Raw genomic sequence first — 54018 nt, forward strand, 5'->3', positions numbered from 1 at the left:
CAATGGCAAAAGCAAAATTTGAACGGAACAAGCCGCACTGCAACGTTGGTACGATTGGTCACGTTGACCATGGTAAGACGACGCTGACGGCGGCGATCACGAAAGTTCTCGCAGAGGCAGGTCATGGTGAAGCAGTAGACTTCGCGAACATTGACAAGGCCCCTGAGGAGCGCGAGCGTGGTATTACGATTTCGACAGCGCACGTAGAGTATGAGACGGAAGCCCGTCACTATGCTCACGTTGACTGCCCTGGCCACGCTGACTATGTGAAGAACATGATCACGGGTGCGGCGCAGATGGACGGCGCTATTCTGGTAGTGAACGCAGCGGACGGCCCGATGCCTCAGACCCGCGAGCACATTCTGCTTGCGCGTCAGGTTGGTGTTCCAGCGCTTGTTGTTTTCATGAACAAGGTTGACCAGGTTGATGACGAAGAGCTTCTCGAGCTTGTTGAGATGGAAATCCGCGAGCTTCTGAGCGAATATGAATTCCCGGGCGACGACATTCCGATCGTTGCGGGTTCTGCGCTTGCAGCTCTTGAAGGTCGTGACGACACCATTGGCAAAGAGAAGATCCTCGAGCTGATGAAAGCGGTTGACGAGTATATCCCGCAGCCTGAGCGTGCGATTGACGGTGCGTTCCTGATGCCTGTTGAGGATGTGTTCTCGATCTCTGGTCGTGGTACGGTTGTTACCGGTCGTGTTGAGCGCGGTGTTGTTAAGGTTGGCGAAGAAGTAGCGATCGTCGGCATCAAGGACACGACGAAGACGACGGTTACGGGCGTTGAGATGTTCCGCAAGCTTCTGGACCAGGGCCAGGCAGGCGACAACATTGGTGCGCTGCTGCGTGGTGTTGGCCGTGATGACGTTGAGCGTGGCCAGGTTCTGGCACACGTTGGCACGATCACGCCGCACACGAAGTTCACGGCAGAGACCTACATCCTCACCAAAGAGGAAGGTGGCCGTCACACGCCGTTCTTCGCGAACTATCGTCCGCAGTTCTACTTCCGTACGACCGACGTTACGGGGACGGTTGAGCTGCCAGAGGGCACCGAGATGGTTATGCCTGGCGATAACGTGAACCTGACCGTTGAGCTGATCGCACCGATCGCCATGGACGAGGGCCTCCGCTTCGCTATCCGCGAAGGCGGTCGTACCGTCGGCGCTGGCGTCGTGGCCAAAATCCTCGATTAATAGTAACAAGGCGCCGGTAACCCCGGCGCCGCTTTTAAGGTGTAAGATCAATGGAAGCGCAAAATATTCGCATCCGCCTGAAGGCTTTTGACCACCGCGTGCTTGACCAAGCTACCGGTGAAATCGCCAGCACGGCTAAGCGTACGGGCGCTCTGGTGCGCGGTCCTATTCCGCTGCCGACCAGGATCGAAAAGTTCACGGTTCTTCGTGGTCCCCACATTGACAAGAAGTCCCGCGAGCAATTCGAAATGCGTACTCACAAACGCTTGCTCGACATTGTTGACCCAACCCCACAGACCGTGGACGCGCTGATGAAGCTCGACCTCGCTGCTGGTGTTGACGTTGAAATCAAACTGCAAGGATAAGACCCATGCGTACAGGTTTGATTGCAAAAAAACTCGGTATGACCCGCATCTTCAATGACGCCGGTCACCACGTGCCCGTAACGGTTCTGCAGCTCGACGGCTGTCAGGTTGTTGCGCAGCGCACAAATGAAAAAGACGGTTACACGGCTCTGCAACTTGGTGCCGGTGCCCGTAAAGTAAAAAACGTTTCCAAGGCACAACGCGGCCACTTCGCTAAAGCTCAGGTAGAGCCGAAGGCAAAAGTAGCTGAATTCCGTGTTGCCGAGGACGCGCTTGTTGAAGTCGGCGCAGAGCTGACCGCAGATCACTTCCTCGTAGGCCAGCGTGTTGACGTTGTTGGCACGTCGAAGGGTAAAGGTTTTGCGGGTGCAATGAAGCGTCACAACTTCGGTGGTCTGCGTGCATCGCACGGCGTATCCATCTCCCACCGTTCGCACGGTTCCACGGGTCAGTGTCAAGACCCAGGCCGCGTGTTCAAGGGCAAGAAGATGGCTGGTCACCTTGGTGACGTTCGCAAGACTGTCCAAAGCGTTGAAATCATTGAAACGCGGGTTGAAGATGGCCTCATCCTCGTCAAGGGTGGTATCCCTGGTTCGAAAGAAAGCTGGGTACTGATCTCTGACGCTGCGAAGAAAGCCGCTCCGGAAGGTTTGCCGATGCCGGCAGCGTTCCGCGCCCCTGCGCAAGCAGAAGCGCCAGCTGAAGCTCCGGCTGAAGCAGCTGATGCGCCTGCAGAAGCTAACGAGGAATAAGCGTCATGAAGACCGACGTCCTTACACTTGACGCCAAAAAGGCTGGTGACATCGATCTCGATGATGCCATCTTCGGCGTAACCGCACGTGCAGACATCCTGCACCGTGTGGTAAACTGGCAGCTCGCAAAGCGCCGGGCTGGAACTCACGCTGTGAAGTTCCGTTCCGAGATCGCGCGTACTGGCAAGAAGTTCGGCAAACAAAAAGGTGGTGGTGGCGCACGTCACGGCGACCGTCGTTCGAACATCTTTATCGGTGGTGGTCGTGCTTTTGGCCCGATCCCGCGCGATCACGGTTTCGACCTGCCGAAGAAAGTACGCAAGCTTGGCTTGAAATCTGCTCTGTCCGCCAAAGCGGCTGATGGCAAGCTGATCATTGTTGATGTTGCGGAACTGAAAGACGGCAAAACGAAGGAATTGTCTGCAAAGCTCGAGAAGCTCGGCCTTGCTAACGCGCTCTTCGTTGATGGTGCTGAAGTGAATGAAAACTTCAAGCGTGCTGTCTCGAACATCCCCAACGTTGATGTGCTGCCAAGCCAAGGTGCTAACGTGTACGACATTCTCCGTCGCGACACGCTGGTTCTGACCAAAGCTGCTGTTGCAAAACTCGAGGAGAGGCTCAAATGACCGCGATCAGACATTTTGACGTGATCCAGAGCCCCGTGATTACCGAGAAGGCAACACTCGGCTCTGAAAATAACCAGGTAACCTTCAAAGTAGCGATCGATGCCACGAAGCCGGAAATCAAAGCGGCTGTCGAGGCACTCTTCGACGTGAAAGTGAAGAAAGTCAACACGCTGCGCCAGGAAGGCAAAGTGAAACGGTTCCGCGGTGTAGTCGGCAAACGTGCCGAGTACAAAAAAGCGATCGTTACACTTGTCGAAGGTAACAGCATTGACGTGACGACGGGGGTTTAACCGATGGCACTCAAGCAATATAAACCGGTGACCCCGGCCCAGCGTGGCCTCGTTCTTGTTGACCGTGAAGGTCTGCACAAGGGCAAGCCAGTAAAAGCGCTGACCGAAGGTCTCACCAAGTCCGGTGGCCGCAACAACCATGGCCGTATCACCTCGCGTCGTCGTGGTGGTGGTCATAAGCGTACCTACCGGGTAATCGACTTCAAACGCACGAAATGGGACGTTGCCGCAACCGTGGAACGACTCGAGTACGATCCGAACCGGACCGCATTCATTGCGCTAATCAAATATGAAGACGGTGAACTGGCTTACATCCTTGCACCACAGCGTCTCGCTCCTGGCGATACCGTGATTGCAGGCGAAAAAGTAGATGTGAAGCCAGGCAACGTAATGCCGCTCGCTAACATGCCTATCGGTACCATCATCCACAATGTGGAGATGAAGGCCGGTAAGGGTGGTCAGATGGCACGTTCCGCTGGTGCATACGCCCAGTTGATCGGTCGTGACCGCGGTTACGCGCAGCTTCGTCTGTCTTCCGGTGAAGTTCGCCTTGTTCGCGGCGAGTGTGTCGCGACGGTCGGTGCTGTATCCAACCCAGATAACCAAAACATCAAGCTCGCTAAAGCGGGCCGGAACCGCTGGCTCGGTCGTCGTCCAAGCGTTCGTGGCGTTGCCATGAACCCTGTCGATCACCCGCACGGTGGTGGTGAAGGTCGTACCTCCGGTGGTCGTCATCCTGTGACGCCATGGGGTAAGCCTACCAAAGGTAAGAAGACTCGGTCCAACAAAGGTACCGACAAGCTTATCATCCGGTCGCGCCACGAGCGCAAGAAACGCTAAGGAGTCCTGAATATGGCACGCTCTGTATGGAAAGGCCCTTTCGTTGACATGCACCTTCTCAAGAAGGTGGAAGCGGCTATGGAAAGCGGTAAAACTTCGGCAATCATTCAGACATGGTCACGTCGTTCGACCATTCTGCCGAATTTCGTTGGGCTGACCTTCAATGTCTACAATGGGCAAAAGTTCATTCCCGTTTACGTGACGGAAGACATGGTTGGTCACAAGCTCGGTGAATTCGCGCCGACACGGACCTACTACGGTCACGCCGCCGACAAAAAAGCGAAGAGGAAGTAACTGTGGGTAAGCAATCTGCAAAACGCCGTTTGGCGGATAACGAAGCTGTAGCTACCGCTACCATGCTTCGCGGCTCGCCCCAGAAGCTTAACCTGGTGGCTGCTAGCATTCGCGGTATGAAAGTGGAGAAAGCTCTGGCCAGCCTGAGCTTCAACCGCCGCCGCACTGCAATCGACGTGAAGAAAGTTCTGCAGTCTGCAATCGCAAACGCAGAAAACAATCACAATCTGGACGTGGATAGCCTCGTAGTTGCGGAAGCAACCGTGGGCAAGGCACTCGTGATGAAGCGCTTCCGCGCCCGCGCTCGCGGTCGTGTTGGCAAAATCGTGAAGCCGTTCAGCCGTCTGCGCATCGTTGTGCGCGAAGTAGAGGAGACTGCATAATGGGTCAGAAAGTTAGTCCCGTTGGTCTGCGCCTGGGTGTAAACCGCACCTGGGACTCGCGCTGGTATGCCGAAGGCGAAGATTACGGCAACCTGTTGCATGAAGACCTGAAAATCCGCAAGTTCGTGATGAAGGAGCTGTCGCAAGCCGGTATCTCCAAAGTGATCATCGAACGTCCGGCAAAAAAATGTCGCGTGACCATCTACTCGGCTCGTCCGGGTGTGATCATCGGCAAAAAAGGCGCCGACATTGAAAAGCTTCGTCGTAAGATCGCGAATTTCACGAGCTCCGACGTAAGCCTGAACATTGTTGAAGTCCGTAAGCCGGAAATCGACGCGAAGCTTATCGCCGACAATATCGCACAACAGCTGGAGCGTCGTGTTGCGTTCCGCCGTGCAATGAAGCGTGCGGTGCAAAGCGCCATTCGTCTTGGTGCCGGTGGTATCCGGATCAACTGCGCAGGCCGTCTTGGTGGCGCTGAGATCGCACGGACCGAATGGTACCGCGAAGGCCGCGTGCCGCTGCATACCCTGCGCGCAGACATCGACTATGGTGTCTCCGAAGCCCTGACCGCATACGGTATTTGCGGCATCAAGGTTTGGGTGTTCAAAGGCGAGATCATGGAACACGACCCAATGGCTCATGAACGCCGTGCAAACGAAGTTCAAAGCCAAGGTGGCCCGTCCCGCCGTTAGGCCGGACGGAAAGTGATAGGAGCGACAGACAATGTTGCAACCGAAACGTACAAAGTTCCGTAAGGCCCACAAAGGCCGTATCCATGGCAATGCCAAGGGCGGAACCGATCTGAACTTCGGCCAGTTCGGTCTCAAAGCGACCGCACCAGGCCGTGTAACGGCTCGTCAAATCGAGGCAGCCCGTCGTGCTATGAACCGCCACATGAAGCGGTCAGGCAAAGTCTGGATCCGGATTTTCCCGGATGTTCCAGTAACGGCGAAACCTGCCGAGGTCCGGATGGGTAAAGGTAAAGGCTCTGTCGATCGTTGGGTGTGCAAGGTAAAACCTGGCCGCATCATGTTTGAGATCGATGGTGTTAATGAAGAACTGGCGCGTGGTGCGTTCGAACGTGCAGCTGCAAAGCTTGCTGTTCAAACTCGCATCGTGCAACGGATGCATTAAGAGCTAACGGAGAACTAAAATGAAGGCAGCTGATCTTCGTGCCAAGTCGCAAGACGAGCTCCGTCAAGAGCTCGAAAGCCTGAAGAAAGAGCAGTTCAACCTGCGTTTTCAGGCAGCGTCTGGCCAACTGGAAAACACGGCTCGCGTTCGTGAGATCCGCCGTGATGTAGCGCGGATCAAAACGATCCTGAGCCAATCGGCTGAGGCGTAAGGAGTAGACCCATGCCAAAGCGTATTCTGCAAGGTACAGTAGTCAGCAACAAGGGCGACAAAACCGTTGTTGTTAAAGTTGAACGTCGGATCAAGCATCCTTTGCTTGACAAAATTATTCGGCGCTCTAAGAAGTACCACGCTCACGATGAGAGCAACACTATTCAGGTTGGGGAGACAGTCCGCATTGAGGAATGTCGTCCTATTTCTAAACTGAAGACCTGGCGCGTAGTTGGCGGTGAGGCTTAGGCCTCACCTTCTTGCTATTCGTCGGCAATAACAAAGGGTGTAACCCATGATTCAGATGCAAACCAACCTCGACGTGGCCGACAACTCCGGGGCCAAGAGGGTGCAGTGCATTAAAGTGCTTGGTGGTTCCAAGCGCAAAACTGCCGGGGTAGGCGACATCATCGTCGTCTCCGTAAAGGAAGCGATCCCACGGGGTCGTGTTAAAAAAGGTGACGTGCACCGCGCTGTCATCGTTCGTACTGCTAAGGAAGTACGTCGTCAGGACGGCACCGCCATCCGCTTCGACCGCAACGCAGCAGTGCTTGTAAACAAAAACCATGAGCCGATCGGTACGCGTATTTTTGGCCCGGTCGTGCGTGAACTGCGTGCAAAGAAGCATATGAAAATCATCTCGCTTGCACCGGAGGTACTATAAATGGCCGCGAAACTGAAAAAAGGTGACAAGGTCGTTGTGGTTGCCGGTAAAGACAAAGGCAAGCGCGGCGAAATCACGTCTGTACTGCCTGCTGAAGGTCGTGCGTTTGTATCGGGTGTGAACCTGATCAAGAAGCACAACCGCCCAACGCAGACCAGTGCTGGTGGTATCGAAACGAAGGAAGCCGCTATTCAGCTCTCCAATCTGATGATTGAAGACCCGAAAGACAGTGTCCCTTCTCGTGTTGGTTTCAAAACACTCGAAGACGGTCGCAAGGTTCGCTTTGCGAAGAAGTCCGGGGAGGTGATCGATGGCTAAAGCAACCAAGGCTCTGCCACGCCTTCGTACAATGTACGAAGAAAAAGTACGTGCTTCCTTGCAGGAACAGTTCGGCTATAAAAACCCGATGCAGGTTCCGAAACTGGACAAGGTTGTCATCAACGTTGGTGTTGGTGAAGCCGTTCAGGACAAGAAGAAGATCGACAAGGTAGTAGAAGAAATCGCTGCTATCTCCGGTCAGAAGCCTGTTGTTACCAACGCCCGCAAGTCGATCGCAGGTTTCAAGCTGCGTGAAGGCATGCCGATTGGCGTGAAGGTAACACTGCGCTCTGAGCGTATGTACGAGTTTCTTGATCGCCTGATCACCATTGCACTTCCACGTGTCCGTGACTTCCAGGGTGTTAACCCGAAGTCTTTCGACGGTCGTGGCAACTATGCAATGGGCCTGAAGGAACAAATCGTCTTCCCCGAAATCGATTACGATCGTATCGATACTGTTCGCGGGATGGACATCATCATCTGCACCACGGCTCAAAACGATGATGAAGCGCGTGCGCTTCTCGCCGGTTTTGACATGCCGTTCAAAAAGTAACGGCAGCCGAAGGAGGGTTTTTACATGGCTAAGAAAAGTGCCATCAACAAGAACGCACGGCGTGAAAAGCTTGTTGCAAAATACGCAAAGAAGCGCGCTGAGCTCAAGGCGAAGATCTACGACAAGGATCTGAACGACGAAGAGCGCTGGGTGTATGCGTTGCAGCTTGCTGCCATGCCACGTAACGGCGCAAAGACGCGTCTTCGCAATCGCTGCGAAGTAACTGGTCGTCCGCGCGGTTATTATCGTAAATTCAAGATGTCCCGTATCGGGCTGCGTGAGCTTGGCTCCGCTGGCAAGATACCGGGCGTTGTTAAGTCAAGCTGGTAAGGGGGTAGGCTCATGTCGATGACTGATCCGATCGGCGATATGCTGACCCGTATCCGCAACGGTCTGCAAGCTCGCAAAACTGTTGTATCCACACCTGCGTCCAAAACGCGTCAACGCATTCTGGACGTTTTGCAGCGTGAAGGTTTCATCCGCGGTTATTCCCGGATCGAAGGCGAAGCTAATAAAGCTGAGCTGACCATCGAGCTGAAGTATCACGAAGGTGAACCGGTTATCCGCACGATCAATCGTGTGTCCAAGCCTGGTCGCCGCGTGTACAGCTCGGTTCGTGACCTGCCACGCGTTCACAACGGCCTTGGTATTTCGATTGTCTCCACACCGAAAGGTGTTCTCTCCGACGCAGAAGCGCGTGAGAACAATGTGGGCGGCGAAATCCTCTGCACCGTATTCTAAGGAAAGGGAGAACTCATGTCCCGTATCGGTAAAAAGCCAGTGGCTATTCCGTCCGGCGTGACCGTTTCCTTGAACGGTTCGGACCTGACGGTAAAAGGCCCTAAAGGCGAACTCGCCATGTCCTTCGTTCCTGAGGTAACTGTTGCCCAGGAAGAAGCAGGCATCGTGGTGAAGCCTGTAAACGACACGAAGCGTGCCCGCTCCATGTGGGGGATGCAGCGTACGATGATTTCCAACCTGATGGAGGGTGTAACCACCGGTTACTCCAAGAAGCTCCAGATCGCAGGTGTTGGTTATCGCGCTGCTATGAAAGGCTCTGCGCTGAACCTGCAACTTGGCTACAGCCATGATATTGATTTCCCGGTCCCAGCCGGTCTCAAGATTGAGACGCCTGATCAGACCACGATCATTATCTCCGGCATCGACAAACAAGCTGTCGGTGAGACAGCAGCCAAGATCCGCGAGTTCCGCAAGCCTGAGCCCTACAAAGGTAAGGGTATCAAGTACGAAGGTGAATATATCTTCCGCAAGGAAGGTAAGAAGAAGTAACGGGTGGCAGGAATGGCTAAAAACAAACTTTTTGAACGGCGCCGTCAGCGCAACCGTACACAGCTTCGCAAGAAGAGTGTCGGGCGGCCGCGTCTTTCTGTTCACCGCACAAACCAGCATATCTATGCGCAGATTATCGACGATGTTAAGGGCGCGACTGTTGCCGCTGCCTCCACCGCCGAGAAGGACCTGCGTGACGCTGCAACCTCCAATGTCGAGGCTGCAACGAAGGTTGGGAAATTGATTGCCGAGCGTGCTAAAGCTGCCGGCGTTGCTGATGTCGTGTTCGACCGTGGTGGGTTCCTCTACCATGGCCGTGTAAAAGCACTGGCTGACGCGGCGCGCGAAGGCGGCTTGGTATTCTAAGGTTAAGATAAGGAAAAGGATGTCCAATGGCACGCCCAGAACGCAATCGTGAGGAAAGCGAACTCATTGAGAAGCTTGTTCACATCAACCGTGTGGCCAAGGTAGTAAAAGGTGGTCGTCGCTTTGGTTTTGCTGCTCTCGTAGTAGTCGGTGACCAACGTGGCCGTGTTGGCTTCGGGAACGGCAAGGCACGTGAAGTGCCGGAAGCGATCCGGAAGGCGACAGAAGCTGCTAAGAAAAATATGATCCGCGTACCGCTCCGTGAGGGCCGGACGCTGCACCATGATATCCGCGGCCGTTGGGGCGCAGGTCGGGTGCTGCTCCGTACCGCTCAGGCTGGTACCGGTATCATCGCAGGTGGTCCGATGCGCGCAGTGTTTGAAGCACTTGGCGTACAGGACGTGGTAACGAAGTCGCAAGGTAGCTCGAACCCATACAACATGGTTCGCGCAACGTTCGACGCTCTGGTTAACCAGAATTCGCCACGTCAGATCGCCGCTAAACGTGGCAAGAAAGTTGCTGACATCGTAGCACGCCGTGGCGACATTAAAGTCGTCGGTGCCAGCGATGAAGGTGACGACGCTGCAGAAGCAAATTCGGCGGAGTAATGACCCATGGCTGCGAAGAAAAAAACGGTTAAAGTGACACAGATCGGTAGCCCGATCCGTCGTGTAAAAGACCAGCGTGCCACGCTGGTCGGCCTCGGGCTGAACAAAATGAACAAGACGCGTGAGCTGGAAGATACCCCGGCTGTTCGCGGCATGATCAACAAGGTGCACCATCTCGTGCGCGTTGAAGACTAAGCCGGCGCGATCGGAGAATAGTGATGAAAATCAACGAACTTCGTGACAACGACGGCGCCCGTAAAGAGCGCACGCGTGTTGGTCGCGGTATCGGTTCCGGCAAGGGTAAGACCGCCGGTTCCGGTCACAAAGGTCAGAAAGCACGTTCAGGCGTTGCGATCCACGGTTTCGAGGGCGGCCAGATGCCAATCTACCGCCGTCTCCCGAAACGTGGTTTCAAGAGCCTGAACAAAGGTGACTTCCAGGTGCTGAATATCGGCCGTCTGCAAAAGGCGATTGATGCGAAGAAACTGGACGCCAAGAAACCAATCACTGTCGAGACGCTTGTTGAAGCTGGCGTTGTTGGCAAGGTTGTGGACGGCGTACGTCTCCTTGCTAAAGGCGAACTGACTGCTAAAGTCGACATCACGGTTACGGGTGCGTCAAAAGGCGCAGTCGAAGCTGTTGAAAAGGCTGGCGGTAAAGTTACTGTTGCCTAACTAGCTAACGGGCCGAGATAATCTCGACAAAAGATCAAGGGGCTGAGGTAGGCGTATATGGCTTCCGCTGCAGAACAACTGGCGTCCAATATTAGCTTTGCTTCCATCGGTAAGGCCGAGGAACTGAAAAAGCGTATCTGGTTCGCTCTCGGTGCACTTATTGTGTATCGTCTATGCACTTATATTCCACTTCCCGGCATCGACGCAGATGCCCTCGCAAACATGTTTGCGAGCATGGGGAGCGGGATCCTGGATATGGTGAATACCTTCTCAGGGGGTGCGCTGCAGCGGATGTCGATTATCACGCTTGGCATCATGCCCTATATCTCGGCCTCTATCATCATGCAGCTCCTCACCACCATGAGCCCAACTTTGGCGGCGTGGAAAAAAGAGGGTGAGCAGGGTCGTAAGAAGATCAACCAGTATACCCGGTTTGGCACGGTTCTCCTGACCATCGTGCAGGGCTACGCGGTTGCAACCGGCCTTGAAGGCCAGGCGGGCGTTGTGGTTGACCCCGGCCTCTTCTTCCGTTTTACAACAGTGGTAACGCTTGTGGGCGGGACCATGTTCCTGATGTGGCTTGGTGAGCAGATCACGCAGCGCGGTATCGGTAACGGTATTTCGTTGATCATCTTCGCTGGCATTGTTGCCGAGCTACCCGGCACGCTGGCGCAAGCTTTTGAGCTGAACCGTGCTGGCTCAATGTCACTGGTCATCCTGCTGGCCATGCTGGTAGGGGCAGCGGCGCTCGTTTACTTTATCGTGTTCTGTGAGCGCGCCCAGCGCCGGGTGGTCATTCAGTATCCAAAACGGCAGCAGGGCAACCGCATGTTCCAGGGCGACAAGTCACACCTGCCAATGAAGCTGAACGTTGCTGGTGTTATTCCGCCGATTTTCGCATCGTCGCTCCTCTTGATGCCGCTGACCGTGGTGAATATGTACCAAAGTGGCGGGCCGGAGTGGCTTGGCACGGTGTCAGCCATATTGGCGCCGGGGCGTCCGCTGTATATCGCGCTTTATGTTGCCCTGATCGTTTTCTTCTGTTTCTTTTACACCGCTATTCAGTTCAATCCTGAGGACACGGCCGAGAACCTGAAGAAGCATGGTGGTTTTGTCCCGGGTATTCGCCCAGGTAAACGTACCGCGGAATATCTAGATTACGTATTGACACGCCTGACTGTTATCGGCTCTGCCTATATCGCGCTGGTGTGTGTGATCCCTGAGATACTCATGAGCCAGGCGGCGGTGCCGTTTTATATTGGTGGGACAAGCCTGTTGATCGTTGTCAATGTCACAATGGACACTGTGAGCCAGATCCACTCGCACCTGATGGCGCAGCAGTATGAAGGCCTTCTCAAGAAAGCTCGTCTGAAGGGAGGCCGCCGGTGATAGTCATTCTGTTCGGCCCTCCAGGCGCAGGCAAGGGCACGCAGGCCCAGCGACTTGAAAAGCAAAAGGGCCTCGTCCAGCTTTCCACCGGCGACATGCTGCGGGCAGCAGTTGCCGCAGAAACCGAGATGGGTAAGGCTGCAAAAGAAAAAATGTCTGCCGGCCAGTTGGTATCTGACGAAATCGTGATCGGCATAATCCGTGACCGCATTAGGGAAGATGACTGCAAGAGCGGTTTCATTCTTGATGGTTTCCCGCGCACTGTGGCGCAGGCCGAAGCGCTGGATGAGATGCTTGAGGCGCAGGGTTTGAAGCTCGACGCCGTGATTGAAATGAAGGTGGACGACGAAGCCCTTGTCGACCGCATCTCTGGCCGCTATACATGCGCCAAATGTAATGAGGGCTACCACGACACCAACCTGCAGCCGAGCGTTGACGGTGTGTGTGACGTGTGTGGCAGTCGAGAGTTTAAACGCCGCCCGGACGACAATGCGGAGACCGTGGCCAAGCGTTTGGAAGAATATTACGCACAGACGGCGCCGGTATTGCCATACTATGCGGAAAAAGGAATTTTGCAGCAAGTTGACGGTATGGCTTCCATCAGTGAAGTTGCTGCACAAATAGACGCAGTTTTGGCTGCGTAAAAAACTGTCATAAGGCGGTTGACGAACCGGGGTTTACTCATATAATCCCCGGCTTCAGCACGTCTTGTGATTCGAAAACAATTGACGTGAACTTTGTAACTAGGAGAAACGGTCGTGGCGCGTATTGCTGGCGTTAACATTCCGACCAACAAGCGAGTAGAAATCGCTTTGACCTATATTCACGGTATTGGCCACACGACGGCCAAGGGAATCTGCGACAAGCTGAGCCTCCCTCGTGAACGCCGGGTTTCGGAACTGACGGATGCTGAAGTAATTCAGATCCGTGAAATGATCGATGCTGAATTCACTGTTGAGGGTGACCTCCGCCGTGAAGTAGCGATCAACATCAAACGGTTGATGGACCTCAAGACCTATCGTGGTCTCCGTCACCGTGCAAAACTGCCGACGCGCGGTCAGCGCACGAGCACGAACGCCCGTACCCGTAAGGGTAAAGCGGTCGCGATCGCCGGTAAGAAGAAATAATCAGGGTTAGGCTGTTTAGGTCCCCCCATATTTTAGGGTCTGTTAGAGATGGCTAAAGACACAGGTCGCGTTAAGCGCCGTGAGCGGAAAAACATCACCAATGGTGTTGCTCACGTAAATGCATCGTTCAACAACACGATGGTCACTATTACGGACGTTCAAGGGAATGCGATTTCCTGGTCGTCCGCGGGCATGATGGGCTTTAAGGGCTCACGTAAATCCACGCCTTATGCTGCACAGGTTGCTGCGGAAGACGCAGGTAAAAAAGCGCAGGATCATGGCGTGAAATCATTGGAAGTGGAAGTGAAGGGTCCTGGCGCTGGTCGCGAGTCCGCTCTGCGCGCGCTTCAGGCTATCGGCTTTGTTATCACGTCTATTCGTGATGTGACGCCGATTCCACACAATGGCTGCCGCCCGCCGAAACGCCGCCGCGTTTAAGGCAATCTTGAGTATAGGGTAGTTACCGCCGAGTATTGGCGCGAATCCTTTGGCGCCTTTTAGCGTCATACAAAATGAGGGTTACACCGTGATCCAGAAAAACTGGCAGGAACTGATTAAACCAAATGGTCTTACGATCGAACCGGGTGCAGACCCGCTTCGTAAGGCCAAAATCGTCGTTGAACCGCTGGAGCGGGGCTATGGCATGACGCTGGGTAACGGCTTGCGTCGTGTGCTATTGTCTTCTCTGCAGGGCGGTGCTGTGACGAGCGTCCATATTGAGGGCGTGCTTCACGAGTTCTCTTCCGTACCGGGTGTACGCGAAGACGTGACCGACATCGTGCTCAACATCAAGCAACTGCCGGTTCGTGTGACCAGCGATAGCGTGAAGCGTCTTCACCTGACCGCAAGCGGTCCGGGCGAAGTAAAAGCAAGCGCGATCTCAGAAGTTGCTGACGTTGATATCCTCGACAAAGACCTCGTGCTTTGCCACCTCGACGAAGGCGCAACACTTAACATGGAACTGACGGTCGCATCCGGCAAAGGCTATGTGCCTGCTGACCGCAACCGTCCTGAAGACGCTCCGATCGGTCTGATCCCGGTTGATGCGCTCTACAGCCCGGTTAAGAAAGTCAGCTACAAGGTTGAGAACACCCGTGAAGGACAGGTTCTTGACTACGACAAACTGACGATGGAAATCGAAACCGATGGCACCGTGACGCCCGAGGACGCTGTTGCCTTCGCGGCCCGTATCCTTCAGGACCAGCTGGCCGTGTTCGTCAACTTCGATGAGCCGGAAGAAGCCACCAAGCAGGAAGACGACGACGAACCAGCGTTCAACCGTCAGCTTCTCCGCAAGGTGGACGAGCTTGAGCTTTCCGTGCGTAGCGCGAACTGCCTCAAGAACGACAACATCGTCTACATTGGTGATCTTGTGCAAAAAACCGAAGCAGAAATGCTCCGCACGCCGAACTTCGGCCGCAAGTCGCTCAACGAGATCAAGGAAGTTCTCTCGTCCATGGGCCTGCGCCTTGGCATGGAACTCCCGGCTTGGCCGCCTGAGAATATCGAAGAGCTCGCCAAGAAACTCGAACAAGACTACTAAGCGTTTGAGAATAAGTCCGTCAGTTTCGCTGGCGGGCTTTTGATCAATTTTGTAAAAAACCTCCCCGGATGCGGGGACACCTGCCGGTACTATGCCCACGCGTATGAGATAGGGCGCAAGGCCGGACAGGCATCAAGGAGTTAAAACCATGCGTCACCGTAAAGCCGGCCGTAAACTTAATCGGACCGCTAGCCACCGTAAGGCTATGTTCATGAACCTCAGCCAAGCGCTTATCAAGCACGAGCAGATCGTCACCACCTTGCCAAAAGCAAAAGAGCTGGGCCCGGTTGTTGAAAAGTTGATCACGCTTGCGAAAAAAGGTGGCCTTGCCAACCGTCGCCTTGCGATTGCCCGTCTTCAGGACGAAACAATTGTAAGCAAGATGTTTGATGAGCTTGCTGATCGTTACAAAGAGCGTGCCGGTGGTTACACCCGCGTTCTCAAGGCCGGTTTCCGTCACGGCGATAACGCGCCGATGGCAGTGATCGAACTTGTTGACCGTAACGAAGACGCCAAAGGCCAGGACAGCGGCCCAACCGCCGACATGGACGATGAGGCAGACGCGGCGTAAGCCACGTTTTCATCACAGAATTCGAAGGGGCGGCCATTTGGTCGCCCTTTTTCATTTCTACCGTGACCTTCAAGAACACGGGCGGGGCACGCCCGGTATATTGCGGAGGTTCATGGTGAGATTTGAGAAATGGCAGGAAGATGCGCCAGGCAGTGCGATGAAAACGCTGGGCCAAACGTTGGCGGCAATCGCGGTTGAGACAAAGGCGTTGGGGTTCGATATGGCCTCCGACCCTGCAGTGGGGTCACTTTTGCGCGCGTTGGCTGGCAGCAAGACCGGGGGTACCTGTCTTGAACTGGGGACGGGGACAGGACTTTCAACCGCCTGGATGCTGGCGGGCCTGTCGCGTGATGCGCGACTGGTCACTGTCGACAATGACGCGCGCTTTCAGGATGTCGCCCGTCGCCACCTTGAGGGTGACCCGCGTGTGACCTTCTGTCAGGAAGACGCCGGGGATTTTATTGCCGCGCTGGAGCCAGCTCAGTTTGACCTTATTTTCGCCGACACCTGGGCGGGCAAGTTCAGTCACCTTGATAAAACATTGGCACTCCTCAGGCCAGGCGGTATGTATGTCGTGGATGATCTGCTGCCACAGTCCAACTGGCCGTCCGGACACCAGGGCACAGTGGATGCCTTTGTGGCCGATATGGCCCGCAGGGAGGCGATCCGCGTCGCCAGTCTTGACTGGGCCAGCGGTATATTGATTGCGACCCGCATGACTTGAGGAATTTATGACTGACGATGTGACGCTGACGAGCCGCACCGAGGTTTACAGCGACCCCTATTTGCGGGTAGTACGCAAGTGCTTTGAGCACAAGGGGCGGGATTACGCCTATTTCATAAAGGAAGAACCGGAATTCGCCATCTGTGGCGCCATTACCGCGGACGGGCAGGTCCTCATGGTGCGTCAGTTCAGGCCTGGGCCAGCGCGTTGGCTTTATGACATGCCGGGCGGTATGATCGATGCGGGCGACACGCCGCTTGAAACCGCGCGCAGGGAACTTCTTGAAGAAACCGGCTATATGGCGGAGCTTGAACATCTGACAACCTGTTATGTCACAGCCTATTCAACAGCAAAAAAGCACATCTTCCTCGCGAAAAACTGCCGCAAAGTGGCAGAGCCGGAAGAGGACACCGGCGTCATTGCAGAGCCTGTCCTTCTGAATAAGGAAGCATTTTTAAAACTTGTCGATGGTGGTGAACTGCTTGATCTCGAATGTGGCCTTTTGCTTGCGCGGCATCTTTCTGAAAACATGGATGACAGGTGACCGCTCGATCTTTTGTGATTCGCATGTTGTTTTGTCGCCATGCACAGTAATGCCGCGACAAAGCGCTTCAGGGGAGGGATGATGATGATCACGGTAAGTGTCTATGGCTGGGTACCGCCATTTGCGCGCGGCCTTGTGCGTGACGTGAGGGTGCGCTGGGCTCTTGAGGAGGCTGGCCATGCTTACGAAGAACATGTTGTTGGCATGGAAGAGAAGGACGGCGATGACTATCGTCTTATGCAGCCGTTTGGACAGGTGCCGGTCTACCGGGAAGGTGACCTGACACTTTTTGAATCGGGGGCGATTGTCCGGCATATTGCCGCGAACTCATCGGTGCTCATGCCCTCGGATACAGGCGGCCGGGCCCGTGTAACCACATGGATGTTCGCGGCGCTCAATACGATAGAGCCGGTTGTGCAGGCTCTGGCGGAGATAGACCTTTTTCACGCAGAGGAAAACTGGACAAAGGAGCGCCGTCCCGCTGTGCTTGCCCGGCTGGAAAGACGGCTTGCCGAACTTTCAAGGCATATGGGCAACAAGGAGTATCTGGAGGAGCGCTTTAGCGCCGCCGATATCCTGATGGCTTCCGTGCTGCGCATTTTGCGCCATACCGATATTCTGCAAGAATTCCCGAGCCTTAAAATGTATCAGGCGCGTTGCGAAGCCCGTCCCGCATTCCGGAAAGCCCTCGAAGACCATATGGCGACGTTTGAGCGGGTTGCTCAGGCCGCATCATGAGCTTCAGCGTCGCAGTTTTTCCATAGTTGTTTGTTATCCCTTCTTGCGTTTGGAGTGCGACTTTACCCCAATATCGAGAAGGAAGTGACATGATAACCATGAAAAAAGCTGTCGGTGTGTTTGGACTTTCCCTGTTTTTCCCTGCTTTGGCAGCAGCGGATGACAGCGTGGCAATCGTCGCGCGGGCAAGTACCCAAGGGCTCGGCGGCGAAGTGGTTTTCCCGCTGGCCGAGAATATCAACCTTCGCGGCGGTGTTTATGGCTTTAAACTGAGCCATGATGATACCGCGTCGGATATCGAATATGATCTAGATGCCAAGCTGTTTTCTGCGGGCGGCTATTTGGACTGGCATGTATTTGGCGGCGGTTTTCGGTTAAGTGCGGGCGCGCTTTACGATACCAATAAACTGGTTGGGGCCAGTTTGCCGAACCAGACATACAATATTGGTGGTACGGAATACGCCTCTGATGATGTGGGGCAACTGAACGGTCGCGTGACAGCGAATAAATTCGCCCCTTATGCGGGGATCGGCTGGGGTAATGCGGTTAGCAGTGACAACAGCATCAAGATTTTGTTTGACCTTGGTGTCATGTATCATGGTCGTCCCGATGCCACGCTGAGCGCTGACATCCCGGCAGACAGCCCGCTTCGCGACGACCCGGCCCTGATGGCGCAGTTTCAGGCTGACCTTGCACAGGAAAGGATGGATTTTCAGGAAGATGTGGCGGATTATAAATTCTATCCGGTTGTCAGTGTTGGCGTGTCCTTCGCGTTCTAGTCTTGATTCATAAAGGGTTTCACCCTGTTGTTTGGTGAGGCCTGTGCCATCCCGGCATGCGCAGGAAGGTCGCACACTCTTGCGTACGGGCTTTCGCTCAGCCATAACACGTTATAAGAATGCGTTGGGGCCGGATCATTCCGGAGCAGGGCAGAAGACAAAGGATTGATGTGCTAATGAACCAGATCACGAAGCGTGTTTCATTTTTGATTGCACTGGTGGGAAGTCTGGCCAGTGCCGGGTCCGCACAGGACTATCAAACGGAGCGTGTTGTACCGCAAACAAGTGCTCAGGTTCAGCTTTCATATGCTCCCATTGTCCGAGAGGCCGCTCCCGCTGTCGTGAATATCTACACCAAGCAAGTGGTGCGATCGCGCCGGTCGGCGCTTTTTGATGATCCGTTGTTCCAGCGTTTTTTTGGTGACCAATTCAGTTTTGGCATGCCGGAAGAACGGGTGAGGGGCTCGTTGGGGTCCGGCGTTATTGTGCGCCCAAACGGCGTGATCGTCACCAACCACCACGTGATAGAGGGTGCTGACGAAATTCAGGTGGTGCTAGCCGACAGGCGGGAGTTTGACGCCCGCGTTGTGTTGGATGATCAACGCACCGACCTGGCAATCCTGCAAATCGACGTGGGGGATGAGCCGCTTCCAACACTTGCCCTTTCTGACTCCGATAACGTGCTGGTTGGCGATATCGTGCTTGCGATCGGTAACCCTTTTGGTATTGGCCAGACCGTGACAGGGGGCATCGTGTCTGCCACGGCGCGCACGCAGCAGGGCATCTCAGACTTTGGGTTTTTCATCCAGACAGATGCTGCAGTGAATCCGGGTAACTCGGGCGGCGCCCTTGTGGGTATGAACGGTGACCTTTTGGGCATCAATACAGCGATCTACAGTCGCACAGGTGCTTCGAACGGCATTGGCTTCGCCATTCCTGCCAATATGGTCAAGTCCGTATTGCGCGCAGCCCTCAATGAGGGGCAGCTCGTACGGCCATGGCTTGGGGTCAATGGCCAAAGCGTAACAGGTGAACTGGCCGCCAGTCTTGGGCTCGACCGCGCGGGCGGCGTACTGGTGGACAATGTCTTCCCCGGTAGCCCCGCCGCAACGGCAGACCTTAAGGTCGGGGACGTGATCATGGCCGTTGCCGGCAAGGAAGTTATTGACGAACCCGGGCTCAACTTCCGTATCGCGACGATGGAAGACGGGGCCGAGGTTACGCTCGCGGTTCTTAGCGACGGGTTCATTCAGGAACGGTCCGTGAAACTGGCCCTGCCGCCGGAAGAACCAAAAAGAAATGTAACCAAACTTGATGGCCGCAACCCGTTCCAGGGCGTGACAATTGGCAACCTGTCGCCGCGCTTTAACGACGAGTTGCAGATTGATCCGTTCCTCAAGGGGGTTGTGGTGCTGGAAGTGGACCGCCGTACACCGGCGGGGCGTTACCAGTTCCTGCTCCCGGGGGATATCCTGTTGGGCATCAATGGTGTGCGGGTGGAACAGGTGAGCGACCTTACCGACACACTCACTGACGGAGATGAACGGTATGTTTACCAGCTTCGTCGCCGTGGTCAGGCGCTTGAGTGTATGATCATACCGAACCGGTCATTCCGGTGCCGCCAGTAACCCGGTATGAGCGACCTTTTTGAAAGCGCGGGTGTGGATGACGGCACGCCACGCCCGCTGGCAGACCGTCTGCGCCCCAAATCGCTTGATGACGTCGTTGGTCAGGACCATCTTCTTGGCAGCAAGGGGGCGCTTGGCCGTATGGCGGCGACAGGGCGTCTCTCTTCACTTATCCTATGGGGACCACCGGGGACCGGCAAGACGACCATTGCGCGGCTTCTGGCGGGCCATGGGGAGTTGGCTTTTGAGCAGATATCAGCCATCTTCTCAGGTGTGGCGGACCTCAAGAAGGTTTTTGAGGCGGCGAAGGCGCGGCGCATGGGCGGGCGCGGCACACTTTTGTTCGTGGATGAGATCCACCGGTTTAACCGCTCGCAGCAGGACGGTTTCCTGCCCTATGTGGAAGATGGCACCATTATCCTGATCGGGGCGACCACCGAAAACCCATCATTTGAGATCAACAGCGCGCTTCTATCGCGGATGCAGGTTCTGGTGCTGAACCGCCATGACGATGCCGCGCTTGAGGAGCTGTTGACCCGCGCAGAGACTGAGCTTGAGGCCCCGCTACCACTGGACGATGATGCGCGCACCGCGCTCAAGGCAATGGCGGACGGTGATGGGCGGTTTCTTCTCAACTGTGTTGAAACGCTTTACGATCTCGCGGGCGATGAAACACTGGACCCGTCGGCACTGGCCGCCCTGCTGCAAAAGCGTGCGCCAAGCTACGACAAGGATCGGGACGGGCATTACAATCTTATCTCTGCGCTGCACAAATCGCTCAGGGGCTCTGACCCTGACGCCGCGCTCTATTGGGCCACGCGTATGCTTGTCGCGGGGGAAGACCCCTTGTATGTCATCCGCCGCCTTGTGCGCTTCGCCAGCGAAGATATTGGCCTTGCGGACCCCGAGGCTATCCATCAGGCGCTCGCCGCGAAGGACGCCTACGAATTCCTTGGCAGCCCGGAAGGGGAATTACAGGTCGTACAGGCTGTGCTTTATCTTGCTACCGCGCCCAAGTCGAACGCGGCCTACAAGGCAGAGAAAGCAGCGAAGCGTAGCGCAAAGGCAACCGGTAGCCTGATGCCGCCCGCGCATATCCTGAATGCCCCCACCAAAATGATGAAAGACATGGGCTACGGGGCGGGCTATGCGTATGACCACGACACCGAGGCCGGCGTATCGGGCCAGAGCTATTTCCCGGACGATATGAAGCGGGAGAACTTTTACCGGCCCGTTGCCCGCGGGTTCGAACGCGAAGTGCAGAAACGGCTTGAATATTTTAACCGCCTACGGGCGGATTACGGGGCGAAGAAACCACACGGATAAGGCTGGCATCCTATGGGCTAAGGGCCTGGTTTCATGTTATAGTCCCGCTTGGGAATGAACATGAAACCAGGTCGCGTGTGCAGCCATTTAACAAATTTGTCGGCATCGACTGGACGGGTGCCAAGGGCGTGAGGCACGCAGGCCTTGCTGTTGCCTTATGTACAGATGGCATGGGGTCGCCAGACCTTGTTGATCCGCCATCCGGGCACAATCGCTGGAGCCGGGCCGAGCTTTCTGACTGGTTGTCCGCGCGCATTGGCCGACGGAAGGGTGAGCGTGTGCTGGTGGGCATCGACTCGTCTTTTGGCATGCCTTTCATGGATGAGGGCCGATATTTCCCGGTTGCGGGAGCTCCGACAGATGTCGCACACCTTTGGCACACTGTTCGCACACTGTGTGGGCGTGACATTGATTTTTATGGTGGCCCGTTCGTGGACTTGCATTCGGACCATTATCTGCGCGTTGGCCACCGGGGCACGCGCTATAGACGCCGCATGCGGGTGGCTGAAAATCTGGCGGTTGCCTCGGGTGCAGGCCCCTGTGAGAGTGTGTTTCACCTGATCGGCCCCAGCCAGGTCGGCCTCTCGGGCCTGTCTACCATGGCAATGCTGCATGAGTTGAATGACGCGGACCACATTGCGATTTGGCCATTTGATGATCCCACCAGCGCACCCGTTGTGGTGGTGGAAATTTATGCGGCCGCTTTTGCCGCCCTTGGGTCACATCGGGGCAAGGTACGCGACCGGGCGGCCCTGACGAGTATCCTGCAAGCCTTTGGTATTGAAAAGGAACCCCGTATCGGCATGGCGTTTGATGACCACAAGGCGGATGCAATCTTGACCGCCGCCGCGCTGCGTCATATCGCGCCCGAGCGCAAATACTGGAATCCGCCAGAACTCTCCGCTATGGTGCGCCGCACCGAAGGCTGGATCTTCGGCATCGTTTAAAAAGGATACGGATCGCATGCAGATGGTGCTTGCAATCGCCGCGGGGGGCGCGCTTGGTGCGGTATCCCGGCACTATGCCGCCGGTTATGTCTTTCGCGCATTTGGCTCAAGCTTTCCTTACGGCACCTTTGTGGTGAATGTGGTGGGGAGCCTGTTGATGGGGCTTTTGATTACTGCTTTTGCGGTCAAGTTCCAGACAAGTCAGGAATTGCGCGGTTTTCTGACTGTGGGCCTGTTGGGCGGTTTCACGACATTTTCAACCTACTCGCTGGAAACAGCGATGTTGATTGAAAGGGGTGACTGGAGCAGCGCGGCGGTTTATGCCTTTGGCTCTCTGGCGCTGGGGCTTGCAGCGCTTTTTATTGGAATTTGGCTTGGGCGGGTATTGCTATGAGTGGTGTTGAAAACGTTACAGTACACAAGGATGATGCGGGTATCCGTATCGACCGCTGGTTCAAGCGGCATTACCCTTTGGTCAGCTTTGGCCGGTTGCAGAAAATGATGCGCAAAGGCGAAGTTCGCCTTGATAGCAAGCGCGTCAAGGGCGACGAACGTATTGAACCCGGGCAAATTATCCGCGTGCCGCCGCTTGGTGATGCCGCCAATGAGTTGCCTGAGCGCACGCCCAAACGCCGCATGACCGATGCCGAGATCGCCGAGGCGCAGTCATGGGTATTGTACCGCGATGATGACGTGATTGCCATCAACAAGCCCGCTGGCCTGCCCACGCAGGGCGGCACGGGACAGACCAAGCATCTGGACGGCATGCTGGACGCGCTGCGTTTTGGCAGCCACCATCGGCCACGCCTTGTGCACCGGCTGGATAAGGATACTTCGGGTGTTCTGTTGCTTGGGCGCACGCCCAACGCAACTGCGGCGCTGGCGAACGCATTCAAGACCAAAGAAACCGACAAACGCTACTGGGCGCTGGTGATGGGCTGTCCCAAACAGCGTGACGGACGTATCATTCTTAAAATGTCCAAGGCGCCGATTAAAGGCAACGAACGTATGGTCGTCAGCAATGACGGCCAGCATTCGCTGACGGACTATGCTGTTGTGGACAATGCTGGCCCACAGGCAGCGTGGCTTGCGCTTAAGCCGCATACCGGGCGTACCCATCAGTTGCGGCTGCACTGTGCAGAAATGGGTCACCCGATCGTGGGGGACGGCAAATATGGCGGGGCGGATGCCTTCCTTTCAGGCGCAATTTCAAAAAAACTGCACCTGCACAGCCACTCAGTCAGCTTCCCGCATCCCGAAGGTGGCCGCATGAGCGTGACAGCGCCCTTACCGGCCCATATGGCGGCAAGCTTCGAGATGCTTGGCTTCGGTGTTGAGTTCTACGAAGATCCGCTCGCGGAGGAATAAGGCGTGGCGGCACACAATAAACTGGTGATTTTTGACTGTGATGGCACTCTTGTGGACAGCCAGCATATGATTGTCAGCGCCATGCATGAAACATTTGCCTCCCGTGGGTTGCCGACGCTTGATGACCTGGCTGTCAGGCGCATCGTGGGGCTAAGCCTTGTTGAGGCAATTGCGACCTTGCTGCCCGATGCTGAGACCGAACTGCACACCGAGATGGCTGAGTTTTACAAAGGTGTGTTCTACCGCCTGCGCGTTGAGGAGGGGGCGGGACCTGACCCGCTTTATCAGGGCACGCGCGAAGTGTTGGAATCGTTAAATGCTGAGGGGTATCTGCTTGGTGTGGCAACAGGGAACAGCATGCGGGGGCTCAAGCGTGTGCTTGATGAGCATGGCCTTGGCCATTTGTTCGTAACCTTGCAGACCGCAGATGCACACCCCTCAAAACCACATCCGTCCATGGTGCAAACCGCAATTGTCGAGGCGGGCAGCGCGGAGGGCGTGACCATGATGATCGGCGATACGACATTTGATATGATGATGGCGCGCAACGCCCGTGCGCATGCCCTTGGGGTTGACTGGGGTTATCATGCGGGTGATGAACTTCAGGCTGCGGGCGCTGTTGAAGTGATGTCCAGCTTTTATGATATCCCGGCTCACGTCGAAGCGCTGATCGGTACAGCATAAAAGCACAATAGGGTGGTGAGATGAAACAGGAACAAAATGAGTTGCAGGCCGACGCACTTAAACCACGCATCGGTTTTCTGGTTGTGGCCGGTATTTTGTGCTTGGGCGCTATCGGCGTCTATCTGTTTGAGGATTTGCTTGTCGGTTCGCGAGGAGAGGGGAGTATCGCCTTTGCCTTCGTGCTGGGCTTTCTTGTGCTGAGCACGCTGGTTTTTATCCTTTTTTACCGGGTGCCCCGGATGGGAAACCGCCTCCTTGGCTTCGATAGCGTGCTGAAAAAGCAGCGTAAAACTGAAAAGTCGAGCATGAGCTACACGGGAAGTTTTCACGTTGAGACAGGCTTGGCTGAAAAGCGCCAGAATACCCAGCGCAAGACGGCCCGCCATTCGCGCCGCCACTATGCAGAGGTCACCCGGCAGATGAAGGCCGAAAAGGCTCGTCCAAATACGCAGAATAACGACGAAGAATAGCTGCTAACTATATGAAAAAATTCTATAAAACTGTTTCCGTGGAAGCTGCAGGCAATGGTTATGTCATCACGCTTGACGGCCGCCTTGTCAAAACGCCGGGCCGGGCGACGCTTGTGTTGCCCACGCAGGCGATGGCGGAGGCCATTGCCGCAGAGTGGCGTGCGCAGGAAGAGACCGTCCAGCCGGACACCATGCACCAGACTCGTTTTGCGAACACCGCGCTTGACCGGGTGACAAAACACCATGACGCGGTAGTTGGAGAGATTGCAGGTTTCGCGGGCACAGACCTGCTGTGTTACCGGGCGGCTGAGCCAGCGGAACTGGTTGAAATGCAACAGGAGGTTTGGGATCCCTACCTCAAATGGGCGGCAGAACGTTATGGTGTCGCGCTTGAAGTTACCTCTGGCATCATGCCAGTGCGTCAGGATGCAGAAGCGCTTGAAAAGTATGCCGCGGTCGTTCGAGGGTACAATGCGTTTGAACTGACAGCACTGCATGCGGTAACGAGCGCCTTGGGATCTCTTGTGCTTGCTCTGGCTTTTTTGGAGGACCACAGCCCACTTGATGCAGTCTGGCGGGCCAGCATCCTTGATGCAGTGCATCAGGAAAGCAATTGGGGAACTGACTGGGAAGTCGAGGAAAAGCGCGAAAAGTTGCATGGTGAGCTTGTTGCAGCCGCAGAGTTTATTTCGCACCTGCGAAATAAATAGCTGGAAAGCATCCGCCTGAGAAGATAAGAACGATTTTGGCTTGGGTGGCAAGGGAGTGCTACCCCACAGTCTGAGGGAAGGGAGCATATGAAAGAAATCCTGGAACGCCTGGAGCTTAAGCGCCATGACGCCCGTATGGGTGGTGGCCAAGCCCGGATCGATGCGCAACATGCACGTGGCAAGTTGACCGCCCGCGAACGCATTGACCTGCTGCTCGATGAAGAGAGCTTCGAAGAATACGATATGTTTGTGGAGCACCGCTGCACTGATTTCGGTATGGCGGAAACCAAATATCCGGGCGACGGTGTTGTCACCGGCTCGGGTACTATCAATGGCCGACTGGTCTACGTTTACAGCCAGGATTTCACCGTTTTCGGTGGTTCGCTGTCGGCTACACACGCTCAGAAAATCATCAAGGTCATGGATATGGCCATGAAGGTTGGCGCACCCGTGATTGGGCTGAACGACAGTGGTGGCGCCCGTATTCAGGAAGGTGTCGCGGCGCTGGGCGGGTATGCTGACGTATTTCAGAAAAACGTGCTGGCGTCCGGTGTTGTACCGCAAATCTCCATGATCATGGGGCCATGCGCGGGTGGTGCGGTTTATAGTCCCGCAATGACGGATTTCATCTTCATGGTGGAGGACAGTTCCTACATGTTTGTCACCGGCCCTGATGTGGTGAAAACTGTAACAAACGAAGTAGTAACGCAGGAAGAGCTTGGCGGCGCGTCAACACACACCACCAAATCCGGCGTGGCGGACAAGTCTTTCGAAAATGATGTTGAAGCGCTGGCACAACTGCGGCGTTTCTTTGATTTCCTGCCGCTCAATAACCGGGAAAAGCCACCGGTGCGACCCACCTTTGACCGGCCAGACCGTATCGAGGCGTCGCTGGACAGTGTGGTGCCGTCAAACGCCAACAAGCCGTATGACATGCATGAAGTGATTGAGAAGGTTGTCGATGAAGGTGACTTCTTTGAGCTTCAGCCACGCCACGCAGGCAACATCATCATAGGCCTTGCGCGCATGGACGGTGAGACTGTCGGCATTGTCGCCAACCAGCCGATGGTGCTGGCAGGTTGCCTTGACATCGACAGTTCAAAAAAAGCAGCGCGGTTTGTGCGCTTCTGCGACTGTTTCAACATTCCCATTGTCACCCTTGTGGATGTGCCGGGTTTCCTGCCGGGCACGGCGCAGGAATATGGCGGTATCATCAAGCATGGTGCCAAGCTGTTGTTTGCATACGGCGAAGCGACGGTGCCGAAAATCACCGTAATTACGCGCAAAGCCTATGGCGGCGCGTATGATGTGATGGCGTCCAAGCACTTGCGCGGCGACCTTAACTACGCATGGCCGACGGCCGAGATTGCCGTGATGGGCGCGAAGGGCGCTGTGGAAATCCTGTACCGCAAGGAAAAGGATGATCCGGAAAAGATTGCCGCGCGCACCAAGGAATATGAAGATCACTTTGCCAACCCGTTTGTTGCTGCCCAGCGCGGATTCATTGACGAAGTGATCATGCCGCATTCCACTCGTCGCCGCATCATCCGTGGTCTCAAGAAGCTTGCCAACAAGCATCTTGAGAACCCCTGGAAAAAGCACGACAACATTCCACTTTAAGGGAGAAGCTGGTGGCACGTCCGTTACCAAAAGATCTTGAAAAGGATATCGCAGGCACAGCCAAGCGGGCGGAAATTCGCTCGGTTGGCCTCGCATGCCTGATCCTTGGCACGGCATTTGGTTTTGGGCTGGGCGCTGCGTTTTTCAGCTCCGCCGGCAGTACATTTTATTTCATCATTGGCGCAGGTGTCGTCGGCGTGGCCTGGTTCCTCGCTGCCCGCGCGCGCAAAAAGAAATCATAAAGGTGAGGGAAGCACTTCATGTTTAAGAAGATCCTGATAGCCAACCGGGGGGAAATTGCGTGCCGGGTCATGAAGACTGCGCGTAAGTTCGGTATCAAGACCGTGGCCGTTTATTCTGAAGCGGACGCAGACGCGCTGCATGTGGAAATGGCGGATGAAGCCGTGTATATAGGCCCGCCTGCGGCCGCTGAAAGCTATCTTCTGGCAGACAAGATTTTGCAAGCAGCCAAGGATACAGGAGCCGAGGCAATCCACCCCGGCTATGGCTTCCTGTCCGAGCGCGCGAGCTTTGTGAAAGCTGTGCAAGATGCGGGAATTGCCTTTATCGGCCCAGATCCCAAGGCAATCGATGCCATGGGCGACAAGATTACGTCCAAGAAGCTTGCGGCCGAAGCTGGTGTTTCCACCGTGCCGGGTCATATGGGCATCATCAAGGACGCGGACGAAGCGGTTAAAATCTCAGCGGATATTGGTTACCCGGTCATGCTTAAGGCGTCTGCCGGCGGTGGCGGCAAGGGCATGCGTATTGCCTATAATGACGAGGAAGCTCATGAAGGTTTTCTGTCTGCCCAGAATGAAGCCCGTTCCAGCTTTGGCGATGATCGCGTGTTTATTGAAAAATTTGTCGAAGAGCCACGCCACATCGAAATTCAGGTGCTGGGCGACAAGCACGGCAATGTGATATATCTGGGCGAGCGTGAATGTTCGATCCAGCGCCGCCACCAGAAGGTGGTTGAGGAAGCGCCAAGCCCGTTCCTTGACGAAAAAACCCGCAAGGCGATGGGAGAGCAGGCAGTTGCGCTTTCCAAAGCTGTTGACTACTGCTCCGCGGGTACCGTGGAGTTCATTGTCGACAAGCACAAGAACTTCTATTTCCTCGAGATGAACACGCGCCTCCAGGTGGAACACCCGGTCACCGAACAAGTGACAGGTATCGACCTCGTGGAGCAGATGCTGCGTGTCGCAGCGGGCGAGAAGCTTTCGATCAAGCAGGAAGATGTAAAGCTCAACGGTTGGTCGGTTGAGACCCGAGTGTATGCGGAAGACCCGCTCAGGGGTTTCCTGCCGTCCATCGGGCGTCTGACACGTTACCTGCCGCCGGAAGAAAGCGAGCATGTGCGCGTGGACACGGGCGTCTATGAAGGCGCTGAGATTTCCATGTTCTATGACCCGATGATTGCCAAGCTCGTTACCACTGGCAAAACGAGGGATGAAGCCATCGCAGCGCAGCGTAGCGCGCTGGATGAATATTACATCCGTGGCATTGCACACAATATTCCATTCCTCGCCGCCCTGATGGCGCACCCACGCTTCCAGAAGGGCGACATGACGACTGGCTTTATTGCCGAGGAATACCCTGACGGCTTCACCGGCGGTGCACTAAGCGCCGAGGTGAAGGAAGCGATGATCGCGGCGGCAAGTTTCATCAACGCGGTTGAGGTCTCGCGCGCGACACAGATTGATGGCCAGATCTCCGAACCTCGCGGCCCTCAGGAACAGCCATGGGTCGTGACAATCGACGGCGAGGACGTGGTCACCGGTGTCTTGCTGATAGAAGACCATGCCGAGATTGCCATTGGCAAAAAACGCCTGCCAATCCTGAGCGATTGGCGCCCCGGCCTCCCGGTGTTCTATGCCCGCATCGGAGAGCGTGAATTTGCCATGGAAATTGATCGCCGTCCGCTTGGCCTGATGTTGACATGTGATGGTGTCACGATGGATATCCGCGTGCAGACAGAGCGCGCGGCTAAGCTTCATGCCCTGATGCCGGAGAAAGAAGCACCAGATACATCAAAGCTTCTTTTGTGCCCAATGCCGGGGCTTGTTGTGTCTATCGCGGTGGAAGAAGGCGATGAGGTCAAAGCTGGTCAGGCGCTTGCGGTGGTCGAAGCCATGAAAATGGAAAACATTCTGCGCGCCGAAAAAGACAGTGTCGTGAAAGCGGTCAACGCTGCAGCGGGCGACAGCCTTGCCGTTGATGCTGTGATCCTGGAGTTTGAATGAGCGACGTAGCGCAGGCAAACGCGGCCATCGTGCCCATGCTGGCGAAGCTGGTGGGGTTTGATACCACCAGCCGCAATTCCAATCTCGCGCTGATCGATTATATCCAGACTTATCTCCATAGCCACGGCATCAAAAGTACGTTGGTCAGGAATGCTGGCGGCGACAAAGCCAACCTGCTTGCCACCATCGGGCCCAATGTGGCCGGTGGTGTTGTGCTTTCGGGTCATACCGATGTTGTACCAATTGATGGTCAGGACTGGGCGACGGATGCGTTTACCTTGCATGAGGGTGGCGCTGGCAAGCTGCATGCGCGGGGGACCGCAGATATGAAGGGGTTCATTGCGGTGTGCCTTGCCTATGTGCCGGTATTCAAGGCTGCAAACCTCAAGCGCCCGATCCACTTGGCTTTCACCTATGACGAAGAAGTCGGCTGTCTGGGTATTCAGGCTATGCTGCCGCACCTGCGCGAACATTGTGCGACGCCGCGCCTTGTGGTGGTGGGGGAACCGACAAGCATGCAGGTGGCCGCTGCCCACAAGGGGCAGTATGTCTCCCGCACCCGCATTTACGGGCTTGAGGCACATTCAAGCAGGCCTGAAGACGGTGTGAATGCCGTTGCGGCCGCCGCCGAGTTGATCAGTATGATCACGGGCTATGCTATGCATGAGCGGCGAAGCGGTGTGCATGACGACATGTTCGACCCGCCCTATACATCTTTTAACGTGGGCCCCATAAAAGGAGGCAGTGCGTTCAACATCATTCCCGGCGAATGTGAATTTGACTGGGAGTTCCGTTTTGTACCGGGCACTGATGGTCAGGCGATTATTGATGGCTACCAGCGGTATCTTGATGAAAAACTCAACCCCCGCCTGCGCGCCGCCGGGGGTGATGGCTGTTACGCCGAGAATGAAGTATGGGCATATCTTCCGCCGCTGACGGCAACACCGGGGTCCGACGCGGAAACCCTGGCGAAAATGCTGGCCAACCGAAATGACACCATGGTTGTGGCATTTGGTACAGAAGCCGGGCATTTCCAGAGCATCGATTTCCCGACGGTCGTATGCGGTCCCGGCGATATCGCGCAGGCTCACAAGCCGGACGAATTTATCGAGGTCAGCGAACTTCAGGGGTGTGGAGCCCTTATGAAGCGCCTGGCCGATGTGTTATCCTCCTGAGCCGGAGGTAGTTTTCTGATGAGCAATACTGACCAGAAAAAAGTAGCCGTCCGCGTCCGTATTTTCGGCCGTGTGCACGGCGTTTTTTACCGCAACTGGACCAAAGGTGAGGCGGAAAAACTTGGCCTTTATGGCTGGGTGCGAAACAGAACGGATGGCTCTGTTGAGGCCCTGTTTGTCGGCCCGGGGCCAGACGTTGATGAAATGCTGGGCTTGTGCCACGAAGGCTCCCCGAACGCCAGCGTCGACAAAATCGAGATTGAAGCCGCCAAAGGCATCACGGCGGAGCGTTTCGACGTCAAGCCGACGGTATGATCCCTAAACCTGGAAAACCGGGTGGTTTTCTTCAATTGGGTCGGAATTATCTGTCACGCCACTTTCTGTTTGCTGAGCTTCAAACGGGAGCGCGGTCGAAGCACCCTCTGGTGCCTCCTGATACTCAAGCGTCATGCGGCGCGGCTCCATGCCGAATATCTCGTCGAATGCTGCCTTAAGGGCAACATCCACATCAGCCATGGTGACCGGCAGGCCGAGGTCTTCAAGGCTGGTAACGCCATGTTCCGAGATGCCGCAGGGCACAATGCCGTCAAAGTGGCTGAGGTCGGGCGCCACATTGATGGCGATACCATGATAGGTGACCCACTGACGCACACGGACACCGATGGCAGCAACTTTGTCCTCACGGCCGTCACCACGTTCAACCCACAGGCCGACGCGACCCTTGCGACGCTCGGCCTTCACATTGAAGCTGGCCATCGTGCTCGCGATGACTTCCTCAAGGCTATAGACAAATTGCCGAACGTCGCGGCCACGTTTCTTGAGGTCCAGAAGGAAATAGACCACCCGTTGGCCGGGACCATGGTAGGTATATTGCCCACCGCGGCCCGCGTCATATACCGGGAACCGGTCAGGGTCGACAAGGTCCATCGGGTCAGCGCTGGTGCCTGCGGTATAAAGCGGTGGATGCTCCAGCAGCCAAACCAGTTCCTGCGCTTCACCCGCACGGATGGCTCGGACACGGCTTTCCATTTCTTCAATCGCATCAGGATAACTGACAAGGTCGTCGCTGATTCGCCATTCCAGGGCAGGGGTGCTCATGACTTCAATCTCCGGAAAACCGATACATTGCGGCCTTAATACCGCCAAGCGGGCGCGAGGCCAAGCCTTTCCTGTGCTTCTGCCTTGAAGCTCTTCTTTGTTTTGGTTAAGGAAATGATAAGATAGAAGTGGCAAGCTGCCGAAAACATATTACGGTTAAAGCGCTTGCGGCACGTGCCGTGTGGCAAATGGGGTTATCATGAATTATCAGGCCGTCAACCGCGTCACTGTTGAGATTACTGTTGTGCTGGGGCGCACCCATATGCCTGTGCGGCAACTTCTGAAGATGGGCCGTGGCGCCGTGATTGATCTTGATGCCAAGCACGAGGACGAGTGCTGGATCTACGCCAACAACGAACTGATTGCCCGTGGGGAGATCATGATCGTTGGTGAAAAGATCGGCGTATCCATTACCCGGATGATGAGCCAGCTTCAGGTTTAAAGCGCTCGTCTTCCCAGCCTTTTTCAAAATGTTTCAAAAATGTGCAATTTTTCGCTTGCGGCCCCCATGCGAACTTGATAGTTAAGCGCCGCGTCCCGCGGTCGTGGCGGAATTGGTAGACGCGCAGCGTTGAGGTCGCTGTGGGGTAACACCCGTGGAAGTTCGAGTCTTCTCGACCGCACCATAAAAACCCGCAGGGAAAATCCCTGCGGGTTTTTTTATTGGCTGAATTCAATCTCGTTTCTTGCGGGTTTATTGTGATCCCTCCCAATTTTGTCTTTTTTTCAATGCCTACTGGAAACCGAACAGGCTTTCTTTTATCAAGCATAGTCAGGTAACATTATGATCGGGCTTGAGGCTGCTTCGGCAGAGCAGGCGGGCGATGGGCATCAAAGCAAGGGGAGCGCGAGATGACAGACAACGGGCAAGATCCGCGTCAGACCGAAGAAGAACTCCCTGAGGACGAGGCTGTCGTCGATGCCGACGACGATGAAACCGAAGTCCACCATGACAAGGAATTTATCCAGCAGGTTCAAAGCGCTGTCCGCGAGGAAGATGCGGACAGGGCGTATGAACTGGTAGCTGACCTGCACGCCGCCGATGTTGCTGACCTTCTGGAAGTCTTGCCGTCAACGCAGCGCGTCGGCTTTATCGAACTTTTGGGCGAACGTATTGACCCCGATGTATTGATCGAGGTCGAGGGCGCCGCGCAGGATGACCTATATCAACACATGTCCAACGAGCTTATCGCCGATGCGGTAACTGAGCTTGAGGCGGACGATGCTGTTTACGTACTCGAGGAGTTAGATGAGGTAGACCGGGAGGAGGTCCTGCGGGCCCTTGCCGCGGATGACCGGGTCGCGATTGAGGAGAGCCTGAGTTATCCGGAAGAATCAGCCGGCCGCTTGATGAGCCGGGACTTTGTCTCGCTGCCGGAATTCTGGACCGTTGGCCAGACGATTGATTTCCTGCGCTCGGAAGATGAAGACATTCCTGACGATTTCTACGATATCTTTGTTGTTGATCCCGCGCACCGGGCGGTGGGCACGGTGCCGCTGTCGCGCGTGATGCGTACTCACCGCCATGTGACGATTGGGTCCATTATGGAAGGCGACCCACATCTTGTGAAGGTCACCGCCGACCAGGAGGAAGTGGCGTACCAATTCTCCAAGTACCACCTGATCTCCGCGGCAGTTGTCGATGATTCGCAACGCCTTGTCGGTGTGGTGACGGTGGATGACATCGTGGAGGTAATCGGCGACGAGGCGCAGGAAGATATTCTGGCACTTGCGGGTGTTGGCGAAGAATCAGGCGTGAACGAGAATTTTATCGAGGTCACAAAAAGCCGGTTCCTGTGGCTTTTTATCAATCTGGGTACCGCCGTGCTTGCCTCCGCCGTGATCGGTCTTTTTGACGCTACAATTGAGCAGATGGTGGCGCTGGCTATCCTGATGCCGATCGTTGCCTCCATGGGCGGTAATGCGGGCACACAGACCATGACCGTAGCCGTGCGCGCTATTGCGACCAAGGAGCTTAGCCGCACCAACGCCATCCGTGTTATGAACCGGGAAATGATGGCGGCACTGGTGAATGGTCTGGTGCTGGCTGTGGTGTCGGGCGCAATGGCGTGGGCCTGGTTTGGTAACATGAAGCTCGGGCTAGTCTTCGCCTTTGCGATGGTCTTTAATATGTTTGTTGCGGGGCTGAGCGGCGTTCTGGTTCCCATCGGCCTTAATAAGGCCGGGGCCGACCCTGCAATTGCTTCCAGTGTGTTTGTTACAACCATTACCGACGTTGTCGGCTTCTTTGCCTTTCTCGGAATCGCCGCGGCATTTCTTCTCTAACTGGGTGTCAGTATGGACAACGGCCTTGTACTGCTAGTTGACGACGAGCCGGTTGTGCTTCGGGTGCAAGCCGCAGCCGTCAGGCAGTTTGGTTTTGAGACACTGATTGCGGAAACGGCCGAGGAAGCGCTGATGGTGACCCGCAAGCATCGACCTTCGCTGGTGATCAGCGATGTGCAGATGCCGGGCGAGGGCGGTTTTGACTTCGTGGATGCGCTCGAAAAGCAGGGATTGAAAACCATGCCTGTGATTTATCTCACGGGGTATGACGACATTGAGATTATCCGGGGAGGCCTGCGTGCTGGCGGTGACGACTTTGTTATCAAGGGTGGTTCGGTGGAAAGGCTGCGGAAACGTATTGCTTTCTGGATGGCCAGCGGCTTTCAGGAATTGCCAAGCGACCTCAGGCGTCGGGCGCTTTTAGCGGCAAATGCTGTCAGGGGGGACGCCTTCCGGGATGTGGAAAACCACCTGGTATTCAATCAGGGGCTGGTGGACCGTGTAGTTGCGGAAGTGAAGAGTGAACTTGCTCCGTTGACAGCCGACTTCGGCGTACGGCTGGTAGAGCGCGTATGCACAATGGGACGCATCTCTAAGCTGATCATTGATGCCAGCGAGGGCTTCGGGGACTATGTCCGCTTTCCGGACTATTTTGTCACTGTGGTTCACACTGTGCAGCCGGGCTGGGCGCGGGACTTCTGGCCCCTCCTGAAGCGTTTCGAGGATTGGTCCTGCGATACCCGGTTTGTGCTTGCAGGTGTTGAGCCGCTGCAGCCAATCCAGAATTATGAGTGGTTTATGGAGGGGCTGGCCTGAAGGCTTACGCCTTGTTGATTGCCATATTGTCCAATAGCCGGACACCGCCGATGCGGGCGACTGCAAGCACCCGTGCGTTGCGATCTAGTCTATCCAGTGGCTCCAGGCTTTCCGGATCAACGACAGCAACATAGTCCACCGAGAGAAAACCGGCACTGAGAAGCGCCTCACACGCTTCTTTTTCCGCCTGTCGGATATCGGTGCCATTTTGGACCTTCGCGGTCAGCTCATTCAAGGCGATGTTGAATGTGGCTGCCACTTGGCGCTCCTGATCGGTCAGGTAAGCGTTACGGGACGACGCGGCCAGGCCGTCCGCTTCCCGGATCAAGGTACCGCCCATAATTTCCACTGGAATATTCAGGTCCGACACAAAGCGCCTGATGACAGCCAGCTGTTGATAGTCTTTTTCGCCAAAAATGGCGACATCCGGCATCGCTTGCAGGAGCAGTTTGCTGACAACAGTAGCAACGCCGTCAAAGTGTCCGGGGCGGAGCGCACCTTCCAGCCGCTCCGAAATGCCACCAACATTCACTTTGCTGGCGAAGCCTGAGGGATACATTTCCCTGGCATTTGGCGCAAACACGAGACTGGCTGGTGTGCTGGCGAGTTTTTTTCGATCTTCCGTCTCGGTGCGTGGATATTTGTCGAAATCCTCTCCCTCGCCAAATTGGGTTGGGTTCACAAAGATGGACACGATGATTCGGTCGGCTTTTTCGGCAATCGCGCGCACGAGTGACAGGTGGCCGTGGTGCAGCGCACCCATCGTGGGTACGAGGCCGACGCTATGGCCTTCTTCACGCCATCCTTTCACAACGTTACGCAGCGCTTGGACACTGCGTACAACGGGGATCGATTTGCTCATGATTATCCTTCGATATGGGAAGCGAGCTGCGCGCTGTCTAGCCCGTCCAGACCATTGAAATTGATGATGGACAGGATATCGCTGACATATTCGGGCCCACGTTCGGAATAGCTGATTAGGGCTGGCGCTAGGGCTGCGCCGGTAACCGACAGGTTATGCTGCCGCAGCTCGGCGCGGCGCAAGCGCAAGTCCCGATAGCTCGGATGCCGGTTCAGGTTGGTCATATAGCTCAGTACGCTATCAAGAAGATAATCGAAGCTCTTGATTTTATGTGTTTTGCCCTCATCCCGTTGAAGGGGGGTCAAACCATCGGCATCGCCCCATACCCACTCACCAAACAGTGCGTTGCCAGCTTGTGCGAAACGACTGGTGCCCCAGCCTGATTCCATGGCCGCCTGAGCAATCGCCAGTGAAGGCGGAATAATATCACAGCGGAAGATCAGAAGATCAATGTCCGCAAGCGCGAAATTGGTGTGACGCCTGACACGGTATTGACGAGCCTTGGACTGTAGCCATTTCTTTTCGCTGTTCCTGAGGGCGGCACCATTCAGCATTTTTTTCTTCAGTGATAACAGGACACCGCGATCAGCGATGATCAGTTCGTTGGCGCGCAGGATAATGGGCAGCATCGCGGAGGTGAAAAGTCGCTTCTTCTCTCGTGCGTTATCAAGGTCGGGAAGGTCACCAGGCAACCGCGCGAGAAAGATCCGGGGGACCGCTTCGACCGCATGCATTTCTTTTTGCAGGAGGCGGGCAAGGCGCGGAGACATCTCTTTCTTTTCCCGTGGCGGATATTGGTGCGCCAGATAGTTCGGCTGATCGCCCACAAGTGCGTCGGGGCGGGATAATTCGAGCAAATAGCGCGCCAGCATTATGGGCCCGACAAAGAGCACACAGATGAGCGCGATCATCACAAACGTTTTTCGTACACGTATGCGCACGATGAGCATTTCTCCTTCCCCAGAACTTCTATATACCTTGCTAATAAATCTAGTGGCAAACGGCAAGATCGTCTAATGCTATGGCGAACATACGACAAGCCCTGTCGTCAAGTAGTGTGTTGTGGAGGTAACTCGGTGCCGGATAGTGTGGCAAATCCAGATAATCTGCCCGTAGGGCGGCCTTATCTTATTGTTCTGGGGAATGAAAAAGGCGGTTCAGGTAAATCAACAACCGCCATGCATATCGTGGTTTCGTTGCTGCGCGAGGGTTGGCGCGTTGGTACGATTGATCTTGATGCGCGGCAAAAAAGCCTCACTCGCTATATCGAAAACCGGCGTGCGCACGCGGCGGCGAAGAAAATCCCGTTACCGATGCCGGTCGAAATGGTTGTTCCCAAGTCGACCTACAGAACGACGGATGAAGCCGAAACTGATGAAAAAAATCGTTTCGAGGAAGCCTATATGAACCTGATGGATAAGGTTGATGTGGTGGTGGTTGACTGCCCCGGCAGTGATACTTTCCTCTCGCGTCTGGCGCACACGGCCGCTGATACGCTGGTCACCCCTGTAAATGACAGCTTTGTTGATCTGGATCTGCTAGCGCGTGTCAATGCCAACACCCACAAGGTTGATGGCCCCAGCCTGTATGCCGAAATGGTATGGAAAGCAAGACAGCGCCGCGCCATGGCCGATGGGGGTTCCATCGACTGGGTAGTGCTTAGAAACCGGGTGGGCGCGCTGCATGCCAAGAACAAGGAGCGTGTGGAGCAGGTCTTGAACGAACTGACAAAGCGTATCGGCATTCGCCACGTTTCAGGCCTTGGCGAGCGGGTGGTCTATCGTGAGCTGTTTCTCCGAGGCCTTACGCTCATGGATCTGAAGGAAGCAGGCGGGATTGACGGCAAGGGTTTATCCCTAAGCCACGTCGCCGCGAGACAGGAGGTCCGTAAGTTGATGGATTCGCTTAACCTTCCGTTCCGGCAAGCTGAGAAGGTTTCCTGAGATGTTTGTCTGGTTGATCGTCGGCCTTGCCCTTGCCTTCCTCTTGCTGATGTTGCTGAACTGGTGGGCGAAGGCCGAAGTGAAAACCGCCAAAAGCTCGCTCTTTTGGGCGATTCTTGCCGTGTGCGCAATTCTTACCTTCGCGTTGATGGCGTCAGGAAAGGGGCTCGCGGCTATCTTGCCGATCGGCTTCGCGGCTTGGCGCATGTTTGGGGCCAAATCCATGCCACGAGGCCGCGCTGGGCCGGGCAGGCGCAACGATAGCGGCCCGATGAGCCCATCGGAAGCGCGGGAGGTGCTCGGCGTCAGGGAGGGGGCGGGTGAACAGGAGATCAATGCCGCCTATCGTCAGCTAATGGCAAAATATCACCCAGACAAGGGCGGTAACGACTGGATGGCGAGCAAGCTGAATGAAGCCCGTAAGGCGCTTCTGGGCAAATAGAGCAGTTTTGCGCAACTATTCTGTGCCTTCCTGCATTGACGTTGGCAGGCCTGGCTGCCACCTTAACTCTATTCATTATTCCGACTTTTTGAGAGATTTCGATGACTGAGCATTTTTTCCACTCAACCGTTCTCCGTGAATATGACGTTCGCGGGATTGTCGGGGAAACCCTACATTCTGCAGACGCTTTTGCGCTTGGCCGGGCGTTTGGTACCCATGTGCGGCGTGCGGGCGGCAGCCGGGTCTGTGTGGGATATGACGGCCGGGTGTCTTCCCCCGAGCTGTCATCACGATTGATGGAAGGCCTGGCCAGCACAGGACTTGAGGTGCTCAACATTGGCCTTGGTGCAACACCCATGTTGTATTATGGCGTTTTTGAGCTTGATACCGATGGCGGCATCATGGTGACCGGCTCGCACAACCCACCAAACTATAACGGCTTCAAGATGATGCTGGGCAAAAAACCATGTTTTGGTGATGCGATTCAGGCGCTTGGTGCGACCGCGAATGCGGGCGACTTTGAAGTCGGCGAGGGATCGATCGAGGCGGTGGATATCTTTGATCGCTATGTTGAACGATTGTTGCGAGACTATGAGGGTGCGTCGTTCAATGTGGCATGGGACCCGGCCAATGGCGCCGCTGGTCCCGCCATAGAAGCACTGGTCAAGCGGTTGCCGGGCGAGCACATCGTGATCAACGCCGAAGTGGATGGTACATTCCCCAATCACCACGCTGACCCAACGGTTGAGGAGAACCTTGAGCAACTCAAGGACGTGGTAGCTGAACATGGTTGTGACATTGGTCTGTCGTTCGACGGTGATGGCGACCGTATCGGAGCTGTTGATAGTAAGGGTAGAGTTGTTTGGGGCGACCAGATGCTGGCGATCATGGCTGGCGACCTTCTGGCAGAGTTGCCCGGCGCACCCATCATTGCTGATGTGAAGGCCAGTCAGGCGCTCTTTGACCGTATCAGCGAACTGGGTGGGGAACCCGTTATGTGGAAAACCGGCCATTCGTTGATCAAGTCAAAAATGGTTGAACTGAAAGCACCGCTCGCGGGGGAAATGTCCGGCCACATTTTCTACAAACATAAGTTTTATGGTCATGATGATGCGATATACGCGGGCCTTCGGTTCCTTAACGCAATCGCGAAACAGGGTGGTGATCTCGCGGCTCTCAAAGATGGCTTGCCAGCGGCAATCAATACACCGGAACTCCGCTTTGATTGTGACGAGGTCCGCAAGTTCGAAGTAGTAAAGGAAGTCAAAGCCCGGCTTGAAGCAGCGGGCGCCAATATGTCCACTGTTGATGGTGTGCGGGTGCAAACCGATGATGGCTGGTGGCTCCTGCGTGCCTCAAACACACAGGCCGTGTTGGTGGCCCGGTGCGAAGCGTCAACAGAAGAGGGACTGGTTCGCTTGAAGAAAACACTGGTCGCCGTACTTGCCGAATCTGGCGTTGAGGCGCCCGATAACCTGTAAGACATATTTGACGGAAAAGAAAATCTCATACCTTCACTGCATGTTTACTCTTTTAGAAGAAGCTTTATGCATTACATTATGGAGGTATGGATTTTTGCGGAGGATCGATGCCTGACAAAAGACAAGATGGCGATAATGGCGGCACAGGCACAGGTCTGCTGACGCGGTCTGACACCAAGACCAAAAAGCCATCCATGTATAAAGTCTTGCTCCTCAACGATGATTTCACACCGATGGAGTTTGTGGTGCATATATTGCAACGCTTTTTCCGTATGAATGTGGAGCAGGCAACAGAAGTCATGCTGCACGTGCATCAGCGCGGTGTCGGCATATGTGGCGTTTTCACCTATGAAGTGGCCGAGACAAAGGTCAATCAGGTGCTGTCATTTGCTCGCCAGCATGAACATCCGCTTCAGTGCACACTCGAAAAAGAGTGATAACACAGGTGCGGGCCGGTTGAAGGCGGGCCCCGTAATCTGAGAAGGATAGAAACGAGTGCCAAGATTTTCGCCCCACCTTGAAGAGACCCTGCATCGTGCGTTGAAGGAGGCGAACGAGCGTAGTCATGAGTATGCCACGCTGGAACACCTTCTGTTGTCGCTGCTGGAGGACCCGGATGCCACCGCGGTCTTGAAGGCGTGCGATGTCGATGTGGAAATATTGCGCTCTCAGGTGCTGGAGTATCTTGATGATGACATGGAAAACCTGAAGGTGGATGCAGATGGCCTTGAAGCCACTCCTACTGCGGGTTTCCAGCGCGTTGTACAGCGCGCGCTCCTACATGTGCAGTCCTCTGGCCGGGAGGAAATGACAGGCGCTAATCTACTTGTCGCCCTGTTTTCCGAGCGTGAAAGCCACGCAGTCTATTTCCTGCAAAGTCAGGATATGACGCGCCTTGATGCTGTCAGCTATATCTCGCACGGGATTGCCAAGGTGCCTGAGCTGAAGGAAGACCGCGAAATTCACGGGGCCGATGAGGATGGTGAGGAAGTTCAGCGTGACCAGCCTGCGAGCGAAAGCAAGAAGGCTGACACGGCTCTCGCAGCCTATTGCGTTGATCTCAATGAAAAAGCCAAGGCAGGCAAAATTGATCCACTGATCGGACGGGAAGCAGAACTTGAACGCGCAGTGCAGATCCTGTGCCGCCGGTCGAAAAACAACCCGCTGCTGGTGGGGGACCCGGGCGTTGGTAAAACAGCGATTGCCGAGGGGCTGGCGCGCCGTATCGTGGAAAAAGACGTGCCGGGGGTATTGGATAACGCCGTGATCTATTCGCTTGATATGGGCTCCCTTCTTGCCGGCACCCGCTATCGGGGTGACTTTGAGGAACGCCTGAAAGCAGTGGTGAAGGAACTTGAAGGTCGTGAAGGCGCAATCCTGTTTATTGATGAGATACACACAGTCATCGGAGCAGGGGCAACGTCTGGCGGTGCGATGGATGCATCCAACCTTTTGAAGCCAGCGCTTGCTAGCGGTACGATTCGCTGCATGGGGTCGACCACTTATAAGGAATTCCGCAGTCACTTTGAAAAGGACAGAGCACTCCTGCGCCGTTTCCAGAAGATAGATGTGAACGAGCCGTCCGTTGATGACGCGGTGAAGATATTGCGTGGTCTCAAGCCGTATTTTGAAGAGCATCACAAGGTACGTTACACAGCCGATGCCATAAAAACAGCGGTAGAGCTGTCGGATCGGTATATTTCTGACCGCAAACTTCCCGACAAGGCTATTGATGTGATTGACGAATCGGGCGCTGCCCAAATGTTGCTGCCGCCATCGAAACGCAAGAAAACCATCGGCGTCAAGGATGTGGAAGCTGTGGTTGCCAAAATCGCGCGCATTCCACCGAAAACCGTTACTCGCGATGAAGGTCGCGTGATGTTCACGCTTGAGGGCGACCTCAAGCGTGTGGTCTTCGGGCAGAATGCAGCCATTGAAGCGCTGAGTGCGTCTATAAAGCTGTCACGTGCGGGCCTTCGGGAGCCCAATAAACCGATTGGCTCCTACCTCTTTAGCGGCCCCACGGGGGTCGGCAAGACCGAGGTCGCGCGGCAGCTGTCGCACCTTCTAGGTGTGGAATTGCATCGCTTTGATATGTCGGAATATATGGAGCGTCACTCCATCTCGCGCCTCATTGGTGCCCCGCCCGGATATGTCGGTTTTGACCAGGGTGGCTTGCTGACTGATGCGGTGGATCAGCATCCGCACTGTGTGTTGCTATTGGATGAGATCGAAAAGGCGCACCCTGACCTCTTCAACGTGCTGTTGCAAGTGATGGATAACGGCACATTAACGGACCACAATGGCAAGAAGGTCGATTTCCGCAATGTGATCCTGATCATGACCACTAACGCAGGGGCGGCAGAGCTGTCTAAAACCGCGATCGGCTTTGGCCGTGAGACCAACGATGGTGCGTCGGAAGAGGCGGTAAAACAGATGTTCAGCCCTGAATTCCGGAACCGGTTGGACGCGACCATTGCGTTTGACTTCCTGCCGCCTGAGGTGGTGTCAAAGGTGGTCGAAAAGTTCGTTTTGCAGCTGGAGCTTCAACTCGCTGACCGCAACGTGGAAATTTCCCTCAATGAAGATGCCAAGGCATGGCTCGCGGACAAAGGCTATGACCGCCATTATGGTGCTCGGCCGCTCTCTCGTGTCATTCAGGAAAGCATTAAAACACCACTCGCGGATGAACTTTTGTTTGGCAAACTGGCTAAGGGCGGTGAAGTGGTTGTGAAACTCAAAAAAGACAAGCTTGATTTTGAGATAACGCCTCACGCCCCGCGTGAAACGCCGGCCAAGACAAAGAAGTCCAAGCCGAAGGCCAAAGCCAAGTCTGGTGTGCCAGCGACCCGGGGCGAAAACAAACCGCCGGTACCGGTGAAATAACTGGCAGGGGTAGTGACGAAGGTCTTTCTGGAAACTGAAAGAATGAAGCTGCGTGATTGGTGTAATGCCGACCGCGCAGCTTTCGCTGCAATGAACGCAGACGCCGACGTTATGCGCTATTTTCCTGCTACGCAAAGCCGGAAAGAAAGTGATGCATCGGTAGACCGTTGCATGGCGCGTATTAAAAGCGACGGTTTTGGCTTCTGGGCCGCGGAGTTACAGGAAACAGGCGCATTTATTGGTTTCATTGGCATCCAACAAGCGTCTGATTATCTGCCCTGTGCTCCCGCGACGGAGATCGGCTGGCGACTAGATAAGCGTTATTGGGGCAAGGGCTTGGCACCCGAAGGTGCGCGTGCTGCACTCCAATATGCGTTTGAACGGTTGGGGATTAGTGAGGTAATTGCAATCACCAGCGTGAACAATTCACCTTCCCGCCGTGTAATGGAAAAGATTGGCATGGCGCACGACGCTGCAGGTGATTTTGACCACCCGATGGTGCCTCTGGAAAGCCCTGTTTCCCGTCACGTGCTGTATCGCATCAGCTCTTCTTGAACGGGACATGGGCGCCCAGATAGTCAATCTCTGCATCGATTTCGCGCCGCTCGACCTCAAGAAAGCGTGCGACGGCCTCGCGAAAACCGGGGTTGGGTATCCAATGTGCGCTATAGGTTTTTTGGGGTTGATAGCCGCGCGCTAGTTTATGCGGGCCCTGGGCGCCAGCCTCAACGTGCTTGATGCCACGTGCGATGGCATAGTCCATGGCCTGGTAATAGCAGGTCTCAAAATGCAGGTTGTCGAACATTTCGGTGCAGCCCCAGTACCGGCCATAGAGTGTGTCGCATCCAATGAAATTGAGCGCCCCGGCAATGGTTTTTCCTTCATGCTCGCATAGAATAAGGAGAATGCGGTCCGCCATTGACTGTCCGATCAGCGAGAAAAATTCGCGGTTCAGATAAGGCGTGCCCCACTTTCGGTGGCCGGTGTCGGTATAGAAAGTGAAAAAGATGTCCCAGTCGCTTTCACTGATTGCGTCTCCAGACACATGGCGGAAAGTGACGTTCTGCTCAAGAACACGTCTGCGTTCCTTTTTGATTTGTTTCCGTTTCCGTGACGACAATGCAGACAGAAAGTTATCAAAGCTGCTGTAGTCGTCGTTGTGCCAATGGAATTGCTGGTCGGTCCGTATCAGGTACCCTGCGTTTTGTGCCTGCTTGGCCTCGCCCTCATCCATGAATGTCATATGCAGGGACGAGACACCGAGTTCCTTACAGGCATTGCATCCGGCGGAAAGCAGTGCGGTACGCAGATGTTCACTACCAGGCCTCGCCAGAAGCCGCGGCCCGGTCACTGGTGTGAAGGGGATGGCCGACTGCAGCTTGGGGTAATAGCTACCACCTGCGCGCTGATACGCATCCGCCCAGCCGTGATCGAAGACATATTCACCGTAGGAGTGGCCCTTGAGGAACAGTGGCATGATAGCATTGATTGCGCCGGTCGTTTTATCCCGGATCACGAGATGGTAAGGCTGCCATCCACTGTCGGCATTTGTGCATCCGGATTGTTCTAGCGCGAGAAAAAAAGCACGGTCAAGAAACGGATGACCTGTGCCCGCGCATGCGTGCCAGTCTTGCTCAGGAATAAGGGACACGCTGGCGACAACTTCAGCCGTAAGCTTGTCGGCTGCTGGCACGGGCGTCTCCTCAGGCCTGATCGCCAATAACGGCAGGTTTCTCGAAAATCATCGCATCGGCGTGTTCACGGGCGATGGTTTCCATCTTTTGGTCACGTACGGTCCATGTCAGCAAGGGTTTGCCTTTCTTGCGCCAGGAGGTACAGAAGCTGTTGGGTAACAGGTTTACGTCGCAGGCGATGAAATCCGGTTTGCATTTGTGCACCCAAAGCTGGAGAGCAAGCCGTCGTTTAACGCTCAACAGAAACTCACGTCCGACAACAAGGCCGCGGGGATATTTGGGCATATAGGTCTTGAACCAGTTCACGACCCTTGGATCAAAAGACATAATGGCAACTGGCCCGCCATAACCCTCAAAGGCGTGGCGCACCCCAGCGCACAGTTTCTGGGGGCTTTTATGGCGCGATGACTTGATTTCCACAAATAGAGGGCGCTCGCTGTCTACTTCGTCCAGCACATCAGGCAAACTGGGCATGGGCTGGCCGCTCTTACCGACGATAAATTCCTCCCTTAGCTGCTTGAAACCCCATGTGGCAACGGCCCCCTTGCCGTTGGTCATTCGATCAAGCAGTTCGTCATGAAAGACCACGATGATATCATCGACTGTTGCCCGAACATCAATCTCAACAGCATATCCCGCCTTAACGGCGGCATGCACAGAAGCCAAAGTGTTTTCTTCTGTTGACGTGCCTGCCTCAAACAAACCTCGATGAGCGATGTCATGTTCTGTCAGCCAGGGAAAGTGCCGTTGATTATTTGCCATAAGATTAGCCAATCTCCACGAGGGCATCGATTTCAACCGGGACATTAAGAGGCAGGGCGTTGGTACCAATCGCGGAACGACTGTGTTTGCCCTTGTCACCAAATACATCAACCATCAGGTCGCTCGCGGCGTTGATAACCTGCGGCTGGCCGCCAAAGCCGTCAACACAATTCACAAAGCCGCCCAGCTTGACTATGCGGACAACCCGCTCCAAGTCACCAGCGCAAGCAGCCTTGATTTGTGCAATGATGTTGAGGGCACATAGCCTCGCCGCAGCACACGCATCTTCAATTGAAACGCTGTCGCCCACCTTGCCCTCAAACGCAAGCTTGCCGTCCTTCATCGGGATCTGACCCGAGATCGAGACGAGATTACCGCTTTGGACATAGGGCACGTAATTGGCCACAGGCGCGACCGGTGTGGGGATGTCAATGCCAAGTTCAGCCAATCGTTGATCAATGCTCATAAAGTTGCTCCGGCGTGAAAAATATAAAGAAACTAAGCCCTTATATCAAAGGCCCTTCTATAAAAAAAGGGCCTTGAAAGGCCCTTCTATCACGTTTCCGCCAGTAGCTAGGCGGTGCGCAGGTGACGGCCCTTTCGCTTTTCCTTGTCGTGATACATGGCCTGATCGGCAGCTTCGATCAGGTCGCCCGGGTCGGTCGTTGCACTGAACGGGTGGGTGCCAATTGAGCATTTCACGGGGATGCGTGTGCCACCATAAAGCACTTTTCCTCGGTTGATACTGTCTTGCAGGGTACGCAGGCGCTGAATTCCCTGTTCGGGGTCACACCGGTTGAGGATGACCGCAAACTCATCACCGGCGATGCGAGCAACCACATCGCTTGGCCGCACATGTTGCTTCAATGTTTTTGCGACGAAGCGCAGCACAGCGTCCCCTGCCATATGGCCATGATGATCGTTGATGTCTTTAAAGCCGTCGAGATCAAGGAAGCCTAATACGCCCGCTTCCTGGTGGCGCGCGGATGAGGACAGCGCCTGACCCAAGGCAAGTCGAAGGCCCCGGCGGTTTGGGATGCCGGTAAGCTCATCAGTGACAGACAATTGCTCAAGGTAGGCGATGCGGTCCTGCTGTTCGGACATTCGCTGTTCAGCGGCGGCGGCAAAACTGAGCACTTCGGTAATGAGTTGCCAGCCGGTGCTGTCAAACTTCATTTCGGCGTTGGCGGCGGTTCGCATCAGCTTGCTTGCAAGCTTGCTTACATATGGGTTGATCGCCGTCTTGTCTTTCAGTTTGCTTTTTTGCTCAATCATCTTCGTCTCCGATCTACGCGGTGCGAGTTGATACAAGCAAGTCGTGTGCCACACTGTGTGTTTATTAACTCTTTGAAATATAATGAGTTATCGCTTGGGTTGAGAGGGCTTTCGGGCAGTTTTTGCCGCCTCGATGGAGCGTCCCGTCATTATTGCCGCCTTGCCGAACTTACCCTTAAGCGCATCCATGGTTTTTTCGGCTGTGCGTTTCTTGGTGCGCCCCGGCTCCACGAGGTCAGGTTGGTCTGCTTCCGAAAGCGGGCGGAAGTGGCTGACACCAATGCCTATAAGGCGGTAAGGGGTACCATTGACAAGCGGCTTCAGGAGTTGCTGCCCTACTTCGAAGATATTCGTGGCGAGTTGCGTGGGTGCATCCAGAGTGCGCGAGCGGGTGATGATGCGGTGCATGCTGTTTTTCAGTTTCAGGGTAACGGTAAGCCCCGCCAGTTCTTTGCTTTTTAGGTCGCCTGAAACGTTTTCAGATAGACGCCAAAGCTTTGCCTCCAGTTCGTCATAGGTGACGAGATCGCGGTCAAGTGTTCGTTCGCTCGAGACACTTTTGGTTGGCTGTTCAGCATTGATACGGCGCGTATCGATACCGCGGGCCAGCCGATAGAGGCGGAGGCCTGTTTCCCCGTAGCGCCGCGCCAGCGTGCCTTCGTCCATCGCCTGCAACTGATGAATTTCGGATAGCCCGTCGCGTGCGAGGTTTTGTGCGGTTTTTGTACCGATCCCGTAGATCCGGGTGATCGGCATTGGGGCGAGTATGTCGAGCTTTTCACCTTCGCCGATCACGGTAAAGCCCCGAGGCTTGTTCATGTCGGAGGCAAGTTTGGCGAGGAATTTATTGGGCGCGAGGCCGATTGAAACTGTGATGCCGATCTCCGTCTCGACTTTGGCTGCAAGCCGCGCCAGTTGCACAGCGGCAGGCGCCCTGTGCAGGCGTTCGGTGCCGGAAAGATCCATAAACGCCTCATCAATCGACAGAGGTTCCACCAGCGGTGTAAGGTCGCGCATCATGGCACGCACTTGGTGGCCGGCCTGTCGGTAAACGGCCATTCTTGGCAGGATAATGATTGCGTCCGGGCACAGTTTTTTGGCTTTATACATCGGCATGGCTGAGCGAACGCCGCTCATGCGCGCAATATAGCAGCAGGTTGAGACAACTGACCGGTTGCTTTCGCCACCGATGATAAGCGCTTTGGTGGCGAGTTCGGGATTATCGCGCTTTTCAATCGACGCATAAAATGCATCACAGTCGAGGTGAGCGGTGGTCAGTTCAAGAAGCTCGACATGGCTAACGACACGCGTTCGCCCGCATTCGGGGCAGGGCCCTGCGCAGCGATAGACATGAAAGCAGCTTCGGCAAAGAACCGCGCTGTGGGGCATATCCTTGCTAGAAGCTGTCACGTCTTACTCCATGACATGATTGCGCAGGTGATGGGTCAGGGTCGGCCAGTCATCAATGCGGACATGAGCATGCTCCGCCTTGTCAATCATGGACGCAAGGCGAGGGTCGGCGACAAAATGTACGCGGTGGATATCAGGGGCGTATTGCGCGACAGATTTGTGTTGTGGCGGCAAGTCGTCGACAAACACAATGGGTGCGTCATGGTGTGCGGCAACGCGTGCAACTATGGGTCCCTTTCCTCCCTGATTGGAGAGCACCGGGAAATTGATTCCCTGCGACCGCAGGCTCGCTTCCCGCCTCGCGCGGCATCGGTCTGGTATATTGCTCAGGATCGCGATGTCATATGGTGCAGAGAGGCTCGAAAGTGCCTCGGTAACACCGGGCACGAGCGGAACATCGTGCGAGCAGGCGTCGAAAAAACCGGCAATCAGTTCTTTTACGGTAAGTGGTTCAGCGGGAATCCCGGTCTCTTGTCTGTAAATATTACCGGACAACTGGAAACTATTAAGTCTGATTTCGTATCCGCAGGTTAAAAGATGAACCTCAAGCCGTTCGACAAAACGTAATAACACTTCATCCGCATCAAGAAGAAGTATTGGCCTTTTAGGGCTGATTTCAGCTATAAATCTTTCAATACTGGTCATGCTACCATTCTAGCCCTTCGCCCCCGCCAAGTGTGCGCCACGCACGCATTATCGTCTCGGGTTTTTCGCTTGTGGCCGATGCAAATGCCAACAGGTCAGGTTCGTGAGCCATCAGGAATTCAAGCACTGATGCTTGGAAGTCCTGATGTTGAAGACGCGCGCGAATATCATCCACATCTGTCCCGGAAAGGGCCAGAAACCTGTCTCTCAGCGTGTCTTCCGTAAAGATAAATGTCGCCGCCTGTAGGGCTATTGCTTCAGCCATGTCGCGTGTCATTCTCGGCCGTCTCTCTGTGTGTTTGTCTGTGTGGCGTTGGTGCGCTCCAGTGTCCCACGAGAGAGGGTGGCTGGAAATGGCTTTTTTGTCACAATGCGGCGCGCGCGGGTGAATTTTCCATTTAAATACCTTGTCGGTCTTGTTTTTTTATCAAAAGCACGCCTATTATTTGGCGTTGGGAATACAACAAACGCCCAAATATTTGGGCTAGGGGAACCGTATGGGTAAGAAGATCCTGATAGTCGAAGACAACGAGCTTAACATGAAGTTGTTTTGCGACCTTCTGGAAGCTCATGATTATGAGACTATCCAGACACGTGATGGCATGGCTGCACTTGACCTTGCGCGTGAACATAATCCGGATCTCATATTGATGGATATTCAACTGCCGGAAGTCTCGGGCCTGGAGGTTACCAAGTGGCTGAAGGAAGACGAGGATCTGCGGAAGATTCCGGTGGTAGCGGTCACAGCTTTTGCCATGAAGGGCGATGAAGAGAAAATCAGGGAAGGGGGCTGCGAGGCCTATATTGCCAAGCCCATCTCAGTTGGTCATTTCCTTGAAACAGTAAAACAGTTTGTAGGATAGGGGTCCAATGACAGCGCGGGTGCTGGTGGTTGATGACGTTCCGCCGAACGTCAAGCTACTCGAGGCTAAGCTCACGAGTGAATATTTTGACGTGCTGACCGCATTTAGTGGTCCGGAAGCGTTGGACGTGATCAGTCGGGAACATCCGGATATCATTCTTCTTGATGTCATGATGCCGGGGATGGACGGTTTTGAGGTATGCCGGCGCATCAAAGCAGACCCTGTTACAGCCCATATACCGGTGGTGATGGTAACCGCGCTGGACCAGCCGTCTGATCGTGTGGCCGGGCTTGAGGCCGGGGCAGACGACTTTCTGACAAAACCTGTACAGGACCTTGCGTTATTTGCGCGAGTGCGCTCGCTTGTCCGACTGAAAGTCATGATGGATGAGCTCAGGAACCGGGAAGCCACGGGCGCCAGCCTTGGCTGGGAAAACGAGGAGGATGCCCCGGTTGAGGCCGAGGTGCCAACCGACGGGTCTATTCTGATCGTGGATGAGCAGGAACGTGTTATGGAGCGGATCGCACGGGCCCTTGAGGGTGTCGGCGAATTGACCTTCATGACCGGTGGCGAAGATGCGGCAGATAGGGCCAGGGAAAAGAATTTTGACCTCATTATTGTCTCCCTGACGATGCGGAATACCGACGGCCTCAGGGTCTGCTCGAAACTGCGGTCGTTTGAGGAGACGCGCCATGTGCCGATCCTTGTGATGGTGGACGACGGCAATACAAAACTCCTCGTCCGTGCCCTTGAAATGGGTGTGAACGATTATGTTGTTCGTCCGGTGGACCGCATGGAGTTCCTTGCGCGCGTCAAAACGCAGCTTAAGCGTAAGCGGTACGCAGACAAACTGTGGGAGAACTTCCACTTGTCGATGCAGCTTGCTACCACAGACGCTGTAACTGGTCTTTATAACAGGCACTATCTTACAAGCCACCTGGAAACACGCTTACAGGCCGCGCAAAGTGCGGGCAAGCCACTTTCTGTGCTGATGATGGACATCGACCACTTCAAGAAGGTCAACGATACCTATGGTCACGCGGTGGGAGACCTGGTGCTCAAGGAGTTTGCCAACCGGATTGCCAAGAATATCCGCGGTGTAGACCTCGCTGCACGCTATGGCGGCGAAGAATTTGTCGTCATGATGCCGGAGACGCCAACCGACTGGGCGTTCATGATTGGTGACCGGCTGAGGCAGGAAGTGTGCGAAAACCCGTTTGAGGTTGGTTTGCCAGAGGGCCCGATCAATGTGACGGTGTCTCTTGGCGTAGCGACAAGCGGTGATAAGCTCAGCCCCGCGCAGCTTCTCGATGCGGCTGACAAAGCGCTCTATTCAGCAAAGGCAAACGGTCGTAACCGGGTTGTCATTGCGGGCCAGGAAGACTAGCTGCATTTAATTGAACCTGTTCCCGCGCATCTTCCTTTTATTCTGTTGTAGACACGAACTTTAAACAAAGTTGGGGGAGCCAGATGGAAGACCAAAACCGCTTGTCACCTGTGGAAGACAAAGACCGCACAACAGTAATCATTGTTTATATTCTGTATCTTATCGGGTTTGCGACGGGAATCAGTGCTGTCGTTGGCGTGATTCTGGCGCACTCCAAAGAAACCGGTAGCGGCGTTTGGCGATCACACTTTGACTATCAGATGCGTACGTTCTGGCTTGGGTTGGGGACTATTATTGTTGGTGCGGTGTTGTCACTTGTGCTGATTGGCTGGCTGGTTATCGCTTGGTGGTGTCTTTGGACCGTCATCCGGGTCGTCAGGGGGCTGATGCTGGCGATCAATTGCGAACCGATCGAGGACCCTCAGACGCTTCTTTGGTGAGAAAGCGGCCGAACGGAATAAAAAACGCCGCAGCCCGTGAAGGCGCGGCGTTTTCAATAACAACGGAGTCCAAGATTACTTGATCTTAGCTTCCTTGAATTCTACGTGCTTACGAACAACCGGGTCGTATTTGCGCAGGACCATTTTCTCGGTCATCGTGCGCGGATTCTTCTTGGTCACGTAGAAGTAGCCGGTATCCGCGGTGCTAACCAGCTTGATTTTGATGCTGGACGGCTTAGCCATCTTATTCACTCCAAGAAAACAGTGTTGCCGGTCGCCTCATGCAACCGCTCAGTGGGCGCAAAATACTGATCACCCCTCATAAGTCAAGCGCTCTTTGGCAAATGTCGGAATATTTTTATGGCTGTATGAAAAACTGTAGGGAAATGATAACGCTCGGGTAACCATTTTTGTGCCACAACAATAATGATCAATCACAAGAGGCAAGAGATGTCGACACTCGATAATGAGCTCGTAGAAGAACTGCGTACAGAAGCAATCGATACCGTGGAGGATCGACTGCAAAGCCTCAATGAAGCGGTGACAGACTTCCAGAACGGCCGGGTGCAAAGTGAACATGCACTGGCGACGATCCGCCTTGAAGCGCATTCGCTCAAAACTGTGGCCGCGAGCTTCGAAATGAAGGCTCTCAAGGTCATGTGCCACCGGTTCGAGGATTATTTTTTCAATATGACAGGGCTGACGACCGAATCATGCCGGGATATCCAGCTGTATGTTGACCGCATGTCGGAATGCCTCGACGCTTTCGTCAACGGCAAGGACATTGATCTGTCGCCGATGATGCGGAAGCTGCCTAACAAGGGTGGTTTTAACGTCGGGGATATTACGGTAACCGATATCGAAGTGATGTTGGTGATGGAACCGGGTATCGCTACCAAGATTGTGACCCGAGAGTTGCTGGAATGTGGGTACCGCATGATAAACGTAGCCTCCACGATGGATGCTATCCAGCTTATTCCCTCTATGAAGCCCGACGCCGTAATCGTGTCCCGCGTAATGCCTGAGCTGTCGGGCATCGACCTCGCCTGTGCCTTGAAGGCTATGCCCACAACCCGGCACATTCCCGTGGCGTTGATCGCCACAAGTCAGAAGGAAAAGTTCAAGGACCTGCCTGAGAATGTACCGGTGTTGCGCAAAGGGGCGAACTTCGCTGATGATGTCGCTGACGTGTTTGTGAAACTCGGCATTTTGTGATGCAAGCGCGGAGGGCTGGTGCATTGTCGGCCGACCTTGCGAACGAAGCCATCATAAAAAGTTAAGGTAAAATTAAAGTAAAATTGCATTTACCGGAAAAATGAGCCAATATCGTTGCCGGATGTGGGGCTTTAAGCCAACGAGGGAAGTGTAATGAAATCAACAGTATCTATGATTGCCGGTGTGGCAGTTGCCGTGGCTATGGGCAGCGGTGTGTATGCCGGGGACGAAAAAATCGGTGCCGAATGTTTCGCGCCGATGTCAGTGTATAGCGATGGCATGCCCACGGTTGAGGGGTTTGAAGCCCTGACGCCAGAGAAGCGTATTGTGGAGACAACCATGGTTTTCCGTAAAGCCATGGCTGCGGCGCAGGAATCGCAAAACTGCTATGAAGACGCCATCGCACTCGCCGATGAAGACCAGCTTGCCGCGCTTCAAGACGGGGCAGAAGAAAGCAACCGCGTTTTCGCGCAGGTGCAATCTGACTTTGGCTCCAAGCTTGACGAAATGTCTGGCGATGTGCTTGCCGACGTAGCTCCCGCTGCAGGTCCTGAAACTCAGGCCGCTGCTGAAGAGCAGTCAGTTGCCGGTATGGAGCTTCTGTTTGACTCTTATATGGCGCTTGAGCGCTCTCAAGAGATCAACAGGGGCCTTTCCAAGGCAGCGCGCAAGTCATAACCATAGGCTTGTTGTAGTAAATTGAAAATGGCCCGGCCAAACGCCGGGCTATTTTTTTGGCGTATCTGCGTCTGATTCTTTTCCATCAGCTGAAGTCAGATCTTCGAGAAGGGCGGGGTCCCCGCGATGATTCTCGTTTGGTTTGAACTTGAGAACAACGGTGGGCAAAATGCTCAGTTCCAGCTCTAGGTCTGTGAAGTGGAAGCGGTTGAACTTAAGTTTCTTGCGTGTGCTGCTGGCTCGGAATAGCGAGCCAAGAATCGTGTTGATGAGTTTTTTGTCGCGCGTCTCTGCGAGCAGCGCCGTTTGCGCTTCATCACTGATCAACTCCCGCAGCCGTAGGTGCGGTACAATCTTGGGTGAAAGGCCGAGGCCGACCTCAATTTCGGTTACTTCGTAGCCAGCCCGTTCGATATAGGGCAGGGCTTCATTAAACCGCTGGGCGGTTTTGGTAAGTGTGTCACCGCTGAAGTCCTTGATGCCGCCGACAGCCGCAGAATAGGCTTCCGATGCACTTGTGCCCCACCGGTGGTCTTTTTTGCGGCCAAGCAACGCCTGGCGCATTTCTTCCATGATGTCTGGAAGGCGTTTTTTCATTGTGATCCCTCGTGCTTGTGCTGCCCATAACGATATGAGGCTTACGCGGGATAAACAAGTGGGTTCACGCGCGGTTAGCGGATGATCTCTACCCGGTCAGGATCCTTGATGCGGTACAGCATTGCAGGACGATGAGCGCCGGCGGCAAACTTCTTGCCGGTTTCGGCAATCAGGTCCAACGACAGGATCCACTTGCGGAAATTGCGTTTGTCGAGTGTTTTTCCGGTAGCCTGTTCATACACGATCTGAAGCTGAGACAGAGTGAATTCTTCGGCCATGAACTGCAGCCCGATGGTGGAATACTCCATCTTTGCTGCCAGCCGCTCGCGGGCAACACGGATAATGTCAACATGATCGAAAGCAAGAGCCGGCAGATCGTTGATGGCAAACCATTGAACCTCGGATGCGTCAGTACCGGCAGATGGGTTCAGGTGCGCGGACGGTGTGAGCGTATAATAAGCAACACTGATCACCCGTTCGCGGGGGTCACGGTTTATGGCGCCGAAGGAGTAAAGCTGTTCGAGGTAGACACCTTCAAGGCCTGCTTCCTCGTGCAACTCACGCTTGGCACACTCGTCCAGGCTCTCGTCCATGCGGACAAAGCCGCCAGGTAAAGCCCAAGAACCCTTGAACGGCTCTCCGCCGCGTTTGATAAGGAGCACCTGCAGTTCGTTGTCGCGAACCGAAAAGATCACGATGTCCGTTGTGACGGCAGGATGCGGATATTGATATGTGTAATTCATATCTAATTCGTGTTTTTCTTACGCTTAAGGGTTGTTGACTACGCTCACAGCCGTAACGGTCTGTATTTAGAGTTTCTATCAAAAAACTACTAGCAGACTTTTTAGAACAATGTCTATTTTTGTTTTACGGTTTATTCCCGCTGAAGTCTTGTGCCTTTGCCTATGTTATGCATTTAATTTGTTAGTGTGTAATTTATTTAAAGTTGTATGTAATTGTGGCTTGGGTATGATGCGTCTGTGGGGGCATCATGGCAGGTGGTTTTAACAATCGTTTATATGGCGGCCGGTCAATCAGCGTTCCCAATTCCATATTATCACGTTTACAGCCTTGACCCGGGGTGAA

The 54018-nt window shown here is 54.9% G+C and carries 72 protein-coding genes, 1 tRNA gene and 1 pseudogene (1 of these 74 only partly in view); 61 read left to right on the forward strand and 13 right to left on the reverse strand.

Annotated features, from left to right (window positions below; all coding sequences use genetic code 11):
* The first annotated feature begins 2 nt into the window (after positions 1-2).
* The 45 genes from tuf to OEU85_RS09475 all read left to right on the forward strand — a co-directional run bounded on the left by tuf (position 3) and on the right by OEU85_RS09475 (position 30467).
* Positions 3-1193: an elongation factor Tu gene (gene tuf, locus OEU85_RS09255; protein WP_262689420.1), complete on the forward strand. Its 1191-nt coding sequence runs from the start codon at positions 3-5 to the stop codon at positions 1191-1193.
* A 50-nt stretch (positions 1194-1243) separates the two neighbouring features.
* Positions 1244-1558, forward strand: coding sequence for a 30S ribosomal protein S10 (gene rpsJ, locus OEU85_RS09260; protein ID WP_020401309.1), 315 nt, complete (start codon positions 1244-1246; stop codon positions 1556-1558).
* 5 nt (positions 1559-1563) lie between these two features.
* A complete protein-coding gene (gene rplC / locus OEU85_RS09265) occupies positions 1564-2310 on the forward strand; it encodes a 50S ribosomal protein L3 (protein WP_317277421.1) in 747 nt (248 codons plus the stop codon).
* Positions 2311-2315: 5 nt separating this feature from the next.
* Positions 2316-2936 (forward strand): 50S ribosomal protein L4, encoded by a 621-nt coding sequence (gene rplD / locus OEU85_RS09270; protein ID WP_262691193.1) that lies wholly within the window; start codon positions 2316-2318, stop codon positions 2934-2936.
* Positions 2933-3226 (forward strand): 50S ribosomal protein L23, encoded by a 294-nt coding sequence (locus tag OEU85_RS09275; RefSeq protein ID WP_262691194.1) that lies wholly within the window; start codon positions 2933-2935, stop codon positions 3224-3226. The genes rplD and OEU85_RS09275 overlap by 4 nt, the downstream gene beginning before the upstream one ends.
* 3 nt (positions 3227-3229) lie before the next feature.
* Positions 3230-4066 carry a 50S ribosomal protein L2 gene (gene rplB, locus OEU85_RS09280; protein WP_262691195.1) on the forward strand — a complete coding sequence of 279 codons (837 nt, stop codon included), beginning with the start codon at positions 3230-3232 and terminating at the stop codon, positions 4064-4066.
* A 12-nt stretch (positions 4067-4078) separates the two neighbouring features.
* On the forward strand, positions 4079-4360 hold the full coding sequence (gene rpsS / locus OEU85_RS09285; RefSeq protein WP_262691196.1) for a 30S ribosomal protein S19: 282 nt from the start codon (positions 4079-4081) through the stop codon (positions 4358-4360).
* A gap of 2 nt (positions 4361-4362) precedes the next feature.
* Positions 4363-4743 (forward strand): 50S ribosomal protein L22, encoded by a 381-nt coding sequence (gene rplV, locus OEU85_RS09290; RefSeq protein ID WP_317277422.1) that lies wholly within the window; start codon positions 4363-4365, stop codon positions 4741-4743.
* A complete protein-coding gene (gene rpsC, locus OEU85_RS09295) occupies positions 4743-5438 on the forward strand; it encodes a 30S ribosomal protein S3 (protein WP_262691197.1) in 696 nt (231 codons plus the stop codon). The genes rplV and rpsC overlap by 1 nt, the downstream gene beginning before the upstream one ends.
* Positions 5439-5469: 31 nt before the next feature.
* Positions 5470-5880, forward strand: a complete 411-nt coding sequence (gene rplP, locus OEU85_RS09300; protein ID WP_262691198.1) for a 50S ribosomal protein L16 — start codon at positions 5470-5472, stop codon at positions 5878-5880.
* A gap of 19 nt (positions 5881-5899) precedes the next feature.
* Positions 5900-6091: a 50S ribosomal protein L29 gene (rpmC, locus tag OEU85_RS09305; protein WP_262691199.1), complete on the forward strand. Its 192-nt coding sequence runs from the start codon at positions 5900-5902 to the stop codon at positions 6089-6091.
* Between the two features lie 11 nt (positions 6092-6102).
* Positions 6103-6339 (forward strand): 30S ribosomal protein S17, encoded by a 237-nt coding sequence (rpsQ, locus tag OEU85_RS09310; protein ID WP_262691200.1) that lies wholly within the window; start codon positions 6103-6105, stop codon positions 6337-6339.
* Positions 6340-6385: 46 nt separating this feature from the next.
* Positions 6386-6754 carry a 50S ribosomal protein L14 gene (gene rplN, locus OEU85_RS09315; protein ID WP_262691201.1) on the forward strand — a complete coding sequence of 123 codons (369 nt, stop codon included), beginning with the start codon at positions 6386-6388 and terminating at the stop codon, positions 6752-6754.
* Positions 6755-7072, forward strand: a complete 318-nt coding sequence (gene rplX, locus OEU85_RS09320) for a 50S ribosomal protein L24 (protein ID WP_262691203.1) — start codon at positions 6755-6757, stop codon at positions 7070-7072.
* The gene (rplE, locus tag OEU85_RS09325; protein WP_262691204.1) at positions 7065-7625 is read left to right on the forward strand and encodes a 50S ribosomal protein L5; all 561 of its coding nucleotides are present in this window, start codon (positions 7065-7067) and stop codon (positions 7623-7625) included. Before rplX ends, rplE begins: the two co-directional genes overlap by 8 nt.
* Positions 7626-7649: 24 nt before the next feature.
* On the forward strand, positions 7650-7955 hold the full coding sequence (gene rpsN, locus OEU85_RS09330) for a 30S ribosomal protein S14 (RefSeq protein WP_262691205.1): 306 nt from the start codon (positions 7650-7652) through the stop codon (positions 7953-7955).
* A 12-nt stretch (positions 7956-7967) separates the two neighbouring features.
* A complete protein-coding gene (rpsH, locus tag OEU85_RS09335; protein ID WP_262691206.1) occupies positions 7968-8366 on the forward strand; it encodes a 30S ribosomal protein S8 in 399 nt (132 codons plus the stop codon).
* Between the two features lie 15 nt (positions 8367-8381).
* Positions 8382-8915 carry a 50S ribosomal protein L6 gene (rplF, locus tag OEU85_RS09340; RefSeq protein WP_262691207.1) on the forward strand — a complete coding sequence of 178 codons (534 nt, stop codon included), beginning with the start codon at positions 8382-8384 and terminating at the stop codon, positions 8913-8915.
* 12 nt (positions 8916-8927) lie between these two features.
* Complete coding sequence (gene rplR, locus OEU85_RS09345; protein WP_262691208.1) at positions 8928-9281, forward strand: 50S ribosomal protein L18; 354 nt, start codon at positions 8928-8930, stop codon at positions 9279-9281.
* Positions 9282-9307: 26 nt separating this feature from the next.
* Positions 9308-9889 carry a 30S ribosomal protein S5 gene (rpsE, locus tag OEU85_RS09350; RefSeq protein WP_262691209.1) on the forward strand — a complete coding sequence of 194 codons (582 nt, stop codon included), beginning with the start codon at positions 9308-9310 and terminating at the stop codon, positions 9887-9889.
* A gap of 6 nt (positions 9890-9895) precedes the next feature.
* On the forward strand, positions 9896-10084 hold the full coding sequence (gene rpmD, locus OEU85_RS09355; RefSeq protein WP_020401290.1) for a 50S ribosomal protein L30: 189 nt from the start codon (positions 9896-9898) through the stop codon (positions 10082-10084).
* Positions 10085-10107: 23 nt separating this feature from the next.
* The gene (rplO, locus tag OEU85_RS09360) at positions 10108-10563 is read left to right on the forward strand and encodes a 50S ribosomal protein L15 (protein WP_262691210.1); all 456 of its coding nucleotides are present in this window, start codon (positions 10108-10110) and stop codon (positions 10561-10563) included.
* 57 nt (positions 10564-10620) lie between these two features.
* The gene (gene secY / locus OEU85_RS09365; protein WP_262691211.1) at positions 10621-11952 is read left to right on the forward strand and encodes a preprotein translocase subunit SecY; all 1332 of its coding nucleotides are present in this window, start codon (positions 10621-10623) and stop codon (positions 11950-11952) included.
* Complete coding sequence (locus tag OEU85_RS09370) at positions 11949-12596, forward strand: adenylate kinase (RefSeq protein WP_262691212.1); 648 nt, start codon at positions 11949-11951, stop codon at positions 12594-12596. The genes secY and OEU85_RS09370 overlap by 4 nt, the downstream gene beginning before the upstream one ends.
* 114 nt (positions 12597-12710) lie before the next feature.
* Positions 12711-13079: a 30S ribosomal protein S13 gene (rpsM, locus tag OEU85_RS09375; RefSeq protein ID WP_262691213.1), complete on the forward strand. Its 369-nt coding sequence runs from the start codon at positions 12711-12713 to the stop codon at positions 13077-13079.
* 48 nt (positions 13080-13127) lie between these two features.
* Positions 13128-13517, forward strand: a complete 390-nt coding sequence (gene rpsK / locus OEU85_RS09380; protein WP_262691214.1) for a 30S ribosomal protein S11 — start codon at positions 13128-13130, stop codon at positions 13515-13517.
* A gap of 88 nt (positions 13518-13605) precedes the next feature.
* The gene (locus OEU85_RS09385; protein WP_394805407.1) at positions 13606-14622 is read left to right on the forward strand and encodes a DNA-directed RNA polymerase subunit alpha; all 1017 of its coding nucleotides are present in this window, start codon (positions 13606-13608) and stop codon (positions 14620-14622) included.
* A 148-nt stretch (positions 14623-14770) separates the two neighbouring features.
* A complete protein-coding gene (rplQ, locus tag OEU85_RS09390) occupies positions 14771-15193 on the forward strand; it encodes a 50S ribosomal protein L17 (protein ID WP_262691215.1) in 423 nt (140 codons plus the stop codon).
* Positions 15194-15305: 112 nt separating this feature from the next.
* Positions 15306-15917 carry an O-methyltransferase gene (locus OEU85_RS09395; protein WP_262691216.1) on the forward strand — a complete coding sequence of 204 codons (612 nt, stop codon included), beginning with the start codon at positions 15306-15308 and terminating at the stop codon, positions 15915-15917.
* A gap of 7 nt (positions 15918-15924) precedes the next feature.
* On the forward strand, positions 15925-16461 hold the full coding sequence (locus tag OEU85_RS09400) for an NUDIX hydrolase (protein WP_262691217.1): 537 nt from the start codon (positions 15925-15927) through the stop codon (positions 16459-16461).
* Between the two features lie 84 nt (positions 16462-16545).
* On the forward strand, positions 16546-17199 hold the full coding sequence (locus tag OEU85_RS09405; protein WP_394805409.1) for a glutathione S-transferase family protein: 654 nt from the start codon (positions 16546-16548) through the stop codon (positions 17197-17199).
* An 89-nt stretch (positions 17200-17288) separates the two neighbouring features.
* The gene (locus OEU85_RS09410) at positions 17289-17978 is read left to right on the forward strand and encodes a hypothetical protein (protein ID WP_262691219.1); all 690 of its coding nucleotides are present in this window, start codon (positions 17289-17291) and stop codon (positions 17976-17978) included.
* 176 nt (positions 17979-18154) lie between these two features.
* Positions 18155-19606, forward strand: coding sequence for a Do family serine endopeptidase (locus tag OEU85_RS09415; protein ID WP_262691220.1), 1452 nt, complete (start codon positions 18155-18157; stop codon positions 19604-19606).
* Positions 19607-19612: 6 nt separating this feature from the next.
* Positions 19613-20932 carry a replication-associated recombination protein A gene (locus OEU85_RS09420; RefSeq protein ID WP_262691221.1) on the forward strand — a complete coding sequence of 440 codons (1320 nt, stop codon included), beginning with the start codon at positions 19613-19615 and terminating at the stop codon, positions 20930-20932.
* 77 nt (positions 20933-21009) lie between these two features.
* A complete protein-coding gene (locus OEU85_RS09425) occupies positions 21010-21879 on the forward strand; it encodes a hypothetical protein (protein WP_262691222.1) in 870 nt (289 codons plus the stop codon).
* A 16-nt stretch (positions 21880-21895) separates the two neighbouring features.
* Positions 21896-22273 (forward strand): fluoride efflux transporter CrcB, encoded by a 378-nt coding sequence (gene crcB / locus OEU85_RS09430; RefSeq protein WP_262691223.1) that lies wholly within the window; start codon positions 21896-21898, stop codon positions 22271-22273.
* Complete coding sequence (locus OEU85_RS09435) at positions 22270-23247, forward strand: RluA family pseudouridine synthase (RefSeq protein ID WP_262691224.1); 978 nt, start codon at positions 22270-22272, stop codon at positions 23245-23247. The genes crcB and OEU85_RS09435 overlap by 4 nt, the downstream gene beginning before the upstream one ends.
* A gap of 3 nt (positions 23248-23250) precedes the next feature.
* A complete protein-coding gene (locus tag OEU85_RS09440) occupies positions 23251-23931 on the forward strand; it encodes an HAD-IA family hydrolase (RefSeq protein ID WP_262691225.1) in 681 nt (226 codons plus the stop codon).
* Positions 23932-23972: 41 nt separating this feature from the next.
* On the forward strand, positions 23973-24401 hold the full coding sequence (locus OEU85_RS09445; protein ID WP_262691226.1) for a hypothetical protein: 429 nt from the start codon (positions 23973-23975) through the stop codon (positions 24399-24401).
* Between the two features lie 11 nt (positions 24402-24412).
* A complete protein-coding gene (locus OEU85_RS09450; RefSeq protein ID WP_262691227.1) occupies positions 24413-25111 on the forward strand; it encodes an ATP12 family chaperone protein in 699 nt (232 codons plus the stop codon).
* Between the two features lie 87 nt (positions 25112-25198).
* Complete coding sequence (locus tag OEU85_RS09455) at positions 25199-26731, forward strand: acyl-CoA carboxylase subunit beta (protein ID WP_262691228.1); 1533 nt, start codon at positions 25199-25201, stop codon at positions 26729-26731.
* A gap of 11 nt (positions 26732-26742) precedes the next feature.
* On the forward strand, positions 26743-26973 hold the full coding sequence (locus OEU85_RS09460) for a hypothetical protein (protein ID WP_262691229.1): 231 nt from the start codon (positions 26743-26745) through the stop codon (positions 26971-26973).
* A gap of 18 nt (positions 26974-26991) precedes the next feature.
* Complete coding sequence (gene accC / locus OEU85_RS09465; RefSeq protein ID WP_262691230.1) at positions 26992-28977, forward strand: acetyl-CoA carboxylase biotin carboxylase subunit; 1986 nt, start codon at positions 26992-26994, stop codon at positions 28975-28977.
* Complete coding sequence (gene argE, locus OEU85_RS09470; protein ID WP_262691231.1) at positions 28974-30152, forward strand: acetylornithine deacetylase; 1179 nt, start codon at positions 28974-28976, stop codon at positions 30150-30152. The genes accC and argE overlap by 4 nt, the downstream gene beginning before the upstream one ends.
* 18 nt (positions 30153-30170) lie before the next feature.
* Positions 30171-30467 (forward strand): acylphosphatase, encoded by a 297-nt coding sequence (locus tag OEU85_RS09475; protein WP_262691232.1) that lies wholly within the window; start codon positions 30171-30173, stop codon positions 30465-30467.
* Between the two features lie 141 nt (positions 30468-30608).
* Here OEU85_RS09475 and lipB read toward each other — a convergent pair.
* A pseudogene (lipB, locus tag OEU85_RS09480) lies at positions 30609-31235 on the reverse strand (lipoyl(octanoyl) transferase LipB); the annotation flags it as partial.
* Positions 31236-31449: 214 nt separating this feature from the next.
* Between lipB and OEU85_RS09485 the strand changes: the two are divergent.
* The 4 genes from OEU85_RS09485 (at position 31450) to OEU85_RS09500 (ending at position 34352) form a co-directional block, all read left to right on the forward strand.
* On the forward strand, positions 31450-31692 hold the full coding sequence (locus OEU85_RS09485; RefSeq protein ID WP_262691234.1) for a FliM/FliN family flagellar motor switch protein: 243 nt from the start codon (positions 31450-31452) through the stop codon (positions 31690-31692).
* 97 nt (positions 31693-31789) lie between these two features.
* Positions 31790-31876 (forward strand) — tRNA-Leu (locus OEU85_RS09490).
* A 226-nt stretch (positions 31877-32102) separates the two neighbouring features.
* The gene (gene mgtE, locus OEU85_RS09495; RefSeq protein ID WP_262691235.1) at positions 32103-33536 is read left to right on the forward strand and encodes a magnesium transporter; all 1434 of its coding nucleotides are present in this window, start codon (positions 32103-32105) and stop codon (positions 33534-33536) included.
* Between the two features lie 12 nt (positions 33537-33548).
* On the forward strand, positions 33549-34352 hold the full coding sequence (locus tag OEU85_RS09500) for a response regulator (protein ID WP_262691236.1): 804 nt from the start codon (positions 33549-33551) through the stop codon (positions 34350-34352).
* Between the two features lie 4 nt (positions 34353-34356).
* On the opposite strand, the gene panC is transcribed toward OEU85_RS09500, so the two are convergent.
* Positions 34357-35214: a pantoate--beta-alanine ligase gene (gene panC, locus OEU85_RS09505; protein WP_262691237.1), complete on the reverse strand. Its 858-nt coding sequence runs from the start codon at positions 35212-35214 to the stop codon at positions 34357-34359.
* 2 nt (positions 35215-35216) lie between these two features.
* On the reverse strand, positions 35217-36164 hold the full coding sequence (locus tag OEU85_RS09510) for a glucosaminidase domain-containing protein (protein ID WP_262691238.1): 948 nt from the start codon (positions 36162-36164) through the stop codon (positions 35217-35219).
* A 126-nt stretch (positions 36165-36290) separates the two neighbouring features.
* On the opposite strand from OEU85_RS09510, the gene OEU85_RS09515 reads away from it, so the two are divergent.
* The 6 genes from OEU85_RS09515 (at position 36291) to OEU85_RS09540 (ending at position 42521) form a co-directional block, all read left to right on the forward strand.
* Positions 36291-37157 carry a division plane positioning ATPase MipZ gene (locus OEU85_RS09515; protein WP_262691239.1) on the forward strand — a complete coding sequence of 289 codons (867 nt, stop codon included), beginning with the start codon at positions 36291-36293 and terminating at the stop codon, positions 37155-37157.
* Position 37158: 1 nt separating this feature from the next.
* Entirely contained in the window at positions 37159-37599 is a 441-nt protein-coding gene (locus OEU85_RS09520) for a J domain-containing protein (protein ID WP_262691240.1), read from the forward strand.
* Between the two features lie 101 nt (positions 37600-37700).
* A complete protein-coding gene (pgmG, locus tag OEU85_RS09525; protein ID WP_262691241.1) occupies positions 37701-39080 on the forward strand; it encodes a phosphoglucomutase/phosphomannomutase PgmG in 1380 nt (459 codons plus the stop codon).
* A 107-nt stretch (positions 39081-39187) separates the two neighbouring features.
* Positions 39188-39517: an ATP-dependent Clp protease adapter ClpS gene (clpS, locus tag OEU85_RS09530; protein WP_262691242.1), complete on the forward strand. Its 330-nt coding sequence runs from the start codon at positions 39188-39190 to the stop codon at positions 39515-39517.
* A 58-nt stretch (positions 39518-39575) separates the two neighbouring features.
* The gene (gene clpA, locus OEU85_RS09535) at positions 39576-41966 is read left to right on the forward strand and encodes an ATP-dependent Clp protease ATP-binding subunit ClpA (RefSeq protein ID WP_262691243.1); all 2391 of its coding nucleotides are present in this window, start codon (positions 39576-39578) and stop codon (positions 41964-41966) included.
* Positions 41967-42008: 42 nt separating this feature from the next.
* The gene (locus OEU85_RS09540) at positions 42009-42521 is read left to right on the forward strand and encodes a GNAT family N-acetyltransferase (RefSeq protein WP_262691244.1); all 513 of its coding nucleotides are present in this window, start codon (positions 42009-42011) and stop codon (positions 42519-42521) included.
* Here OEU85_RS09540 and OEU85_RS09545 read toward each other — a convergent pair.
* The 7 genes from OEU85_RS09545 to OEU85_RS09575 form a co-directional block, all read right to left on the reverse strand.
* Entirely contained in the window at positions 42508-43659 is a 1152-nt protein-coding gene (locus OEU85_RS09545; RefSeq protein ID WP_262691245.1) for a GNAT family N-acetyltransferase, read from the reverse strand. The two genes, OEU85_RS09540 and OEU85_RS09545, sit on opposite strands and share 14 nt — an antisense overlap.
* 10 nt (positions 43660-43669) lie before the next feature.
* On the reverse strand, positions 43670-44422 hold the full coding sequence (locus OEU85_RS09550) for a glycerophosphodiester phosphodiesterase family protein (RefSeq protein ID WP_262691246.1): 753 nt from the start codon (positions 44420-44422) through the stop codon (positions 43670-43672).
* 4 nt (positions 44423-44426) lie between these two features.
* Entirely contained in the window at positions 44427-44888 is a 462-nt protein-coding gene (locus tag OEU85_RS09555) for a RidA family protein (protein ID WP_262691247.1), read from the reverse strand.
* 107 nt (positions 44889-44995) lie between these two features.
* Positions 44996-45697 (reverse strand): GGDEF domain-containing protein, encoded by a 702-nt coding sequence (locus tag OEU85_RS09560; protein WP_262691248.1) that lies wholly within the window; start codon positions 45695-45697, stop codon positions 44996-44998.
* A gap of 87 nt (positions 45698-45784) precedes the next feature.
* Complete coding sequence (locus OEU85_RS09565; RefSeq protein ID WP_394805410.1) at positions 45785-47086, reverse strand: DNA polymerase IV; 1302 nt, start codon at positions 47084-47086, stop codon at positions 45785-45787.
* Between the two features lie 24 nt (positions 47087-47110).
* Positions 47111-47752 carry a hypothetical protein gene (locus OEU85_RS09570; protein ID WP_262691250.1) on the reverse strand — a complete coding sequence of 214 codons (642 nt, stop codon included), beginning with the start codon at positions 47750-47752 and terminating at the stop codon, positions 47111-47113.
* Position 47753: 1 nt separating this feature from the next.
* On the reverse strand, positions 47754-48029 hold the full coding sequence (locus OEU85_RS09575) for a DUF3572 domain-containing protein (RefSeq protein ID WP_262691251.1): 276 nt from the start codon (positions 48027-48029) through the stop codon (positions 47754-47756).
* Positions 48030-48249: 220 nt separating this feature from the next.
* On the opposite strand from OEU85_RS09575, the gene OEU85_RS09580 reads away from it, so the two are divergent.
* The 3 genes from OEU85_RS09580 to OEU85_RS09590 all read left to right on the forward strand — a co-directional run bounded on the left by OEU85_RS09580 (position 48250) and on the right by OEU85_RS09590 (position 50442).
* Complete coding sequence (locus OEU85_RS09580) at positions 48250-48615, forward strand: response regulator (protein WP_020401241.1); 366 nt, start codon at positions 48250-48252, stop codon at positions 48613-48615.
* Positions 48616-48622: 7 nt separating this feature from the next.
* The gene (locus tag OEU85_RS09585) at positions 48623-50002 is read left to right on the forward strand and encodes a PleD family two-component system response regulator (protein WP_262691252.1); all 1380 of its coding nucleotides are present in this window, start codon (positions 48623-48625) and stop codon (positions 50000-50002) included.
* Between the two features lie 83 nt (positions 50003-50085).
* The gene (locus OEU85_RS09590; RefSeq protein WP_262691253.1) at positions 50086-50442 is read left to right on the forward strand and encodes a DUF4870 family protein; all 357 of its coding nucleotides are present in this window, start codon (positions 50086-50088) and stop codon (positions 50440-50442) included.
* 75 nt (positions 50443-50517) lie between these two features.
* Here OEU85_RS09590 and rpmG read toward each other — a convergent pair whose 3' ends face one another.
* Entirely contained in the window at positions 50518-50685 is a 168-nt protein-coding gene (gene rpmG, locus OEU85_RS09595) for a 50S ribosomal protein L33 (RefSeq protein WP_020401238.1), read from the reverse strand.
* Positions 50686-50892: 207 nt separating this feature from the next.
* On the opposite strand from rpmG, the gene OEU85_RS09600 reads away from it, so the two are divergent.
* Both OEU85_RS09600 and OEU85_RS09605 read left to right on the forward strand, forming a co-directional pair.
* On the forward strand, positions 50893-51657 hold the full coding sequence (locus OEU85_RS09600) for an Hpt domain-containing protein (RefSeq protein ID WP_262691254.1): 765 nt from the start codon (positions 50893-50895) through the stop codon (positions 51655-51657).
* A gap of 153 nt (positions 51658-51810) precedes the next feature.
* Positions 51811-52335: a hypothetical protein gene (locus OEU85_RS09605; RefSeq protein WP_262691255.1), complete on the forward strand. Its 525-nt coding sequence runs from the start codon at positions 51811-51813 to the stop codon at positions 52333-52335.
* 48 nt (positions 52336-52383) lie between these two features.
* On the opposite strand, the gene OEU85_RS09610 is transcribed toward OEU85_RS09605, so the two are convergent.
* Positions 52384-52932, reverse strand: a complete 549-nt coding sequence (locus tag OEU85_RS09610; protein ID WP_262691256.1) for a hypothetical protein — start codon at positions 52930-52932, stop codon at positions 52384-52386.
* 74 nt (positions 52933-53006) lie between these two features.
* Positions 53007-53675 (reverse strand): NUDIX hydrolase, encoded by a 669-nt coding sequence (locus tag OEU85_RS09615; protein WP_262691257.1) that lies wholly within the window; start codon positions 53673-53675, stop codon positions 53007-53009.
* Between the two features lie 328 nt (positions 53676-54003).
* On the opposite strand from OEU85_RS09615, the gene OEU85_RS09620 reads away from it, so the two are divergent.
* Positions 54004-54018, forward strand: partial view of a TerB family tellurite resistance protein gene (locus OEU85_RS09620; protein WP_262691258.1) — the beginning only. Its footprint extends 492 nt past the window's final position; only the first 15 of its 507 coding nucleotides appear in the window; the start codon lies at positions 54004-54006; its stop codon lies beyond the right edge, outside the window.

Source organism: Kordiimonas aestuarii, assembly GCF_025574465.1.
Classification (GTDB): domain Bacteria; phylum Pseudomonadota; class Alphaproteobacteria; order Sphingomonadales; family Kordiimonadaceae; genus Kordiimonas; species Kordiimonas aestuarii.

Excerpts from the sequence above, each read along its gene's own strand:
- tuf (WP_262689420.1), top strand. The coding sequence starts at position 3 with ATGGCAAAAGCAAAATTTGAACGGAACAAGCCGCACTGCAACGTTGGT.
- rpsJ (WP_020401309.1), top strand. The coding sequence starts at position 1,244 with ATGGAAGCGCAAAATATTCGCATCCGCCTGAAGGCTTTTGACCACCGC.
- rplC (WP_317277421.1), top strand. The coding sequence starts at position 1,564 with ATGCGTACAGGTTTGATTGCAAAAAAACTCGGTATGACCCGCATCTTC.
- rplD (WP_262691193.1), top strand. The coding sequence starts at position 2,316 with ATGAAGACCGACGTCCTTACACTTGACGCCAAAAAGGCTGGTGACATC.
- OEU85_RS09275 (WP_262691194.1), top strand. The coding sequence starts at position 2,933 with ATGACCGCGATCAGACATTTTGACGTGATCCAGAGCCCCGTGATTACC.
- rplB (WP_262691195.1), top strand. The coding sequence starts at position 3,230 with ATGGCACTCAAGCAATATAAACCGGTGACCCCGGCCCAGCGTGGCCTC.
- rpsS (WP_262691196.1), top strand. The coding sequence starts at position 4,079 with ATGGCACGCTCTGTATGGAAAGGCCCTTTCGTTGACATGCACCTTCTC.
- rpsC (WP_262691197.1), top strand. The coding sequence starts at position 4,743 with ATGGGTCAGAAAGTTAGTCCCGTTGGTCTGCGCCTGGGTGTAAACCGC.
- rplP (WP_262691198.1), top strand. The coding sequence starts at position 5,470 with ATGTTGCAACCGAAACGTACAAAGTTCCGTAAGGCCCACAAAGGCCGT.
- rpmC (WP_262691199.1), top strand. The coding sequence starts at position 5,900 with ATGAAGGCAGCTGATCTTCGTGCCAAGTCGCAAGACGAGCTCCGTCAA.
- rpsQ (WP_262691200.1), top strand. The coding sequence starts at position 6,103 with ATGCCAAAGCGTATTCTGCAAGGTACAGTAGTCAGCAACAAGGGCGAC.
- rplN (WP_262691201.1), top strand. The coding sequence starts at position 6,386 with ATGATTCAGATGCAAACCAACCTCGACGTGGCCGACAACTCCGGGGCC.
- rplX (WP_262691203.1), top strand. The coding sequence starts at position 6,755 with ATGGCCGCGAAACTGAAAAAAGGTGACAAGGTCGTTGTGGTTGCCGGT.
- rplE (WP_262691204.1), top strand. The coding sequence starts at position 7,065 with ATGGCTAAAGCAACCAAGGCTCTGCCACGCCTTCGTACAATGTACGAA.
- rpsN (WP_262691205.1), top strand. The coding sequence starts at position 7,650 with ATGGCTAAGAAAAGTGCCATCAACAAGAACGCACGGCGTGAAAAGCTT.
- rpsH (WP_262691206.1), top strand. The coding sequence starts at position 7,968 with ATGTCGATGACTGATCCGATCGGCGATATGCTGACCCGTATCCGCAAC.
- rplF (WP_262691207.1), top strand. The coding sequence starts at position 8,382 with ATGTCCCGTATCGGTAAAAAGCCAGTGGCTATTCCGTCCGGCGTGACC.
- rplR (WP_262691208.1), top strand. The coding sequence starts at position 8,928 with ATGGCTAAAAACAAACTTTTTGAACGGCGCCGTCAGCGCAACCGTACA.
- rpsE (WP_262691209.1), top strand. The coding sequence starts at position 9,308 with ATGGCACGCCCAGAACGCAATCGTGAGGAAAGCGAACTCATTGAGAAG.
- rpmD (WP_020401290.1), top strand. The coding sequence starts at position 9,896 with ATGGCTGCGAAGAAAAAAACGGTTAAAGTGACACAGATCGGTAGCCCG.
- rplO (WP_262691210.1), top strand. The coding sequence starts at position 10,108 with ATGAAAATCAACGAACTTCGTGACAACGACGGCGCCCGTAAAGAGCGC.
- secY (WP_262691211.1), top strand. The coding sequence starts at position 10,621 with ATGGCTTCCGCTGCAGAACAACTGGCGTCCAATATTAGCTTTGCTTCC.
- rpsK (WP_262691214.1), top strand. The coding sequence starts at position 13,128 with ATGGCTAAAGACACAGGTCGCGTTAAGCGCCGTGAGCGGAAAAACATC.
- rplQ (WP_262691215.1), top strand. The coding sequence starts at position 14,771 with ATGCGTCACCGTAAAGCCGGCCGTAAACTTAATCGGACCGCTAGCCAC.
- OEU85_RS09395 (WP_262691216.1), top strand. The coding sequence starts at position 15,306 with ATGGTGAGATTTGAGAAATGGCAGGAAGATGCGCCAGGCAGTGCGATG.
- OEU85_RS09400 (WP_262691217.1), top strand. The coding sequence starts at position 15,925 with ATGACTGACGATGTGACGCTGACGAGCCGCACCGAGGTTTACAGCGAC.
- OEU85_RS09405 (WP_394805409.1), top strand. The coding sequence starts at position 16,546 with ATGATCACGGTAAGTGTCTATGGCTGGGTACCGCCATTTGCGCGCGGC.
- OEU85_RS09410 (WP_262691219.1), top strand. The coding sequence starts at position 17,289 with ATGATAACCATGAAAAAAGCTGTCGGTGTGTTTGGACTTTCCCTGTTT.
- OEU85_RS09415 (WP_262691220.1), top strand. The coding sequence starts at position 18,155 with ATGAACCAGATCACGAAGCGTGTTTCATTTTTGATTGCACTGGTGGGA.
- OEU85_RS09420 (WP_262691221.1), top strand. The coding sequence starts at position 19,613 with ATGAGCGACCTTTTTGAAAGCGCGGGTGTGGATGACGGCACGCCACGC.
- crcB (WP_262691223.1), top strand. The coding sequence starts at position 21,896 with ATGCAGATGGTGCTTGCAATCGCCGCGGGGGGCGCGCTTGGTGCGGTA.
- OEU85_RS09435 (WP_262691224.1), top strand. The coding sequence starts at position 22,270 with ATGAGTGGTGTTGAAAACGTTACAGTACACAAGGATGATGCGGGTATC.
- OEU85_RS09450 (WP_262691227.1), top strand. The coding sequence starts at position 24,413 with ATGAAAAAATTCTATAAAACTGTTTCCGTGGAAGCTGCAGGCAATGGT.
- OEU85_RS09455 (WP_262691228.1), top strand. The coding sequence starts at position 25,199 with ATGAAAGAAATCCTGGAACGCCTGGAGCTTAAGCGCCATGACGCCCGT.
- accC (WP_262691230.1), top strand. The coding sequence starts at position 26,992 with ATGTTTAAGAAGATCCTGATAGCCAACCGGGGGGAAATTGCGTGCCGG.
- argE (WP_262691231.1), top strand. The coding sequence starts at position 28,974 with ATGAGCGACGTAGCGCAGGCAAACGCGGCCATCGTGCCCATGCTGGCG.
- OEU85_RS09475 (WP_262691232.1), top strand. The coding sequence starts at position 30,171 with ATGAGCAATACTGACCAGAAAAAAGTAGCCGTCCGCGTCCGTATTTTC.
- OEU85_RS09485 (WP_262691234.1), top strand. The coding sequence starts at position 31,450 with ATGAATTATCAGGCCGTCAACCGCGTCACTGTTGAGATTACTGTTGTG.
- mgtE (WP_262691235.1), top strand. The coding sequence starts at position 32,103 with ATGACAGACAACGGGCAAGATCCGCGTCAGACCGAAGAAGAACTCCCT.
- OEU85_RS09500 (WP_262691236.1), top strand. The coding sequence starts at position 33,549 with ATGGACAACGGCCTTGTACTGCTAGTTGACGACGAGCCGGTTGTGCTT.
- panC (WP_262691237.1), bottom strand. The coding sequence starts at position 35,214 with ATGAGCAAATCGATCCCCGTTGTACGCAGTGTCCAAGCGCTGCGTAAC.
- OEU85_RS09510 (WP_262691238.1), bottom strand. The coding sequence starts at position 36,164 with ATGCTCATCGTGCGCATACGTGTACGAAAAACGTTTGTGATGATCGCG.
- OEU85_RS09520 (WP_262691240.1), top strand. The coding sequence starts at position 37,159 with ATGTTTGTCTGGTTGATCGTCGGCCTTGCCCTTGCCTTCCTCTTGCTG.
- pgmG (WP_262691241.1), top strand. The coding sequence starts at position 37,701 with ATGACTGAGCATTTTTTCCACTCAACCGTTCTCCGTGAATATGACGTT.
- clpS (WP_262691242.1), top strand. The coding sequence starts at position 39,188 with ATGCCTGACAAAAGACAAGATGGCGATAATGGCGGCACAGGCACAGGT.
- OEU85_RS09540 (WP_262691244.1), top strand. The coding sequence starts at position 42,009 with ATGAAGCTGCGTGATTGGTGTAATGCCGACCGCGCAGCTTTCGCTGCA.
- OEU85_RS09550 (WP_262691246.1), bottom strand. The coding sequence starts at position 44,422 with ATGGCAAATAATCAACGGCACTTTCCCTGGCTGACAGAACATGACATC.
- OEU85_RS09555 (WP_262691247.1), bottom strand. The coding sequence starts at position 44,888 with ATGAGCATTGATCAACGATTGGCTGAACTTGGCATTGACATCCCCACA.
- OEU85_RS09560 (WP_262691248.1), bottom strand. The coding sequence starts at position 45,697 with ATGATTGAGCAAAAAAGCAAACTGAAAGACAAGACGGCGATCAACCCA.
- OEU85_RS09565 (WP_394805410.1), bottom strand. The coding sequence starts at position 47,086 with ATGCCCCACAGCGCGGTTCTTTGCCGAAGCTGCTTTCATGTCTATCGC.
- OEU85_RS09570 (WP_262691250.1), bottom strand. The coding sequence starts at position 47,752 with ATGACCAGTATTGAAAGATTTATAGCTGAAATCAGCCCTAAAAGGCCA.
- OEU85_RS09575 (WP_262691251.1), bottom strand. The coding sequence starts at position 48,029 with ATGACACGCGACATGGCTGAAGCAATAGCCCTACAGGCGGCGACATTT.
- OEU85_RS09580 (WP_020401241.1), top strand. The coding sequence starts at position 48,250 with ATGGGTAAGAAGATCCTGATAGTCGAAGACAACGAGCTTAACATGAAG.
- OEU85_RS09585 (WP_262691252.1), top strand. The coding sequence starts at position 48,623 with ATGACAGCGCGGGTGCTGGTGGTTGATGACGTTCCGCCGAACGTCAAG.
- OEU85_RS09590 (WP_262691253.1), top strand. The coding sequence starts at position 50,086 with ATGGAAGACCAAAACCGCTTGTCACCTGTGGAAGACAAAGACCGCACA.
- rpmG (WP_020401238.1), bottom strand. The coding sequence starts at position 50,685 with ATGGCTAAGCCGTCCAGCATCAAAATCAAGCTGGTTAGCACCGCGGAT.
- OEU85_RS09600 (WP_262691254.1), top strand. The coding sequence starts at position 50,893 with ATGTCGACACTCGATAATGAGCTCGTAGAAGAACTGCGTACAGAAGCA.
- OEU85_RS09605 (WP_262691255.1), top strand. The coding sequence starts at position 51,811 with ATGAAATCAACAGTATCTATGATTGCCGGTGTGGCAGTTGCCGTGGCT.
- OEU85_RS09610 (WP_262691256.1), bottom strand. The coding sequence starts at position 52,932 with ATGAAAAAACGCCTTCCAGACATCATGGAAGAAATGCGCCAGGCGTTG.
- OEU85_RS09615 (WP_262691257.1), bottom strand. The coding sequence starts at position 53,675 with ATGAATTACACATATCAATATCCGCATCCTGCCGTCACAACGGACATC.